Genomic DNA, 54576 nt, shown 5'->3' with positions numbered 1-54576 from the left:
CGGCGGCGGCCCGCGCGAGGAAGCCCTGCGCGCCCAGGCCGCAGCCTCTCCCGCTGCCGAGGCGATCCGCTTCATCGGCCGCGTGCCGCACCACGAAGTCGAACGCTATTACGCGCTGGCCGACGTGATGGCCTATCCGCGCAAGAAAAGCCGCCTGACCGATCTCGTGACGCCGCTCAAACCCCTCGAAGCGATGGCGCAGGGCAAGCTGGTGGCGGCGAGCGACGTGGGCGGCCACCGCGAACTGATGACTCACGGCGTAAACGGCACGCTTTTCGCGCCCGACGATCCGGCAGCCTGCGCCGCCGCACTCGGGGACTTGCTGGCAGCACGCGAATCGTGGGATGCGCTACGCTCGGCAGGCCGCCGCCATGTTCGCGACCGGCACGACTGGGCCGTCAATGCCCGTCATTATCGAGACGTTTACCAAATGGTGGCACCTCTCCACCTGCAAAAAAGGCTGGAAACCACTGCCTGATCGGCGGCTTCCATCATCCAGATCCGAGAATGGGGTTTTAGAATCGTGGCGAAACCAGAAGTCCGGAAAGCCCAGCCCATCACCCGTCACCCCCTGTTCCCCGCCATCGTCGCCTTGTGGTTCGCGGCTCTCTTCGGCGTCGGCTCGATCATCGTCAGCCCGGCGCTGCTGGAGCGTATCGTCGGCGCCACGGGCCTGGCCAAGCTGATGCCGATGGCCGCGCCGCCGCTCGGCACGACCGCACGCATTCTCTTCGCCCTGGCGCTGACCGGCCTCGGCGGACTCATCGGCCTTCTTGCCGGACGCCGCGTGGCCCAGGCAGCCGAGGAAGCCCCGCCGCGCATGCCTTTCACCGGGCTGGAGGACGACCGGGCCGACCGCGCCGCCGAAGCCGCGATATCGGACGCAGAAAAGGTAGAGGACGCCGCTCCGGCCTTCCCGCGCCGACGCCGTGCCTTTCCGCTGGTTACCGACGATGCTGCGCCTTTGCACGGGCAGGAGATCGACGAACCGGCAGAAGAGCCGTCCCCGATACTTAACTTGTCCGAACTCGATCTGGAAGGCATCGAGGCGGCCGGTCTGACCGATCCCCAGCTTTCGCCCACCCACCAGGCCTATCTCCGCCCGACCCTTGACGACGGCGGGAAGGATGGCGCCGGCAGTCTGGAAACGGTCGAGACGGTCTCTGCCGAATGGTCGATTGCAAATCCCGACCTCGCGCCCGCTGCCCAAGGCGTGATCGCCGACACTCCTTCGGCCGAAGGTGAGCAGGCCGCCGATGATGCAGACGATCATGGCCCTTTCGGCCGCATCCCGGAATGGCTTGAACCGCGCGAGGAGCAGCACAGCTTCTCCCCGGCCGCCTGGGCGGAATCGCTCGATGAAGTCGCCGAGCCTGCTGCCCCGACTGTCGCACCGGAGGATCTCAGCAACCGCCTGTTCGAGGCCTATTCACGCTCGCTGTCCGGGTCGGGAGAGGCTCAGGAGGTTCGACCGCTGTTCCCCAGCGATCCGGCCGACAGGACATCGTCCCCGCTCGTGGGCACCGCGCCGCATGCCGCCGCGCGCATCGCCGGGGCGGACCTCGAAGATCTCTCGCACGTCGAATTGCTGGAGCGCCTGTCGTTGGCCATGGAGCAGGAACGCCGCCGCCTAAGCGCCGCCGCCGAGCAGAACGGCGCGGAGCCGGAGCGGTTCGCCCCCTCGGCAGACGTTCCTGAAATGCCCTCGCCCACCTTCGCGACGCTGGCCTTTTCGACGGCGCAGTCGTCACTGCCGCGCCCTGCATCGGTAGCGCCCTTTGCCGCTCCGCTCAGGCCGGTATCGGACGAGCAAGCCGAAGGAGCCGACTTCGTGCAGTCTGCGGCCCCCCGGATCCCCGCCGCCCTGCGCCCGGTCGCCTTCGACGCTTTCGCCCAGGACGATGCCGACGACGCCTTGCCCGGCTACGTCCCACCCCGCCATATCAGCCTTGCCACGCCCCTCTCGGCGCAGTTCGAAAGCACGCCGGAGGCGATCGGGAACACCGATGAAACGGACAGCGGGAAATCGGCCAAATACGCCGCATTCGACACGCTCTCGACCGACTTTCATTATGCCGAAGCTGCAGAAGACGATGAGGAAGAGGCCGTTCTCGAACGGGGTTACTCGTCGCTGCTGAACCTGACGCGCCAGACGCCGCGCCAGAACTTCGTGCGGTTCGAGGACGCCGATTCACCCGGCGGCGAACTGTCGGAGCCGGTGGGAAGCAACGACCATCGACCCTTCGATCCGCCGTCAGGCTCGAACCCCGACGAAACCGAAAAGGCACTGCGCGCCGCTTTGGCCACTTTGCAGCGCATGAGCGGAGCCGCATGACGCGGACCTGACACCCCGCGGGAATGCGTTTCACGCAATTGAGACCCATTCTCGCATAACAAAATTCCCTTTTTTACCGCGCACACGCACTTAATTTTGCGCAACGCCCTGCCTTCGCCATTGCAAAAGCGTCCCGTAATCGTCATGGGGGCGCGAGGGACCACCATGACGCGCCATGCCGCCGCACGATTCGTGCGTGGAGGGCGCGACGCAGGATCCCCGGCAAAAAATGACAGGATGGGTTTTTATCGATGGGATTTCCTAAGCCCCAGGGCCTTTATGATGCGCGTAACGAACATGACGCTTGTGGTGTAGGCTTCGTAGCCCACATCAAAGGCCAGAAAACGCATGCAATCATTACTCAGGCGCTGGAAATCCTTAAAAATATTGACCACCGCGGTGCGGTGGGTGCCGACCCCTTGCTGGGCGACGGCGCAGGAATCCTGACGCAGCTTCCCGACACCCTGTTCCGCAGCTGGGCCGCCGCCACCGGCGCCGACCTGCCCAAGGCGGGCGACTATGCCGTCGCCATGTGCTTCCTGCCGCAGGACGCCGCCAGCCGCGACCTCATCACGCAGACGTTCGAGAAGTTCATCGCCAAGGAAGGCCAGCACCTGATCGGCTGGCGCGACGTGCCCGTCACGCTCGACGGCCTCGGCAAGACCGTGATCGAATCGATGCCGGTGATCCGCCAGTGCTTCGTCGGCCGTGGTGAAAACTGCGCCGACCAGGACGCTTTCGAGCGCAAGATCCTGGCGATCCGCAAGCAGACGCAGAACCCGCTCAAGGCCATGGCCGAAAAGCATAACCTGCCCGGCCTGACCGAACTCTACATGCCGAGCTTCTCCAGCCGCACGATCGTCTACAAGGGCCTGCTGCTGGCAACCCAGGTCGGCTCGTTCTACGACGATCTGCGCAACCCCGAGTTCGTCTCGGCGCTCGGCCTCGTCCACCAGCGCTTCTCGACCAATACCTTCCCGAGCTGGAAGCTGGCGCACCCGTTCCGCTTCATGGCCCACAACGGCGAGATCAACACCGTTCGCGGCAACGTGAACTGGATGAACGCACGCCGCCGCACCATGGAATCGGAGCTGCTCGGCGCCGATCTCGACAAGATGTGGCCGCTGATCCCGCACGGCCAGTCGGACACCGCCTGCCTCGACAATGCGCTCGAACTGCTGCTGGCCGGCGGCTATCCGCTCGTCCACGCGATGATGATGCTCATCCCCGAGGCATGGGCCGGCAACGCGCTGATGACGCCGGAGCGCCGCGCGTTCTACGAATATCACGCCGCCCTGATGGAGCCATGGGACGGCCCGGCCGCCGTGGCCTTCACCGACGGCCGCCAGATCGGCGCCACGCTGGACCGCAATGGCCTGCGCCCCGCGCGCTTCCTCGTCACCGATGACGACATCTGCGTCATGGCGTCGGAATCGGGCGTGCTTCCGATCAAGGAAGACAACATCGTCCGCAAGTGGCGCCTCCAGCCCGGCAAGATGCTCCTGATCGACTTCGAGCAGGGCCGCATCATCGAAGACGAAGAGATCAAGACCCAGCTCGCCAACGAAGAGCCCTACGAAAAGTGGCTTGAGCAGGCGCAGTACAAGCTGGCCGATCTCGACGTGATCGAGCCCGAACTGGCCGAGCTGCCCCAGCCGACCGGCACCCTGCTCGATCGCCAGCAGGCTTTCGGCTATACCCAGGAAGACGTCAGCCGCTTCCTCGAACCGATGGCCGTCAATGCCGACGATCCGCTCGGCTCGATGGGCACCGACACGCCGATCCCGGTGCTGTCGAACAAGGCGCGCCTGCTCTACGACTACTTCAAGCAGAACTTCGCACAGGTCACCAACCCGCCGATCGACCCGATCCGCGAGGAACTGGTGATGAGCCTGGTCACCATGATCGGCCCGCGCCCGAACCTGCTGGGTCATGACGCCGGTACGCACAAGCGTCTCGAAGTCAGCCAGCCGATCCTGACCGATCTCGGCCTCGCCAAGATCCGCTCGGTGGAAGCCGCGCTGGACGGCGCCTTCCGCACCGAGACCATCGACATGACCTGGGACGCCGCTTCAGGCGCCGAGGGCCTGGAGATGGCGATCAAGGAAATGTGCTGGGCCGCGACCGAAGCGGTGCTGGCGGACAAGAACATCCTCGTCCTGTCCGACCGCGCCCAGGGCCCGGACCGCATTCCGATGCCCGCGCTGCTGGCGACGGCCGCCGTCCACCACCACCTCGTCCGCCAGGGCTTGCGCATGCAGACCGGCCTCGTCGTGGAAACCGGCGAAGCGCGCGAAGTGCACCACTTCTGCGCTCTGGCCGGCTATGGCGCGGAAGCGATCAACCCCTATCTGGCGCTCGAAACCATCGAAGCCGTGCGCGTTCGCAAGAACCTGCCGGTGACGGCGGAGCAGGCGGCGAAGAACTACGTCTACGCCATCGGCAAGGGCATCCGTAAGGTCATGTCCAAGATGGGCATCTCGACCTACCAGTCGTACTGCGGCGCCCAGATCTTCGACGCCGTCGGTCTCTCGACCGCTTTCGTGGACAAGTACTTCACCGGAACCGCCACCTCGATCGAGGGCGCGGGCCTGGCCGAAATCGCGGCGGAAACCGTGCAGCGCCACAACGCGGCCTACGGCGACAACCCGATCTACGCCAACATGCTCGACGTGGGCGGCATCTACGGCGCGCGCGTGCGCGGCGAGGAACATGCCTGGACGTCCGAGAACATCGGCGCGCTTCAGCACGCGGTTCGCGGCAATATCCCTGCCAAGTACGAGGAATTCGCCCGCACCATCAACGACCAGTCGACCCGGATGCTCACCATCCGCGGCCTGATGGAATTCGCGCCCAGCCAGGCGATCCACATCTCCGAGGTGGAACCCGCCAGCGAGATCGTGAAGCGCTTCGCCACCGGCGCGATGAGCTATGGCTCGATCTCGTGGGAGGCGCACACCACGCTGGCGCTGGCGATGAACCGCATCGGCGGCAAGTCGAACACCGGCGAAGGCGGCGAGGATCCCTCGCGCTTCAAGCCCCTGCCCAATGGCGACACCATGCGGTCGTCGATCAAGCAGGTCGCCTCGGGCCGCTTCGGCGTGACCACCGAGTACCTCGTCAATGCCGACGACATTCAGATCAAGATGGCCCAGGGCGCCAAGCCCGGCGAAGGCGGCCAGCTGCCCGGCGACAAGGTGGACAAGACCATCGGCGCCACCCGTCACTCGACGCCGGGCGTCGGCCTGATCTCGCCGCCGCCGCACCACGACATCTACTCGATCGAAGACATCGCGCAGCTCATTCACGATCTCAAGAACGTGAACCCGACCAGCCGCGTCTCGGTGAAGCTGGTGTCCGAAGTGGGCGTGGGCACGGTCGCAGCGGGCGTTTCCAAGGCGCGTGCGGACCACATCACGATCTCGGGCTACGAAGGCGGCACCGGCGCTTCGCCGCTGACCTCGCTGACGCACGCGGGTTCGCCCTGGGAAATCGGCCTCGCCGAAACCCAGCAGACCCTGCTGCTCAACAACCTCCGCAGCCGCGTGGTGGTCCAGGCCGATGGGGGCCTGCGTACCGGCCGTGACGTGGCCGTGGCCGCGCTGCTCGGCGCGGAAGAGTTCGGCTTCGCCACCGCGCCGCTGATCGCGGCGGGCTGCATCATGATGCGCAAGTGCCACCTCAACACCTGCCCGGTCGGCGTCGCCACCCAGGATCCCGTCCTGCGCGCCCGCTTCACCGGTCAGCCGGAGCATGTGGTCAACTACTTCTTCTTCGTCGCCGAGGAACTGCGCGCGATCATGGCCCAGCTGGGCTTCCGCACGATCGCGGAAATGGTCGGCCGCGTGGACAAGCTCGACATGAAGAAGGCGATCTCGCACTGGAAGGCCAAGGGCGTCGATCTGTCCAAGGTCCTCTATCAGGCCCCGCTGGGCGACAGCCCCTCGCTGGGCTGGAGCGAACTGCAGGACCACGGCCTCGAGAACGCACTCGACAACAGCCTGATCGCCGCCGCTGCCGATGCGCTGGACAACCGCCAGCCGGTCCGCATCGAAAAGAGCGTCATCAACGTCAACCGGACGGTCGGCGCGATGCTCTCGGGCGAAGTGGCCCGTCGCTACGGCCATGACGGGTTGCCCGACAACACCATCAACGTGAAGCTCACCGGCGTCGCCGGCCAGAGCTTCGCCGCCTGGCTTGCCCACGGCGTCACGCTCGACCTGACCGGCGATGCCAACGACTATGTCGGCAAGGGCCTGTCCGGCGGCCGCGTGATCGTGCGCCAGCCCGGCCATGTGAACCGCGATCCGCTCAAGAACATCATCGTCGGCAACACCGTGCTCTACGGTGCGATCTCCGGCGAGGCGTTCTTCAACGGCGTCGGCGGCGAGCGCTTCGCGGTCCGCAACTCGGGCGCGATCGCAGTCGTCGAAGGCTGCGGCGACCACGGCTGCGAATATATGACCGGCGGCGTCGTGATGGTGCTCGGCAAGACCGGCCGCAACTTCGCGGCGGGCATGTCCGGCGGCATCGCCTACGTCTACGACGAGGACGGCGAGTTCGACAGGCTGGTGAACCCCGCCATGGTCGATCTCATCCGCATCTCGCCGGAAGCCGACGAGGATGAAGGCACCGGCCGTCCCCAGCAGCGTACCGTCTCGGTCCGCGACCTGGGCATGGGCGACATGCTGCGCCACGATGCGGAGCGCCTGCGTATCCTGCTCGAACGCCACCACCTGCACACCGGCTCGAAGCGGGCCCGCGCACTGCTCGACGACTGGTCGAACGCGCTGGGCAAGTTCGTCAAGGTGATGCCGCGCGACTATGCGAAGGCTCTGCGCCAGCAGGAGGCTGAACGCCTCGAAGCCGCTTCGGTCGCAGCAGAATAAGATCGGGAATTAGTAAGATGGGCAAGGAAACCGGCTTCCTCGAACTGGACCGCCAGGACCGCACTTATGGCGATGCCAAGGAGCGCCTCAAGAACTACAACGAGTTCGTCGTCCCGCTGGCGCCGCAGGCGCTCAAGGACCAGGCCTCGCGCTGCATGAACTGCGGCGTGCCGCACTGCCACACCGGCTGTCCGGTCAACAACATCATCCCGGACTGGAACCACCTGGTCTACGAGGACGACTTCAAGAACGCGCTGGAAGTTCTCCACTCGACCAACAACTTCCCCGAGTTCACCGGCCGCATCTGCCCCGCCCCCTGCGAGGCGGCCTGCACGCTGAACATCGTGGACCAGCCGGTTACCATCAAGTCGATCGAATGCGCGATCGTCGACAAGGGCTGGCAGGAAGGCTGGATCACGCCCAAGCCTGCCGCCAAGAAGACCGGCAAGTCGGTGGCCGTGGTCGGTTCCGGCCCGGCGGGCATGGCTTGCGCCCAGCAGCTGGCCCGCGCCGGCCATTCGGTCACCGTGTTCGAGAAGAACGACCGCGTCGGCGGCCTGCTTCGCTACGGCATCCCCGACTTCAAGATGGAAAAGCACCTCATCAACCGCCGTCTCGTGCAGATGATGGCGGAAGGTGTGGAGTTCAAAACCTCCACCGAAGTCGGCGTCAGCGTCTCGGTCGCCTCGCTCAAGGAAAACTTCGACACCGTCGTCTTCGCGGGCGGCGCCGAGGATCCCCGTCCGCTGAACATTCCGGGCTTCGAACTGCCCGGCGTGCGCTTCGCTATGGAATTCCTGACCCAGCAGAACAAGCGCAACGCGGGCGACGACGAACTGCGCGCCGCCCCGCGCGGCACGCTTTCCGCCACCGGCAAGCACGTCATCGTCATCGGCGGGGGCGACACCGGCTCCGACTGCGTGGGCACTTCGAACCGCCAGGGCGCCGCTTCGGTCACCCAGCTGGAAATCATGCCCAAGCCGCCGCTGCATGAAAACAAGGCGATGTCCTGGCCGAACTGGCCGCTCAAGCTGCGCACCTCGTCGAGCCACGAGGAAGGCGTCGAGCGCGACTGGGCCGTGCTGACCAAGCGCGTCATCGGCGACAACGACGTGCGTGCCCTCGAATGCGTCCGCGTCGAGTGGAAGGACGGCAAGATGCAGGAAGTGGCAGGCAGCGAGTTCACGCTCCAGGCCGACCTCATCCTGCTCGCCATGGGTTTCGTCGGCCCCCGCAAGGCCGGCATGCTCGACCAGTCGGGCGTCGATCTGGACGCGCGCGGCAACGTCAAGGCCACCATGGTCGATTACCGCACCAGCGACCCCGCCATCTACTCCTGCGGCGACATGCGCCGTGGCCAGTCGCTGGTGGTCTGGGCGATCCGCGAAGGCCGCCAGTGCGCCCGCGCGGTGGACGAGGCGCTCATGGGTGTTTCCGAACTGCCGCGCTGAGCCCGGCAGACCTAGATTTCAGGAAAGGGCGCTCCGCAAGGGGCGCCCTTTTTCGTTCACCGGTTGCCGCCGCTCCGGCGATCACTCCTGCCCGATTGACCGCCGCGCCGCTCTCCTTGAGCCTGGGGACGAAGCCATTCCGGGCAGTTCAGCCTGACGTCGTCCCGGACCTGATCCCGGACCGCTGGCAATCCTCAAGGCGCTTTTCTGCGAGCGAGGCCCGGCTCGGCCAGCGGTCCCGGATCAAGTCCGGGACCACGACCTTTCTACCAGTCGATCGTCCCGCGCCCGTTCGCTTCGAGAAACGCATTGGCCTTGCTGAAATGACGGCAACCCAGGAAGCCGCGATGGGCCGACAGCGGGCTGGGATGCGGCGCGGTCAGCACCAGATGATGGCTCGAAGCCAGCCCCGGCACCCGCATCGCCTTTTTCTGAGCGTGACTGCCCCACAGCAGGAACACGCAAGGCTCTTTCTTGGCCGCGACCGCCGCGACGGCAGCATCGGTGATCGCTTCCCAACCCTTGTTCTGGTGCGAGCCGGCCTGCGCTTCCTCCACCGTCAGCGCATTGTTGAGCAGCAGCACGCCCTGCCGCGCCCAGTGTTCGAGATTGCCGTGCCCGGGCGGGGTCACGCCGCAGTCGCTCGCCAGTTCCTTGTAGATATTGACGAGCGAGGGCGGCACTTTCACCCCTTCCGGCACCGAGAACGAAAGGCCATGCGCCTGCCCGGGCCCGTGATAGGGATCCTGCCCCAGGATCACGACGCGCACCTGATCGAGCGGCGTCAGTTCCAGCGCCCTGAGACGGCTGCCGCGCGGCGGATAGATCCGCCGGCCCGCAGCCTCTTCGGCCTTGAGCCAACCGCCCAGCCGGCGCGATTCGGGAGAATCGACCACGGCGCCGAGCGCCGGTTGCCAGGATGGCGGCACGCCCTGAAGCGATCCCGAGACGTCCATTCGCGCCGTACTCCCGCCTAAACCATTTGCGAAACTGAGGCCCAGTCCCTAAGCATTTTCGGACCATGGCTGTCTATCTCCACGAAGAAGATCTCCCCGAAGGCGTGCTTGCGCCGGGGCCCGTTGCCGTCGACACCGAGACGATGGGCTTGATCACCCCGCGCGACCGCCTTTGCGTGGTCCAGATTTCCGACGGACAAGGCGACGAGCATCTCGTCCGCTTCGCCCCCGGCAGCGACTTCGCCGCGCCGAACCTGAAGGCGGTGCTGGCCGATCCGGCCCGGCTGAAGCTCTATCACTTCGCCCGGTTCGACCTGGCGGCCATCGAGCACTACCTGGGCGTCACCGCCGCGCCGGTGTTCTGCACCAAGATCGCCAGCAAGCTGACCCGCACTTATACCGATCGCCACGGGCTGAAGGACCTGGTGCGCGAACTGCTCGGCAAGGAAGTGTCGAAGCAGCAGCAGTCGAGCGACTGGGGCGCGGCCGAACTGACCGAACCGCAGAAGGACTACGCCGCCTCGGACGTGCGCTACCTTCACGCCATGCACGACATCCTCGTCGTGCGTCTCGCGCGTGAAAATCGCACCGAGATCGCGCAGGCCTGCTTCGATTTCCTGCCCGCCCGCGCCCGGCTCGACCTTGCAGGCTGGCCCGATCACGATATCTTCAGCCACGAAGCCGCCTGACCGGAGCCTGATCACGCATGTCGGTCGACGCCAACCAGGTCCGCAACCGCCGCCGGCATTTCGCCGCGCCCGGCGGCTCGCACGATCGCATGGTGGCGGTCCTCGCCAAGGCCCTGCCTGCGGGCATCGGCCTGGTGGCCGCCGTCATGATCCTGGTACCGCTCTCGCCGCGCGGAGAGATCAGCTTCCTGCTGGACCGCAACAAGGTGGAGACGACGGGCGAACGCATCGCCGTATCGCGCGCCGCCTATCGCGGTCAGGACAACGAGGGGCGTGACTTCGTGGTGACCGCCGGCACTGCCGTGCAGCGCTCTCCACAGATTCCCATTGTGGAGATGCAGACCCTGGTCGCCAAGATGGCCTTGCGAGACGGCCCCGCCGATATCGTAGCGCCCCGCGGCGCCTACAACTTCGACAACGACACCATGGCGGTGGACGGCCCGGTCAACTTCAAGTCGTCCGACGGCTACACCATGACCACCAGCAAGGTCGACGTCGACATCAAGCAGAAACTGGCGGTTGCTTCGGGCGGCGTCCAGGGCACCGTGCCCTCGGGAACCTTCAAGGCCGACAAGATGCACGCCGATCTCGATACCCGAAATATCACACTCGAAGGCAATGCCCGGATGCGGATCACGCCCGGCAAGCTGAGGATGCCGCAATGACTCCCCGCCACAGCCCGTTCACGTCCCGCACGCTCCGCATCGCCATCGGGGCGCCGGTAGCGGGGCTCGCCCTGTTCGCCGCCGGCCAGCAGCTTGGCGCCCAGGCGATCTCGGGCCACAATTCGAACGCCCCCGTCGATTTTGGCGCTGACCGCATCGAGCTTCAGGACAAGCAGAACCGCGTGGTGCTGACCGGCAACGTCGATATTACCCAGGCCGACCTGCGCCTGCGCGGGGCGCGCACGGTGATCGACTTCACCAAGGGCGACCAGACCCAGGTCCAGCGCATTACCGCCAGCGGCAATGTCGTCGTTACCCGGCAGGACCAGGTCGCGACCGGCGATACGGCGATCTACGACTTCAACCAGCGCATCATCACGATGGTCGGCAATGCCACGCTCAAGCGGGGCGGCGGCGATACCCTGCGCGGCGGCCGCTTCGTCATGGATCTGAAGAGCGGCGTGTCCTCCGCCTCGGGAGGCCGTGTGAAGGGCACGTTCAACGTCCCCAAAAAGAACTGATCCGGCACCCTGCCGTAGAAACGAGAAAGGCCGGTTACGACAGAGTGTCGTAACCGGCCTTTCTCGTTCTTTGCGCAGCCCTCGGGGTGGATCGCCCTATGGGACGGGCTCAGAACGCCCGGTCGTGAACGAGTACCCGCGCGGTGAGGAACATGATGTGCAGGTCGCGCATGATGGTCCAGCCTTCCAGATATTCGAGGTCGGACTGGAGGCGGTTGATGAGATCCGACTCCTGATCCGTGGCACCGCGATAGCCGCGCACCTGTGCCAGGCCGCTGAGGCCGGGCTTCAGGCAATGGCGTTGCCAGTAGCGACGGTCCACTTCCCAGAACAGCTTGTCGCCCGCCAGCGAGCCTGTGGCATGGGGGCGCGGGCCGACCAGGCTCATGTCTCCCAGCAGGACATTGAACAGCTGCGGCAGTTCGTCGATGCTCGTTCCCCGAATGAAGCGACCGACGCGCGTGATGCGCTGGTCGTCCTTGGAGGCCGAGACGTTGCCGTTGCTGTCGCAGAGGGTCTGCGTCATGCTGCGGAACTTGTACATGTTGAAGAAGCGGTTGCCGCGACCCATCCGGCGCTGGACGAAGAACACCGGCCCGCCGTCCTGCAATTTGACCGCCAGCGCCACGACCAGCAGCAGCGGCGAGAGCGCGAGGATCGCACCGCCCGAAAAGGCGACGTCGAAGATGCGCTTGATCGCACGTTCCCGGATACCGAGCGGCCCTGCCGAGACGAGCAGGAGCCCGTGCTGGCCCGTCACCCGCGCGCCTTGCGCGCCAAGGCGCGCCACTTCGTCGTCGAGGACCTCACCGTCGACGTTGGCGCCCTTGAGCACCATCGCCCACTCCGCACGGCGGTCTGCCGGGCAACTCACCACGACCCGGTCGATATTGCGGAGCACGAGCCCCACGCGGTCGAGCGAATCGGGATCCTTGAGGTTGGGGCGCAGGCCCATGGCCGCCGCCGAGACGCGGATCGCACCCGGCATCCGAAGCTGAGGCCCGCCATCGTCGATGATGAGTTCGTTGATGACGTTTGCACCGCACCGCCAGTGCACGAAGCTGCGAAGCTGCAGCCGCGACCAGGCGATCAGGCCCATGGCGCAGATCACGCCGCCGCTGAAGGCACCGCGAGACAGTTCGGCCGAGGACTTCATGAGGAACTGCACGAAGACGACGACGACGACCGCCACCACCATCGACACTTCCGCACGGAAGATCCCGCGCCAACCATCGCGAAGAGCCTCGGTGGAATAGGCCGCGTTGTACAGGGCCAGAGTCAAAAAGATCGGCAGCAGCACTTGTCCGTAGACGAGCGCCATCTGCAATCCACGGCCGGTGTCATAAAGCCAGCCGGCCAGAGCGAAGCCTGCCAGAAGAGCCACAAGGTCTCCAACCAGCAAGGCGAGATAACATTGAAGCCGTCTGCGTTCCAGCGAAGGTGCGACGAGAAGTTCGTCTACTTCGGAGCGCTGAACGGCTTGGGTCGATACTGCAAATGGCGCATTCATGCGTTCAACACTCCCGAATTGTCGAACTCATGCCCCCCGGGTCCCCTCTTCCTCCTAGTGTCGCTGGCAGGGATTCGATGTCCGTGCTGCGCTGCAATAGGCGAATGTCCTTATGAACACTCCATCGAAGCGGGAAAGCCGATTCAGTTAACCTGTTCTTTTTATCCGTTGTTTGCCATCGAGCGTAGAAATTCTGGCAATCTCGACGAGGCCTTCTGCCAGTAGAAGGTCGGCATCCTGACTGTTCGCCAGAAGCGATTGGTGCATTGCAACAAGACGGGCGACCAAACGCTGAAGACGATTACCACGCCATATCCGCAATTGCACCCCGAGTGCTGGTTTGTCTTTCCAGAAAATTCGGCGTGCCGCCGCTTCCGCATCGATCAAAGCGCCGGGATCGCCGTTGGTTCCCAGCCGTGCGTTGAGCCCTGCGAGTTGTGCCGCGCGCCGCTCGAAGGCGAGCAGCAGGCCCACTGCGTTGATGTTCTGGTCGCGCATGCGCTTCAGTTCGGGGCCGATCGCCTGGCGCTTGCCGCTCAGCACGGCATCCACCAGCGGCCCGAAATCGTCGTCCTCGGTCGCGGCACCTACGGCGTCGAGATCGGCGGCGCTGACCGGCCGCGGCGTCTCGGCACTGGCATCGAGGTAGAGCGCCAGCTTGGTCACTTCCGATCGTGCGAGCCGCGTATCGAGGCCCGAAGCGCGCGCGATTCGTTCGGCCAGGTCGCTGCCCATCTTCAGCCCCGCGCCGTTGGCCATGGTGCGCACGGCGCCGGTGACGGCGGAAAGGTCGGGCGGGTAGAACATTGCGACGAGCCCGTCCGGGCGGGCGGCGAGCAACCTGGCCGTTCGGGACTTGTCGGTCGCCCCTGTCGCCACGATCAGAACCGGGCAGGCATCGACATCGCTTTCGAGCAGGATCTGCACGGCATCGTGCGCCTCGTCGCCTTGGGCGCGTATCCAGATGTGGCGCGACGTGCCGCCGAACAGCGAGTTGGATCGCGCCTCGTCGCCCAGCTTCACCGGATCGCGGCGAAGTTCGGAACCGGCGATTTCGACGCGCTCGCCCGGTTCGGGCAGAAGCGAGACGATCCGCGCCGCGGCATCGCTGGCGCCGGCCTCATCGGGGCCGCAGAAAAAGAAAACCCGCGCCTGCTGTGCGGCGCGGGCTGCAAGGCCGCCGAAATCCTTTTGTGAGGCCTTCACGACCGCGCTGCCCGCCTGACGCCGATTACTGCTTGGTGTCGCCGCGCAGGCGCAGCGCAACGGCCGTCACGATGCGGCTGGCGACGTCCTTCGACATGTTTTCCAGCGCCGTCTGTTCACCGGCGATCGTGGCATAGTCCGACGAGACTACGTCGATCCCCGCGTCCGATCCGGCCGTGGCATCGAGCACGATCTCGTTGCTCGAAAGGTCCACTAGCTGATAGCGGGCCCGCAGGGTCCGGCGCTCGCGACCGATCGTGTCGTCCGAAAGCAGCGCAAACCCTTCGAGCTTGTCGTCGAGGCGAATATCCAGGCGGTAGCGGGGCGCGCCTTCCGCCCTGTCCGAGCCGATCTGGTCGACAATGGCGTTGCGGACCAGCCACCCGGCGCGGCCTTCGATGGCGGCGACCTGAACCCCCGTCAGCCCGCGAGCGACGGCACCGCTGCCGCCGCCTGCATACATCGGCTGGAGCCCGCAGCCCGCAAGCAGCGACGCTCCGAGCAGAGCCGGTCCGAAAAGGCGCAGGAAACGCTTCATGCGACGAGATTGACCAGGCGGTCGGGAACGACGATCACTTTCCTCACCTCGGCTCCATCCAGCGCACGCTGCACTTTCTCGCTGGCCAGGGCAAGCGCTTCAAGCTCTTCCTTGGGCGTGCCCTTGGCGACGGTCAGCGTATCGCGCAGCTTGCCCTTCACCTGGACGGCCACCGTCACTTCGTCCTCGACCAGCAGCGCCGGATCGACTTCGGGCCATGCCGCCTGGGCGACGAGGCCTTCACCGAACGTGGCAAACGCTTCTTCGGCAAGGTGCGGCATCATTGGCGAAACGAGCAGCAGGAGTGTACGGATCGCGTTCGAGCGGCTGGCCGAAGGCGCCGCCTTCTCGACCGCGCCGGTCAGTTCGTAGATGCGCGCCACGGCCTTGTTGAAGCCCAGCGATTCGATGTCCGAAGCGACCGCGGCCACCGTCTGGTGCGCCTTGCGGTCGATCGCCTTGTCCTCGCCGGTCGCCGCAGCATCGTACTGCGCGAACAGGCGCCACAGGCGCTGGACGAAGCGGCCGCAGCCCTCGATGCCCGCTTCCGACCACGGCAGGTCGCGCTCCGGCGGGCTGTCCGACAGCATGAACCAGCGAATCGCGTCGGCACCGTACGTCGCGACGATCTCGTCGGGGTCGACGACGTTCTTCTTCGACTTCGACATCTTGATCACGCGCCCGATCTCGACCGGGGCGCCATCGGCCTTGAGCGTGGCCGTTTCCGCGCCGCGCTCGATCTCGCCGGGCGAGAAGTAGACCGGCTGGCCGTTGGCATCGTTGATGCGGAAATAGGTTTCGTGCGTGACCATGCCCTGCGTGAACAGGCTGGCGAAGGGCTCCTTCACCTCGATCTTGCCGATGCGGGCCAGAGCGCGCGTCCAGAAGCGGGCATAGAGCAAGTGCAGGATCGCATGCTCGATGCCGCCGATATACTGCTCCACCGGCAGCCATTCGGCGATCTTGGCCGGATCGAACGGGCGATCCTCGGGCTGGCTGGCGAAGCGCAGGAAGTACCACGAGGAGTCGACGAAAGTGTCGAGCGTGTCGGTCTCGCGGCGCGCGGGCTTGCCGCACTGCGGGCAATCGACATGCTTCCAAGTCGGGTGGCGGACCAGCGGATTGCCGGGGGTCGCGAAATCGACATCCTCGGGCAGCGTGACCGGCAAGTGCTTCTTGGGCACCGGCACTACGCCGCAGACCTCGCAGTGGATGAACGGGATCGGCGTGCCCCAGTAGCGCTGGCGCGAAACGCCCCAGTCGCGCAGGCGCCACACGGTCTTGCCCTCGCCCCAGCCTTCCGCCTCGGCGCGCGCGATGACGGCGGCCTTGGCGTCCTTCACGGCCATGCCGTTGAGGAAGTCGGAGTGGACGCAGACGCCGTCACCGGCCTCGGACTCGCCGTCGAACGGCTTGTCGGCATCGGCCTCGCTCGCCGCGACGACGCGCAGGATCGGCAAGCCGTACTTGGTGGCGAATTCGAAGTCGCGCTGGTCGTGGCCGGGAACGGCCATGACCGCGCCGGTGCCGTAGTCCATCAGCACGAAGTTGGCGATGTAGACCGGCAGCTCGGCCCCGGTGAACGGGTGCCTGGCCCTGACGCCGGTGTCGAAGCCCAGCTTCTCGGCGGTTTCCAGCTCGGCCGCGGTCGTGCCGCCCTGCTTGCAGAGCGCGATGAAGTCCTCGACCTCGGGACGGCCCTGGGCCACGGCCTGCGCAATCGGATGATCGGCGGCGACGGCCACGAAGCTGGCGCCGAAGATCGTGTCCGGGCGGGTCGAGTAGACTTCCACCGAACCGATGCCGCCCACTTCGGCGGCAAGGTCGAACTTGAACTGCAGGCCCTGCGACTTGCCGATCCAGTTCTCCTGCATCGTGCGGACCTTTTCCGGCCACTTGTCGAGCGTGGAGAGACCTTCGAGCAGCTCGTCGGCGAAGTCGGTGATCTTGAGGAACCACTGGGAGAGCTTGCGCTTCTCCACCAGCGCGCCCGAGCGCCAGCCGCGCCCGTCGATCACCTGCTCGTTGGCGAGCACGGTCTGATCGACCGGATCCCAGTTGACCGCCGATTCCTTGCGGTAGACCAGGCCGTTTTCGTAGAGATCGATGAACAGCGCCTGCTCGTGGCCGTAGTATTCCGGCTCGCAGGTGGCGATCTCGCGGGTCCAGTCGAGCGCGAAGCCCAGCCGCTTCAGCTGCGCCTTCATGTTGGCGATGTTCTCGCGGGTCCAGCCGCCGGGGTGGACGCCCTTTTCCATCGCCGCGTTCTCGGCCGGCATGCCGAAGGCGTCCCAGCCCATCGGATGGAGCACTTCGTGGCCGGTCATGCGCTTGTAGCGCGCCAGCACGTCGCCCATCGTGTAGTTGCGGACGTGGCCGATATGGATGCGCCCCGAAGGATAGGGGAACATCTCCAGCACGAAGCTGCGCGGCTTCGACGAGGTGTCGTCCGCCTTGAAGCACTGCGCGTCGTCCCACGCAGCCTGCCAGCGCGTGTCCGCCTGAGCCGGATCGAACCGCTCGGTCATCTCTATCAAGTCTCCTGCGAGCTTCCGTCGCCCGCGCATTTAGGACTGCGGGCCGGTTCAGCCCACAGGAAAAATCAGCCGCCGATCGAATCGCGACGAAGGTCGCGGGCGCGGGTGAGGATGATGTCTTCCAGCTTCTGCACGGTGGCCGCCTGCACCGGCGCCGCGGTCCAGCCGCCGTTCGCCGAGACTTCGCGCTGCGCCGTCACGCGCAAGGCATCGGCGCGCAGATCCTTGTCGAGGATCATGACGGTGACCTTGACGCGCTCGCCCGGCTGCTTGGGATTGACGTACCAGTCGGTGACGATGACGCCGCCGGCGCTGTCCGACTGGAGCAGCGGCATGAACGACAACGAATCGAGGCTGGCGCGCCAAAGGTAGCTGTTCACGCCGATGGTGGTCACCGCCGAAGGCGCGATCGATGACTGCACCTTCTTGCGGCCGCCGCCACAGCCGACCAGCGCAAGCGCGGCCACGGCGCAGAAGCCCGCGGTTGCCAGCGATCGAGCAGAGAGAAGGCCGGTATGGGTGCTGCCTGTCATCGTAATTCCCAGTTCCTGTCTTGGCGAGCGCCGGACTTTCCGCGCGCCTGCCGTGAAACGCCTCTATAGCCGCCGCTGCCGGGGCGGCAAGTGCGGCTTCTTCAGCTTGCCGCCATAACGAGCGGAAGGCTAAACACTTGCTGAACGGGCGCGAAGCCTGCGTCGTCGGTTCCGGCAGCCGAACCGACCCTTGCCGGGCCTGCCCCCTCGCCCCGGCGATAAGCCTGTGTTAAGCTGCGACGGGGATAAAAAGAGCCAGGGTCTACGACCCGCTCATGACCGTTGTTCCGGCCGATGCGTTCAGCAGGCATGGGCGGGACACACAGGGACCAGAGGTGATCGAGATGGAACGCGGGCGCGCGGCGAATGCAGGCAGGTCGAAGAGCGGCATGAAGACGAGCATGTTGCTTGCCGCCTGCGTGACCGTGCTTGCCCTGCCCAGCGCGGTTCTTGCCTTCACGACCACCTTCAAGTCCGAAGTTTCGAATCGCGCCGTCGATGCGCTCGATCCGGACATGTCGCCGGAGAACCTGTCGCGCGCCATCGCCATGCGTTCGCTCGGCAACGGCGATTCGTTCCCCTTCACGCCGGCAAGCCCCGTGGCCCGGCGCGACCGCGCCGTGACGGTGGCCGTGCGCGTCGATCCCGAGGCCGCGCAGGCGATCATCGTGCGGAATCGTACGCGGATCTCGCGTAATGAAGTGCCGATCGTCGGCGGTCTGAAGATCGCGCCGGCCGCCTTCAATCTGGGCGTGGCGCGCGGCTACCAGAACTTCGCGGCGGACATCGCACCTGCCCCGCCATCCTCGCGCGGGCTTGCCGACATGCCCGAACTGAAGAAATTCAGCCTCCAGGCGGGATCGGCGGCGCAGAAGGAACCCCGCTTCACCACGCGCCTTTCCATCGACGAGAAACGCGCGCCGGGCCGTGCGCCCCATACTTTTGCGGGCGAAGCAGGCGAAGTGGATCTTGCCGGGGCCTACCGCGTGACGGACAATCTCGATCTGACGGCGGGCGTGCGCTATTCGCAGGATCGCGAGCGCCTGGTGCCGCTCACGGATGGCCGACAAGATAGCCAGGCCGTTTACGTAGGCACACAATTCAAGTTCTGATTCGCGCAAGTTAAATTGCGTTTCTCTCATCCGAATTGGCGTGATTCAACCTTTTGGACAGAGCGCTTCCGCTTGCTCTGGTTCCCGGCTTTACCTAGCCTGTCCTTGGTGGATGCTCACTAAGCGAAAGGCTTTGTAAATGGCGCGTGTTGCTATCGTTACTGGTGGAACGAGGGGTATTGGAGAGGCCGTTTCACTGGCCCTCCAGGAAAGAGGCCACACCGTAGTTGCAAATTACGCGGGCAACGATGAAAAGGCGCAAGCCTTTACCGAGAAGACCGGCATTCAGGCCTACAAGTGGGATGTGGGCGATCATGAGGCGACGTTGGAAGGTGTCGCACGTGTGACGGCCGAAGTGGGGCCGGTGGACATCGTCATCAACAACGCCGGGATCACCCGCGACGGCGTACTCCACAAGATGACCTTCGACGACTGGAACGAGGTCATGCGGATCAACCTCGGCGGCTGCTTCAACATGGCCAAGGCCACGTTTTCCGGCATGCGCGAGCGTGGCTGGGGCCGCATCGTCAACATCGGCTCGATCAACGGCCAGGCCGGCCAGTACGGCCAGGTCAACTATGCCGCGGCCAAGTCCGGCATCCACGGCTTCACCAAGGCGCTGGCCCAGGAAGGTGCCAAGTACGGCGTGACTGTCAACGCCATCGCGCCCGGCTACATCGATACCGACATGGTCGCGGCCGTGCCCGCGCCGGTGCTGGAGAAGATCGTTGCCAAGATCCCGGTCGGTCGTCTCGGCAATGCCTATGAAATCGCGCGCGGCTGCGCATTCCTCTGCTCGGAGAACGGCGGCTTCGTCACCGGCTCCACGCTGAGCATCAACGGCGGCCAGCATATGTATTGAGCGTTCGAAGGGCCGGCCTGCGGGTCGGTCCTTCCCGCTTTCCGATTATCAGACCCGGTGCGGGCCGAACAGGATCACCGCCGCTCCCGCCAGGCAGATCGCGGCGCCGCCCAGGTCCCAGCGATCCGGGCGAACGCCTTCGGCCAGCCAGAGCCACAGAAGCGCCAAGGTGATGTAGACGCCGCCGTAAGCGGCATAGGCCCTTCCCGCATCGCCGCTATCCACCAGCGTCAGCAACCAGGCGAACAGGACGAGGGAGGCGCAGCCGGGCACCAGCCAGAGCGGCGACTTCCCCATTCGCAGCCAGCCCCAGAAGGCGAAGCAGCCGCCGATCTCGGCCAGGGCGGCAGCGATATAGATGACAATGGCTTGCATTTTCATCCCTTAGCGCAGTCTCGTCCCTTAGCCATCGCCCTGCGAACCGTCTTCTCGCTTTCCGCTTTCGGTATCACGCTTTAGTCTGCGCGGATGACGACGATCTACCACCCTCCGGTCAAGCGTTCGATCGAGATCGCCGGCCACAAGACGTCGATCAGCCTCGAACCCGCGTTCTGGGATCTGCTCCGGCAGATCGCCGCAAGCGAAGGTGTTCCGATCAATGCCCTGGTGGCGCGGATCGACGCCGAGCGGCTGGAGGCCGACATTCCGCCGGGACTCGCCAGCGCGATCCGGGTCTGGCTGATCGCCGCGCAGAGACTGTAAAGTTCCGGGATCAAACGAAAGGGGCGGCAGCCTTGCGGCCCCGCCCCCTGCTGCGATCGCTCGCAGAAGCCTATGTCAGTAGGTCGACGGCGGATCGCTGGCCGGGAAGCTCTCGTCGATCGCTTCGTCGGTCTTGGACCAGCGCGGCGGCGTGTGGGTCATGTTTTCCGGCCCGGCATCGCGGACGGGATAGCTGTCGGACCCGCCGGCAGTGGCCGTCTGTGCCTTGTTCTGGTTCGCATATTTGTAGAGCGCGTAGCCGATGGCCCCGGCTGCGGCCAACTTGATCAAGCCCATGGTGGTTGCTCCTCTCGGGTATTCGGGAAAAGCAACGCGCCATGCCGCCTATCGGTTGCCTTACTCGCCGCCGACCCGTTCGATCTGCGCGCCGACCAGAGCGAGCTTTTCCTCAAGCCGCTCGTAGCCGCGATCGAGGTGATAGAGCCGGTGCACTTGGGTCTCGCCCTCGGCCGCCAGGCCGGCGATGACCAGGCTCATCGAAGCGCGCAGGTCGGTCGCCATGACTTCGGCACCCGTGAGCTTCTGCACCCCGTGAACCACGGCGGTACGGCCCTTGGTTTCGATATGGGCGCCCATGCGGTTGAGTTCGGGAACGTGCATGTAGCGGTTCTCGAAGATCGTCTCCGTCAGCACGCTCGATCCCTCGGCCCGGCAGAGCAGGGCCATGAGCTGGGCCTGCATGTCGGTGGCGAAGCCGGGGTAAGGCGCGGTCGAGAGCGTCACCGGCTTCAGCGGACCGTCGGCGGCGACATGAAGGCCCTCCGCCGTGGCCTCGACATGGACGCCGGCATCGCGCAGCGCCTGCACGGTGGCTTCCATGTCCTCGATCCTGGCACCCTTGAGCGTGACTTCGCCGCCGGTGATCGCCGCTGCGCAGGCGTAGGAGCCTGCTTCGATCCGGTCCGGCATGACCATGTAGGTTGCGCCGTGAAGGCGGTCGACGCCATGGATCGTCAGGTCGGACGTGCCGATGCCTTCGATCTGCGCGCCCATGGCGGTCAGCAGGTTGCAGAGGTCGACGATCTCCGGCTCGCGTGCGGCGTTGTGCAGAGTGGACTTGCCCTTGCAGAGCACGGCGGCCATCAACGCGTTCTCGGTCGCGCCGACGGAGACCACCGGGAAGGAATAGCGCCCGCCGGGAAGGCCGCCGTCGGGGGCCACGGCGCGAACGTAGCCTGCCGCCATCTCGATCTGGGCGCCAAGCGCTTCGAGCGCCTTCAGATGCAGGTCGATCGGGCGGTTGCCGATGGCGCAGCCGCCGGGCAGCGAGACGGTGGCCTCGCCCATGCGCGCCAGCATCGGGCCAAGCACGAGGATCGAGGCGCGCATCTTGCGGACCAGATCGTAAGGCGCGACCGAACTGGTGATGCGAGTCGCTTGAAGCGTCATCACGCGGCCGAAGTCTTCCGGACGGCTGCCTGCGATCATGGTCGAGATGCCGAACTGGTTCATCAGGTGCTGGAAACCGTCGATGTCCGCCAGGCGCGGCAGATTGCGCAAGGTCAGCGGCTCTTCGGTCAACATGGCACAGGGCAGCAGCGTCAGCGCCGCATTCTTGGCGCCGGAAACGGGAATGGTGCCGGAGAGGCGCTTGCCGCCTTCGATGATGATCTTGTCCATGGCCGCTCTTTAACCGGATTTGGCCGCGCAGCAAGCACACCTCGGAGAAACACGGATAGACTGTTGCGCTGCATCTGCGAAGCCGCTTTAATCGCATTGTAACCAAACGGAGTCAGACCTTTACCTATGTCTGCAGCCCAGTTCAAAAAGCCCGTCCGTAAAGCCGTGTTCCCGGTGGCAGGACTTGGAACCCGCTTTCTTCCCGCCACAAAGGCGATTCCGAAGGAACTTCTTCCGGTCGTCGATCGCCCGTTGATCCAGTACGCGGTCGACGAAGCGCGTGAGGCGGGAATCGAGGAATTCGTCTTCGTCACCGGCCGCGGCAAGACCGCGATCGTCGAGCATTTCGACACGGCCTATGAACTGGAAGCGACCATGTCCGCCCGCGGCAAGTCGCTCGACCCGCTGGAACCCACGCGCATCCAGCCCGGCAATCTCGTCACCGTGCGCCAGCAGGTGCCGCTCGGCCTTGGCCATGCGGTATGGTGCGCCCGCGCCGTCATCGGCGACGAGCCTTTCGCGATCTTCCTGCCCGACGAGCTGATGTACGGCTCGCCCGGCTGCATGGCGCAGATGGTGGAGGCCTATAACGAAGTGGGCGGCAACCTCGTCTCGGTGCTGGAAGTGCCGGAAGAGGAAGTGTCCAGCTACGGCGTCATCGCACCGGGCGCCACGCTCGACGTGCTCGGCGGCGCGCTGACCGAGGTCAAGGGACTGGTCGAGAAGCCCAAGGTGGCGGAAGCGCCGTCGAACAAGATCGTCTCCGGCCGCTACATCCTCCAGCCGGAGATCATGGACCTGCTCGCCAACCAGGGCAAAGGCGCCGGCGGCGAGATTCAGCTGACCGATTCGATGGCCAAGCTGATCGGCGAGCAGCCGTTCCACGCCGTCACCTTCGCAGGCCAGCGCTTCGATTGCGGATCGAAGGTCGGCTTCGTCGAAGCGACCCTGGCCATCGCGCTCGACCGGCCCGATATGGGCAGCGAAGTGCGCACCATCGCCAAGAAGCTGCTCGGCTGAGCCGCTCCGGCCAGACGATACGAAAAAGCGCGCTTGCCCGACCGGGCGGTGCGCTTTTTTCTTGCCCGCTTCCTGCCGGGAGCCGCTCCCCTTTCATCACCCTGCGCCTCCTGCCTTCGTCATGGCAAGCGCAGCGAAGCAATGACGAAGGCAGGAGGGTGAGGATGCGTTCGGTATGCCGGAGCAAGCGCTCCAAAATCAGCGGCGAACGGGATCTGTCAGGCGCGCCATGATCGAGGCCACATAGGCTTGGGTCTCGCGGATGCGCGGAATGCCGCCGGCCTTCAGAACCCGGCCGGGACCGGCGTTATAGGCGGCCAATGCCTTTTCGATGTCGCCGCCGAAAGTATCGAGCTGGATGCGCAGATAGCGCGCCCCACCTTCCAGATTGGCCCTGGGATCGCCAGGATTGACGCCCATCTGCGCCGCCGTACCGGGCATGAGCTGCGCCAGCCCCCGTGCGCCGACCGGCGACCGTGCCGCCTCGTTCCAGCGGCTCTCCTGCCAGACCACCGCCTCGAGCAGGGTCGGGCTGATGTCGTACTTCGCCGCCAGTTCCGCCACGCGGGCACGCCAGCGATCAGGCCCGGCCGCATCGAGCGCGTCGGTGATCGACTGGGGGTGAAGCTGCGCGGCTTCGAGCCCGGCCGGAACCGCTTCCACCGCCGCCACGTCCGCGCCCACCGTATCGCCGCCCTGCCCCGCCGGACCGCCCGCCACCCATTGGTAGCCGCCGCTACCGACCTGCAGGACATCGGCCCAGGCGGCCGACGAACAGCCAGGGCCGGACACTGCCATCACGGCAATGCCGGCCAGCGCCTTCATGCGATTCGAGATCCGCGTCATTGCTGCGCTGATACTCCAGCAGGACCGATATCCTCAAGCCGGCGCGTCACGTCACTCGATCCCGAGCGCGGTGCGAATCGACCGCCAGGACAGCATCTTGAAGTTCTGCGCCTTGGGCGCATTGTCGCCATCCTGCGCGACCATCAGACCCTCGGGGAACTGCGGGCCGAAATCGCCCAGCAGCACTTCGATGCCGTCGGTCTCGCTGGTTCCGCCGATCGTGCCGCCATCAATGCGGAAGCGGCCGGAGAGCTTGCCGGAGGACAAGTCGAACAGGGCATAAGCATTGTCGCCCTGGCTGGAGGCCACCAGCCAGGCGCGCCCGCCGCTTTCGCGCGCGACGGCAAGGCCCTCGACATCGGCGACGAGGCCGTCCTGCGCGCCGACACGCGCGAAAGGTTCGGCCACCAGGGTCGCGCCAGCAAGCGGAACCTTCCAGATCCCGACATCCTCCTCGGCGACGAAGAGCACCTTGCCCGCGTCGTCGACCACGCAGCCTTCGGACTGGGTGGCGAACTTCACCAGCCGCACATAGTCCGCCGCGATCCGGCCGTCCTTCTCGACCAGCCGGCTTTCCGCCACCGAGCCGTCCTTGAGCACGACATAGGCCCGCGCCAGTTCGTCACGGGCGCGAGCATTGCCCATGCAGAAGCCGTAGGCCTCTGCCGGGGCATGTCCGGCGGGCAGGAAAGCCTCGGCCCCCAGAGCGGTGAGCTTGCCGCTGGCCTCGTCGAGGTTGAACAGGGCGATGCGCGGTTCGGCCCGGTCCGTGCGGTCGCTCGCGCCCACCAGGATGCGCTTCGAGCCATCGGCCATGCGCACCTCGCGCAAGTCCGCGTTGTTGAGCGCACCGGCCGCCGCGAAATCGCGGACCTTGCCGTCGAGGCCGTAGACGTAGAGCCCCGCCTTCTTGTCGGTGCCCAGAATCAGGCTGGCGGCGGGATCGGCGGCATTGCGCCAGATCGCCGGATCGTCCGCCGCGTCGGCATTGGGGGTTCCCACCGGATCGGTTTCGGCCTGCGCCGGAACGTCGATGGCTGGCAGGCGGACGGCGGCGGTTTCCACCCCGGTCGTAGCGCATCCGGCAAGCAGAAGGGCCGGGAGCAATGCTCCCGACCCCTGCTTCACGATGTCGGCGACTATCATGAAAGGCGCCTTCATCAGAAGGTCACCTTCGCGCCGAACTTCACGGTCGAGCCGTATTCCTCGTACTGAAGGAGACGCTTGGAACCGGCGAAATCCTGATAGGCGTAGAACTTGGCGTTGTTCACGTTCACCCAGTCCGCGAAGAGGCGCACGTTCTCGGTCACCTTGAACTTGGCCGAGAGATCCAGCTGGAAGTGCTGGTTGACGATGCGATCCTGATCCGGGGCGCCGCCCACTTCGTCCAGGTACTTGTCACGGAAGGTACCGGCGGCGCGCAGGCTGACGGGGCCCTTCTCGTAGCCGAGCACGACGTTGAAGGTGTTCTTCGAGGACGAAGGCAGAGAGATGCGGCGGGCCACGCCGTCATCGTCCAGCACCGTGCCGCGGGCGTAGGTGTAGGTATAGTTCAGCTGGGTCAGCAGGCCATCGAAGGGCGCGGGCAGCATCGAGAAGACCTGGCTGAAGCTGGCTTCCAGGCCCGCGACGGTGGCGGTATCGCCGTTCACCGGGCTGCGCAGCTCGGTATAGTCCACCCCGTTGAAGGTGCCCTCTTCGCTGGAGAACGCGCTGTAGGTGTAGTCCTTGATCGACTTGTAGAAGCCGCCGAACGAGATCGCACCGTTGTTGGTGAAGTAGTAGTCGAACCCGGCGTCGAAGTTCCAGGCCTGGTAGGGCTTCAGGTAGGGGTTGCCGAACTCGGCCTCTCCGTCCTCATTGATGCTGTAGCGCGGCGCGAGGTCCGCCAGCTTGGGACGTACCACCGTCTTGTAGCCGGCAGCGCGGGCGACGAGGTTGCTCTGCGGGCTCCAGCGCAGGGTCAGGCTGGGCAGCCAGTTGGTGTAGTTGCGCTCGTAGCCCACGCTCGAGACATCGACCACCGAGATCGTCTCGTCCGGATCGGTCGGGTCTTCCTGTTCGCTGACGGCGACGAGGTTGCCGTTGAGCTTGTTGTAGGTGCGCTCCACGCGCACGCCGCCGATCACGCGCAGGGTGGCCGAATCCCAGCGACCGAGCAGGTAACCGGCCAGGATGTCCTCGCGCACCGAGTAGTCGCTGGTCGAGCTGTCGATCAGGCTGTCAACATCGTTGTATTCGAAGCCGTCCTCGTTGGCGCGGTAGAAGTCGGCCGGGCCGCGCTTGCTGGCCACGGGGCCCATGTCGAGCAGGCGGTAGGTCTGCTTGCCCAGCACATCGGCCAGCGTGTAGTCGCCGTCATAGCCGTCGAAGCGGCTCATGTTGAAGTCGTAGGACTTCTTGCGCCAGCGCGCCTTGACGCCGCCCTGCACGGTGAAGTCGCCATTGTCGCCGGCGAAGGTGCGGGCGAGGTCTGCCTTGGCGGCCCATTCCTCGTCCTGGCTGTCCGACAGCGTCGTCAGTTCGAGACGGTCGAACGCGTAGTTCCCCGCATCGTTCACGGATGCCGCGCCATTGGCCACCGAATAGGCGGGGAAGAACTTGTTGCCGTTGTTCACGTCGATCGCGACGCCCGAATCGTTCTCGAACTCGGCGGTGTAGCGGCTGGGATCGACCGAGAACGTCTCCTTCTCGGTCGACTTGGCATAGCTGCCCTGCCAGTTGAATTTCCAGGTGCCGGTGTCGGTGTCGCTGCCGATGGCCACCGAGCGGATGCGCTGGCGCTCGAAGCGGTCCTTGTGGTCGCGCTCGATGGTCAGCTTGTCGCCGTCGTCGAGCGTCGCGGTGTCGAAGCGCACGGTAGAGCCGGTGGCGCTGCTGGCTTCGCCGAAGTCGCTGAAGTCGAAGGTGGTGCGGCGGCGATATTCGTGATCGTCGAACTGGGCCCAATTGCCGCGCACATAGGCTTTGGTGGTGTCCGAAACGCGCCAGTCGAGCGAGAGCGCCGCGTTGATGCGGGTACGCTCGACGTCGTAGTCGCGATATTCCAGGCTCTCGGCATAAGCGTTGCCGTTGTCGTCCTCGGTCCAGTCCGCCGCTTCGACGTTGTCGGTCTCGAACTTGCGCTTGTAGTAGCTGACGGAGCCGGCGATGCCGAAGTTCTCACCCAACTTCTGCGTGAAGTCGAACGCGCCCTTCGGCGTGACCTTGCCCGAATAGTCGTTCCAGCTGCCTTCGGCGTTCAGCGAGTAGCGGTTCTTCTTCGAATCGAAGGCGCTGGTGGTCTTGATCTCGACCGAGGCGCCGATGAAGTCGCCGTCCATGTCGGGGGTGAAGGACTTCTTCACTTCCACCGATTCGATGGTGTCCGACGAGACCACGTCGAGCGCGACCTGGCGCACGTCCGATTCCGGCGCCGGAATGCGCACGCCGTTGAGCGAGGTGGAGTTGAGGTTCGGATCGAGGCCGCGCACGGCCACGAAGCGGCCTTCGCCCTGGTCGTTGAGGATGTTGATGCCCGGCAGGCGGCGCAACGATTCGGCTACGTTCTGGTCGGGGAACTGGCCCACGGCGTCGCGCGTCAGCACGGAAACCACGCCGTCGGCGGCCTTCTGGCGCGACAGGGCGCTGGTGAGGTTGGCGGTCTGGCCGGTGACGAGAATGTCGCCGCCGCCGATCGCCGGCAGGTCGAAGTCCCCGCCGATGCGTCCGGTTGCCGGAACGGTGATGTTCTTGGTGGTCACTTCGGCGCCGACGTAACGGGCCTCCAGCGTATAAGTGCCGGCAGGCACGTCGCCGAACACGTAGTTGCCGGCGCGATCGGTCTCGGCCGCGCGGTTTAGCTCGACGATACGGACCGAAGCCGACTGCAGCGGACGCTCGCCCGAGGCGTCATGCACGCTGCCTGCAACTTCGCCGGCCTGCGCGATCGTGGCGAACGATGCCGATGCGAGCAGTCCGGCGACGATCCGGATAGAGGTTTTCATGTGACGGAACCCTGTTTTGCGACGAATTGCGGCGCGTCTAGGCAGGGCTCATGACAGTTACGTGCCAATGAAATGGCATTTCCGTGACAAAGCCGCAGTGCAGCATAAAAGTCACAGTTCCACGCGTTTTCACGTGGAACATCCGCAGCTTGCCTGCAGGAGTACCAGTTCTCGATGGTGGGAGAATGGTGCTGCTGGGGAGGATTGAACTCCCGACCTCGTCATTACCAATGACGCGCTCTACCACTGAGCTACAGCAGCGCCTGAGTTCCGCCTTGCGGAAGCGCTTGTCCCGGCGACCCGGGGCAGGGGCGCGCTAATGTCTGGGGGCGGGCAGATTGTCAAGCACCACTTGCGCATTCTTTTTCAGAAAGCCATTCCGAAGGGCCATGAAGGCCCTGCGAAAGATGCCCGCACCATGACGCAATCCCAGCAATCCCGCGAGGACCGGCTCGCCGCCAAGCTTCGTGAAAATCTTCGCCGCCGCAAGGCCCAGGCCCGCGCCCTGGATGCCGGCGGCCATGATGCGCTGCCGATCACCGAATCAGAAAGCGAAAACGAATCGGGCGGTCTTTCCAAACCGGCATCGGAAAGCTAGGGGCTGCGCCAGACATAGAGTCAGTCTGCCAACGGGCGTTTCCCGAGGGGATCGCCGCTGAGACCTGGGAGTACGCCTTGCCTCGCCTGATCCTCGTCCGCCACGGCCAGAGCCAATGGAATCTCGAAAACCGCTTCACCGGCTGGTGGGATGTCGACCTCACCGAAAAGGGTGAGGAAGAAGCCCGCGCTGCTGGCGTACTGCTGAAGGAAAAGGGCATCGCGCCCACCGTCGCCTTCACTTCGCTCCAGACCCGCGCGATCCGCACCCTGCATCTCGCGCTGGAAGCGGCGGGCCTGCTGTGGATCCCCGAGACCAAGGACTGGCGCCTGAACGAACGTCACTATGGTGGCCTCACCGGCCTCAACAAGGCCGAGACTGCCGCCAAGCACGGTGACGAACAGGTCAAGATCTGGCGCCGCAGCTTCGACACGCCGCCGCCGGTCCTAGAAATCGGCAGCGCGTTCGATCTCTCCACCGACGCACGCTACGCCGGGATCGACGTGCCGCAGACCGAAAGCCTGAAGGACACCATCGCGCGCGTCCTCCCGTACTACGAAGGCTCGATCGTGCCGCATCTCAAGGCCGGCGCCGACGTGCTCATCTCCGCCCACGGCAACAGCCTGCGCGCGCTGGTGAAGCACCTCTCCGGCATTTCGGACGACGAGATCACCGGCCTCGAAATCCCGACCGGCCAGCCGATCGTCTACGAACTGGCGGACGATCTCGCGGTGCTCGACCGCTACTATCTCTCGGAGCGTTGAGATGAACGGGGTGGGGGCTCCTGTTGCCATCGTCATGGGCAGCCAGTCCGACTGGCCGACCATGATCCGCGCGGCCGAGATGCTGGACAAGCTGGGCGTCGCCTATGACGCCCGCATCGTCTCGGCACACCGCACGCCCGAGCGTCTGGTCGATTTCGCCAAGGGCGCGGAGGGCGAAGGCTTCAAGGTGGTGATCGCCGGAGCGGGGGGCGCCGCCCACCTGCCCGGCATGATCGCTTCGATGACGCACCTTCCCGTGCTGGGCGTGCCGGTGCAGTCGAAGGCACTTTCGGGGCAGGACAGCCTACTCTCGATCGTGCAGATGCCCGCCGGCATCCCGGTCGGCACCCTGGCGATCGGCGAGGCGGGCGCGGCCAATGCGGGCCTGCTGGCCGCCGCGATCCTCGCCACCTCCGACCCCGCCCTGGCCGAGCGTCTCAAGACCTTCCGCGCGGACCAGACGGCCAGCGTCGCCGAACGTCCCTCCTGACCTCATATCGAGCAAGCACCTGAAGATGATCCCTCCCGGCGAAACCATCGGCATTCTCGGCGGCGGCCAGCTCGGCCGGATGATCGCCATGGCTGCGGCCCAGCTTGGCTACCGCAGCCACATCTACGCCCCTGAAGCCGATTCGATCGCCGCGGAAGTCAGCGCCGAGTTCACCTGCGCCGCCTGGGACGATGCCGAGGCCATGGCCCGGTTCGCGGCGGGCTGCGCGGTCGTCACTTACGAGTTCGAGAACGTGCCGGTCGGCCCGCTCGCCGCGCTGGGTGACGTGCCGCTGCTGGCAAAGACCCTCGCGCTCGAAACCGCTCAGGACCGACTGAACGAGAAGCGCTTCGTCACGGACCTCGGCGGCACCCCTGCTCCGTTCCATCCGGTCGATTCCGCCGCTGATCTTGCCGAAGCCATCGCCGCGATCGGCGTGCCCGGCATTCTCAAGACCCGGCGCGACGGTTACGACGGCAAGGGCCAGTGGCGGATCATGACGCCCGAGGACGCGGAAGGCCTCGACCTTCCCGCCCAGCCGCTGATCTACGAGGGCTTCGTCACCTTCTTCGCGGAATTCTCGGTAATCCTGTGCCGCGGCGCGGACGGCGAGATCCGCTATTTCGATTCGGCCCATAACGTGCATGAAGGCGGCATCCTGGCGCTCAGCACCGTGCCCGCACCCGCGGGCCCGCTGGAACAGGTTCCCGCCGCGCGTGAACTCGCGGCCAAAGTAGCGGACGCGCTGGACTATGTAGGCGTGCTCACGCTGGAATTCTTCGCGACCGAAAACGGCCCCGTCTTCAACGAGATGGCACCGCGCGTCCACAATTCCGGGCACTGGACCATCGAAGGCGCGATCACCAGCCAGTTCGAGAATCATGTCCGCGCCATCTGCGGGCTGCCTTTGGGCGATACCGGGCTTGCCGCCGATGCCGTGGAAATGCGCAACCTGATCGGCAACGAGGCGGACGACTGGCAGGCGATTCTGAGCGATCCCGCCAACCACCTGCACCTCTACGGCAAGGGCGCCGCACGTCCCGGCCGCAAGATGGGCCACGTCACCCGCCTGACCTTCCAGCGCGACTGACCGGCCCTTGGCGCAGGACATCTTCCTTATCTACGCACGCGCGGCCAATGGCACGATCGGCCGCGACGGCGCCCTGCCCTGGCGCCTGCCCACCGATCTCATGCGCTTTAAGGCCATGACCATCGGCAAGCCGATGATCATGGGCCGCAAGACCTTCGACAGCTTTCCCGCGCCCCTCCCCGGCCGCCGCCACATCGTGCTCACGCGCGATCCGGTGTGGTCCGCAGAGGGCGCCGAAGTGGCCCATTCGGTGGAACAGGCTCTCGCGCTGGCCGGTGATGGCGAAGTGGCCGTGATCGGCGGCGCGGAAATCTACGGCCTGTTCCGGGAGCTGGCGCACCGCATCGAGCTGACGGAAATCCACGCCGCCTATCCCGGCGACACCGAAATGCCCGAGTCCGGCCCTGAATGGCGCGAAACGGCGCGAGAGGAACATCCGGCATCGGGCGAATATCCGGCGCATGCTTTCGTCACGCTGGTCCGCGACCTATAGGCTCGATCCGCCATGATTCGTCTCGACAACCGCGAAGCCATTCCCGAAGCCCTGCGCGGCGCCGTGCTGGCGCTCGGCAATTTCGACGGATTCCACCAGGGCCATCAGGCCGTGGTGGGGGAGGCGATCCGCTGGGCGCGCGAATTGGGCCGTCCGGCTGTGATCGCGACGTTCGATCCGCATCCGGTGCGCCTGTTCAAGCCCGATGCGCCCGCCTTTCGCCTCACCACGCTGGACCAGCGGCAGGATCTGTTCGCTGCCGCCGGAGCGGACGCGATGCTCGTGCTGCATTTCGACCGCGCCATGGCGGAAATGTCGGCGCCGGACTGGATCGAGCAGGTGCTCGGCCATCAGCTCGGCTGCGTCGGTGTCGTCACCGGCGAGGATTTCACCTTCGGCAAGGGACGCGGCGGCAATCCGCAAGTCCTGCGCGAAGCGGGCGCGCGCTTCGGCCTGATCGGCCGCACCGTCGGTCCGGTGCATGACGATGAAGGCGTGGTCTCCTCCAGCCGCATCCGCGATGCGCTGAAGCTGGGCGAGTGCGAAACGGCGACGCGCTTGCTCACCCGCCCTTTCGCGGTGCGCGGAGAGGTGCAGCACGGCGGCAAGCTGGGCCGGACGATCGGCTTCCCCACCGCCAATCTCGACATGCAGCACTACTTGCGCCCGCGTTACGGCATCTACGCCGTGACCGGCCGCCTGCCCGATGGCCGCGTGCTCCCCGGTGCCGCCAACATGGGCGTGCGTCCCACGTTCGAGCCGCCGATCGAACTGCTCGAACCTTACTTCTTCGATTTTTCGGGCGATCTCTACGGCCAGGAGATCGAGGTGGCCTTCCACCACTTCCTGCGGCCAGAGGCCAAGTTCGATTCGCTCGACGACCTCGTGGCGCAGATGAACCGCGACTGCGACCGGGCGCGGGAGTTGCTGTCGCAGAGAGGGTGAAACGTCGTCCGGGAGGACGGTACGACAGACTTCCAACCGCCGCGCATTTGTTCTAGTGCGCAGCGCATATGACCGAACAGCGCGATTACAGAGCGACCGTCTTCCTGCCGAAGACCGATTTCCCCATGAAGGCCGGGCTCCCCCAGAAGGAGCCGGGTATTCTTGCGCGCTGGCAGGAACAGGACATTTACGCCAAGACCCGCGAAGCCCGCGCCGGCCGCGAGAAGTTCGTGCTGCACGACGGCCCGCCTTACGCCAACGGCGACATGCACATCGGCCACGCGCTGAACCACATCCTCAAGGACATGGTCGTGCGCACCCAGACCCTTCTGGGCAAGAACGCACCTTACGTGCCGGGCTGGGACTGCCACGGCCTGCCCATCGAGTGGAAGGTCGAGGAAGAGTACCGCAAGAAGAAGAAGAACAAGGACGAGGTTCCCGCCGAGGAATTCCGCGCCGAATGCCGCGCCTATGCCCAGAACTGGGTGAACGTGCAGCGCGAGCAGCTCAAGCGCCTTGGCGTCAACGGCGACTGGGACAAGCCCTACCTCACCATGGACTTCCAGGCGGAAGCCACCATCGTCACCGAACTGCTGAAGTTCGCCGAGCACGACATGCTCTATCGCGGCGCCAAGCCGGTGATGTGGAGCCCGGTCGAAAAGACCGCGCTGGCCGAAGCGGAAGTCGAGTACGAGGATATCGTCTCGACCCAGATCGACGTGGCTTTCGAGATCACCGAATCCGCGATCCCGGAACTGGTCGGCGCCTATGCGGTGATCTGGACGACCACGCCGTGGACGATCCCGACCAACCAGGCGCTCGCTTATGGGCCTGAGGTTGCATACACGCTGGTCAATGCTAGCGACGGCCGCAAATATCTTGTCGCTGTAGACCTTCGAGAAGGTTTTCTTGCTCGGACGGGGCTGCAAGAAGTTGATGAACCCGGCATGCCCGAAAGTGGGCAGGACCTCATCAAGTGGGCTTTGGACCGCACTTACATCGGCGAGAAGCTCGCCGGCACCCTCGCCCATCACCCGATGCATGCCCTCGGCGGCTTCTTCGCAGAACCGCGTCCGCTGCTCGCGGGCGATTTCGTCACCACCGAGAGCGGCACCGGTCTCGTCCACATGGCGCCCGACCATGGCGAGGACGACTTCCTGCTCTGCAAGGCCAACGGCATCAGCCCCAAGTTCGTGGTCGAGGCCGACGGCAAGTATCGTGAGGACTGGGGCTGGCTCGGCGGCCAGGGTTCGGTCATCAATCCCAAGTTCAACGCGCCGGACGGCCCGATCTGCTCGGACCTCAAGGAAGCGGGCGCGCTGCTGGCGGCTTCGGCCGACTACAAGCACTCCTATCCGCATTCGTGGCGTTCCAAGGCCAAGGTGATCTTCCGCTGCACGCCGCAGTGGTTCGTGCCGATGGACAAGGTTCTCGGCCACCTGCCCTCCAAGACCCGCGCAGAGCGCCGCTGGGAAGGCGAAGGCGGCGCCCTCGATCCGCAGGACGAGACCGCCGAAGCCTCGCCGACGCTGCGCCAGGCCGCGCTCGACGCCATTGCCGAAACGCGCTTCGTCCCCGAAAAGGGCCGCAACCGCATCGGCGCCATGGTCGAAGGCCGCCCGGACTGGGTGCTTTCGCGCCAGCGCGCCTGGGGCGTGCCGATCACGCTGTTCGTCGATCGCAAGAGCGGCGAATACCTCGTCGATGCCGAAGTGAACGCCCGCATCATCGCCGCGATCCGCGAGATCGGCGTGGATGCCTGGTCGGACGCGCGCGCGCAGGAATATCTCGGGACCAAGTACAGCGCCGATGATTACGAGCGCGTCGTCGACATTCTCGACGTCTGGTTCGATTCCGGCTCGACCCACGCCTTCGTGCTCGAATCCGGCCGCTGGCCCGAACTGGTGCCCGCCGAGGATCATGTCGGCCCGACTGCCGACCTCTATCTGGAAGGCAGCGACCAGCATCGCGGCTGGTTCCAGTCCTCGCTGCTCGAATCCTGCGCCACGCGCGGCCATGCGCCGTACAAGGCGGTCCTGACCCACGGCTTCACAATGGACGCCAAGGGCTTCAAGATGTCGAAGTCGCTCGGCAACACCATCAGCCCGATCAAGGTGATGGAGACCAACGGCGCCGACATCATCCGCCTCTGGGCGCTCTCGGTGGACTACACCGAGGACCACCGCATCGGTGACGAGATCCTCAAGGGCGTGGCCGACCAGTACCGCAAGCTGCGCAACACCCTGCGCTACCTGCTGGGCGCGCTGGACGGGTTCTCGGACGAAGAAAAGCTGCCGGTTGCCGAGATGCCCGAGCTGGAGCGGTACGTGCTCTCGCTGCTGGCCGGTGTCGACGCGACGCTGCGCAAGGCGGTCGCGGACTTCGACTTCAATACCTACGTGCGCACCCTGCTGGACTTCTGCAACGAAGACCTCTCGGCCTTCTTCTTCGACATCCGCAAGGACTGCCTCTACTGCGACAGCCCTGCCGATCCGAAGCGCCGCGCCTATCGCACCGTATTGGACACGCTGTTCCACGCACTGGTGCGCTATGCCGCGCCGGTCACCGTCTTCACCGCGGAGGAAGTCTGGCAGAGCCGCTTCCCCGGCAGCGAAAGCGTGCACCTGCTCGAATGGCCGGAAGTCCCCGCCGTGGCAGCCGACGCCGCCCGCTGGAACGAGTTGCGCGCCCTGCGCGTGAAGGTGACCGAAGCGATCGAACCGCTGCGCCGCGAGAAGATCGTCGGCTCCAGCCTTGCCGCCGAAGTCACGGTTCCGGCAAGCGCTCCCGAGGGCGATCTGGCCGAACTGTTCATCACCGCGAAAGTCGCGCGTGGGCAGGGAGACGATGTGACCGTCACGCCCTCCACCGACCACAAGTGCGGCCGCTGCTGGCGCCACCTTCCCGAAGTTTCGGAAGACGGCGACCTTTGCGACCGCTGCGACGATGTCGTCGGCGCGCTGGAGACCGAAGCGTGACGGGCGGCATGTCCCTCTGGCGCAAACGCCTTATCGGCGTTCTCATCGCCGCGGTGGTCTTCATGATCGACCAGGGCTTCAAGGCCTGGGTGGTTTCCGGCCTCAAGCTGCGCGACGTGGGCGTGATCGAGATCGTGCCCTTCTTCGACTTGCGCTGGACCAAGAACCTGGGCGTCTCGCTCGGCCTGTTCACGGCCGATTCGCCGGAAGGTCGCTGGGCGCTGGTGGCGATGACCGGCGCGATCGCGCTGTTCGTCCTCATCTGGATGCTGCGCGAGCGCAAGCTGGGCGAGATCGCCGCCCTGGCGCTGGTGCTGGGCGGAGCGCTCGGCAATATCCGCGACCGTTTCACCATGGGCTTCGTGATCGATTACGCCGACCTCCATTTCGGCGAATGGCGTCCGTTTCTCATTTTCAACATCGCCGACGTCGCCATCACCGTCGGCGTCCTGATTATCCTTGCCCGCTCACTGCTTTCGCGCGACAAGCCCGAAACCAATGGCGGACATGACACGGCGCCTGACGCCGCCCCGGAGATTTGAGTTGATGCCCATGAAGAAGACCGGAGCCCTGATTCTCGTGGCCGCGGGCGCTGCGCTGGTGTCCGGCTGCGGAAGCACCGGCCTGCTGAACCACGCCGGCCCCGACGAGTTCGCCGTGCAGCGCCAGTCGCCGCTGGTCGTGCCGCCCGATTTCACGCTGGCGCCGCCGAAGCAGGGCCAGCCTCGCCCCGCCGACGAATCGGTACAGCAGCAGGCGCTCGACGCCCTGTTCGGCGGTCCGCAGGCCCGCAGCGACATCGAAAAGTCGACGCTCAGCATGGCCGGACCGGCCGATGCCTCGATCCGCTCGACTGTCGGCGATCCGGGCACCTACACGGTCGCCAAGGGTCAGGTGACCCGTGCGATCCTGGCCGCCCCCGAAGGTGACGGCCGCGACGCACAGACCACGATCGAAGGCTGAACCTTCCTTCGCCAGAATACGAAAGGGCCGGAGCGGCTTTCGCTGCTCCGGCCCTTTTTGTCTCAGATCCCGCCGGGGAACATTGCCAGGAGCTTGCCGAGCCGGTCATGAACCAGCCGTTCCTGTTGAGGATCGCTCTCGCCCAGGCGAACGACGGTCAGCAACTGGTCGGGCGAGCCGATGACGTATTGGCCGTATTCACCCAGGCAAGCGAAGACATTGCTCGGGGCCATGCCGGGAAACAGCACTTCTTCGCCCGATGCCCCGCTCCGGGCCTTGGGCCTGTTGAGCCACACCCCCGCGCCGTAGCCCGGATTGCGGGGAGAGGGTTCCAGCATGAACTGCACCCAGCGGCGCGGCAGGATCTGCGCCCCCTTGATCGATCCCGTATGCCGCAGGAATTCGCCCAGCTTCGCCCAATCGCGGGCGGAGGCATGGACCATCGCCGCCCCTACCATCGTCCCGGCGCGGTCGTAGCCCGCCACGGCCGAATGCATGCCGACGGGCGCAAAGACACGGTTTCGCAGATATTCACCCACCGCCTTGCGCCGACGGTCCGGATGCCGGTCGGGCGACAGGACCCGCGCCGCCAGGTCGGAAAGAATCACGGACGTGGCCGCACTGTTCACGAAGCGTGCCCCAGCGGGTGCTTCCAGCGGCTGCGCTTCGGCATAGGCGGCCATATCGTCGCGCCCGTCGAGATAGAGCATGCGCAGGCGGTCCGATTGCCGCGCCAGACCGCCGGTCGCCGACGGGGCGGTTTCGGAATGGCGCAGACCGGATCGCATCTGAAGGAGCTGCTTGAGCGTGATCTCCCCGCGCGGATCGCCGGGGCGCTGCCAGGCGGGCACAGGCGCCGATTCGGCCAGCCGCAACCGGCCGTCGCTGACGAGCTGGCCGATCATCAGCGCCGTCACGCACTGGCCCATGCCCCAGCCGTGGAGCGGCGTGCCGGGCTTGATTCCCTCCGCATAGCGCTCGGCGATCACCGAGCCGCGCTTCATCACGACCAGAGCCTGGGTACGGCCCACTTCCTCGGCGAACAGCCCGTCTATGGCGCGGCCCAAAGCGGCGCGCGGCGCCCCGCCGTCATCCTTGATCGCCGCCTGGGACTCGGCGCTGGGCGGCGGCGGTCCCTCCGGCGCGCCCTGTCCACAGCCGCCCAGCATCCCCAGCGCCAGGACTGGCACGAGAGAAACGGCAAGGATAAGGGGGGGGCGGCGGACCGGCATGACGCGCGGTGTGATGTGCGAGGCGCAGGAATATGGCAACAGGGACGACGTATACAGCCGGGGACAGCCCTTCGCGGCGCGAACCTTCCGGCGGCGCGCCTGCGGGGAAACCTGCGCGCTGGCTGCGAAACCTGCTGCTGCTCGCACTGCTGACGCTGGTTCTGCTGCTCGGCTTTTCCTGGCCGGGCCTGCGCGAGCAGGCCCTGATCGGCAGTGCCTACAGCGCGCGTGAAGCCTGCTCCTGCCGCTTCGTCTCCGGACAGGATCTGGGGACGTGCAAGGGTCTGATCGCCGTCGCCGGTCTCGGCCGCACCGGATCGCTGATCTGGCTTTCCGACGATGCTGGCGCCCGCACCGTCAAGGCCAGCGTCCCCCTGCTCGCCAGCCAGACGGCGACCTTCAGGCCGGGTCGCGGCTGTCAGCTGGAACCCTGGACGAATTGAGAAGAAGGAGGGGGAACGCGGGAGCGGGAAGCGACCCCCATCGCAGTCCTCAATCCAGCGGGATCGCGGCCTCGGTTCCTTCGATCCAGCCGCCGCCGACCACCCGGTCTCCGGCATAGATCACCGCTGCCTGGCCCGGCGCGACGCCATATTCCGGATTGTCGAAACGAATCGTCACGTCCACGCCATCGCCGAACGCGCCGTCGAGAGTGATCGGCACCGGCTTGGCGAGGGAGCGGACCTTGGCGGTGAGCGGCGCATCCGGGAGCGGGCCGATGCGGTTGGTCTCGGTGACGGTGGCAGCGGCGACGCCCAGCAGGACACGCGGGCCGACCACGACCCGGCGCCCCGGCGCATCGATGCGCACGACGTAGAGCGGTTCGGGCTGACCGCCGATCTCGAGACCGCGGCGCTGCCCCACGGTGTAGTGGATGATGCCGCGATGGGTGCCCAGCACCTCGCCGGTCAGCGCATGGACGATCTCGCCCGGCGCTTCGCCTTCGGGGCGGACGGCGCGCACGATCTTGGCATAGTCGCCATCGGGCACGAAGCAGATGTCCTGGCTGTCCGGCTTGTCGGCCACGCGCAGGCCCGCCGCTTCGGCCAAGCGGCGGGTCTCGCTCTTCGGCAGTCCGCCGAGCGGGAAGCGCAGGAAGTCCAACTGGGCTTCGGTGGTGCCGTAGAGGAAATAGCTCTGGTCGCGCGCCGGATCGAAGGCCCGGTGCAGTTCGGCGCCGGCGGGGCCCTCGACACGGCGGACGTAATGCCCGGTGGCGAGACAGTCCGCACCAAGGTCGCGTGCCATCGTCAGCAGGTCGGTGAACTTGGGCCCCATGTTGCAGCGGATGCAGGGGATCGGCGTGCGGCCGGCCATGTAGTCGTCGGCAAAGCGCTCGACGACGTCCTCGCGAAAGGCGCTTTCATGGTCGAAGACGTAGTGCGCGATGCCCAGCCGGTCGGCCACGGCGCGCGCGTCGCGGATGTCGTCGCCGGCGCAGCAGGCGCCCTTGCGGCCGGTGGCGGCGCCGTAGTCGTAGAGTTGGAGCGTCACACCGATCGTCTCGGCGCCGGTCGCGGCGGCCAGCGCGGCGACGACCGAACTGTCGACGCCGCCGGACATGGCAACGACGATGCGGCGCGCCGAAAGCGGCGCAGGCAATTGGAACAGCGTGGCGGGGTCGAGGCCGGCCACCAGTCCTTCGAGATCGGAAAGGGCGGTCATGCCGCGCCCCATACAGGTGAATGCAGCGGATTCCTACCGTCTAGAGTAGGTTCAGACCCTTCGGAACCGGGCCGAAGCCGCACCAACGCGGTTAAGCGGCATGCCCAAGATGCCGTTAACGAATCTTAACAACGGGTAAATTCGTCCTTTACTCCCTCTTGACCAAGCTGCCCTACAAGCGGTGCGCATGAACATCGCTCATGATCATGAAACCTGCAAAGCGGGACATGCGTCGGGTCGCGCCAGCGAGGAGTTCATGCCGGTCTTCTTTCCAATAGACTGGTTTTCCTTGCGAACCCGCCTTTTCGCCGCGCACCACTTTCGCGCGGCGCTCGACAGGACACGCCCCTCCACCCGCCTCCACCGCTTCGGCAGTTTCGCCAGCAAAGTCGCATCGGTGATTCATACGTATGCGGCAGTCTCAAGAACTGTTAACCCAAATGCTTCAGGCAATCGCAAGCCAGCGCAGGCCAAGGTCCTTTCCGTCGCCGGCAATCCCAGCACCGGCGTACGAGGGTAATGATGATCGAGAACCAGAAAATCCGTCCTGCCCAGGTGATCGGGCCGCTCGGCGAACCGCTGACGCTTGAATCGCTGCCCCCGGCGAACACCACCCGCTGGGTGGTGCGCCGCAAGGCGGAAGTGGTTGCAGCGGTCAACGGAGGCCTCCTGTCGATAGACGAGGTCTGCGATCGCTATCAGCTGACGCTGGAGGAGTTCGCATCCTGGCAACGAGCCGTGGACCGTTCGGGAATGCAAGGTCTGCGCGTGACGCGAATCCAGCACTACCGCGATCTCTACGAGCGTCAGCAGAAGTATTGAGCCTGGACCCTTTCCCTCCGGACAGGACCTTGCAAGTGGCGGCGAACCTCGGTTCGTCGCCACTTTTCGTATATTCTCCCGCTTTTCGGGCACGATAGCCCAAGCCTGCCCCGGCATTTACTGTCATCGACGCTGGTCGATCCGGGTCGGCGACACGGCGACTGTCGATTGCCACCCGTCCGCCGCAGGTATATGTCCTTTCGCAGGAAATTTTGCCGCCGCAGCGGCGTGGAACGGCGTTTCCACGTCCCGGCGGCAGATCTGCCTTCCGGCCAGCCAGGGCAAACGTCGTTCCAAAGCGAACCGCGTTTCGAGGATCGGGCAACCGGACAGGCATCGGGGACTGGGGGCAATCGCAGTTTTTGCGGTGACACGATGAATTACGACAGCAAGATCGACGTGACGGAAAACCAGGGCAGCGGCGGCGATTGGGCCGGCGCGCCGCCGGTCGGCGAAACCGAGCAGGACCGCACGTCCCGCCGCTGGTGGCTGATCGCCATCATCGCCGCCATCGCGCTCGCCACCGGGATCTGGTTCGCCGTTCGCGGCGGCGAGGAAACCGTGGCGACCGGCGCAAGCGACATCCAGACTCCCGCCGTCACGGTGATCGTGCCCGGCCGCGCCTCGGTGGAAGGCGAGATTACCGCCACTGGCTCGCTGGCGGCGCGCCGCCCCATGCCGATCGGTTCGGTCGGCGAAGGCGGCCAGGTCCGCGGGGTGCTGGTCGAGGCCGGGGACTGGGTCTCTCAAGGCCAGGTTCTCGCAGTGATCGACCGGTCGGTCCAGTCGCAGCAGCAGGCCGGCCAATCGGCCCAGATAGCGGTAGCCCAGGCCGATGCCCGGATCGCCCAGGCCAATCTCGACCGTGCACTCAAGCTCGTCGAACGCGGCTTCATTTCCGCGGCCGACGTCGATCGCCTGACCGCCACGCGCGACGCCGCGAACGCTCAGGTCAAAGTCGCGCGGGCGACGCTGGGCCAGCTTCAGGCGCAGACGGCCCGCCTCAACATCGTCGCGCCCGCTTCCGGTCTCGTGCTGGAACGCAGCGTCGAACTCGGCCAGGTCGTCGGCGGCGGCGGCAGCGCGGTGCTGTTCCGCCTCGCCAAGGGCGGCGAAATGGAACTGCTTGCCCAGCTCAGCGAAGACGATCTGGCTCGCATCCATGTCGGCGTGGAGGCGAAAGTGACGCCCACCGGCGGCAACCAGAGCTTCACCGGCCAAGTCTGGCAGATCGCGCCGGTGATCGACGCCACCAACCGCCAGGGCGTGGCCCGCATCGCCCTGCCCTATAACGCCGCGCTGCGCCCCGGCGGCTTCGCCAGCGCAGTGATCAACAGCGGCCAGACGGTGGCGCCGGTTCTGCCCGAATCCGCCATCCAGAACGACGACAAGGGCGCCTTCGTCTACGTCGTCGATGGCAAGGACGTGGTTCATCGCCGGGCGGTCCGGACGGGCATCGTCACGGCGCGCGGCATCACCGTGAAGTCCGGGCTCGACGGCAGCGAGAAGGTCGTGCTGCGCGCTGGCGGCTTCCTGAACGAGGGCGACAAGGTCAAGCCGCGCGTGGTCGCGGCGGCAAAATCGAACGCGGCCGAGTGAACGCGCGATGAGCCTTCGCAACATCTCGGCCTGGTCGATCCGCAATCCGATCATCCCGATCGTCTTCTTCATCGGCGTGATGATCGCCGGCGTCGTCTCGTTCATGCGCATGGACGTGAACAACATGCCGGACGTCGAATTCCCCGGCGTTCATGTCATGATCTCCCAGCCGGGCGCCGCCCCGACCGAGATCGAGACGCAGATCACCCAGATCATCGAAGGCGCCGTGCGTTCGGTCCCGGGGATCGAGGAAATCCAGTCGACCGCCTCCGAAGGCTCGTCCTCCACGCTGGTCTTCTTCACCGTCGGCACCGATCCCGATGTCGCCACCAACAAGGTCAAGAACGCGGTGGACCAGGTGCGCGGGCAATTGCCCGACGGCATCCTGGAGCCGATCGTCACCAAGATCGAGGCCAATGGCGACAACCTGGCCTATTACGCGGTCAGTGCCGACGACATGACGATGGAGCAGCTCAGCTGGTTCGTCGACGACACTATCTCCAAGACCCTGCTCTCGATCGAGGGCCTGTCCTCGGTGGAGCGCAACGGCGGCGTAGACCGCGAGATCCGCGTCGTGGTCGATCCCGAGCGGCTGATCGCGCTGGGCCTTACCGCCAACGACATCAATGCCGTGCTGCGCCAGGTCAATACCGACGCCGCGGGCGGCCAGGCGGAAATCGCCGGTTCGCGCCAGTCCGTTCGCGTGCTGGGCAATGCGCAGGACGCCTTCCAGCTTTCACAGACCCGCATCAACCTGGGCAACGGCCGGCAGGTCAAGCTGTCGGACATCGCCCAGGTCTACGACGGCTATTCCGAGCAGACCCGCATCGCCAAGCTGCGCGGGCGCGAGGTCGTGACCTTCGGATTCACGCGCGCCCTCGGCGCCTCCGACGTGGCGGTCTACGACGGTGCCGAAAAGGCCCTCGAGAAGATCCGCAAGGAAAACCCGAACATCCACATCACCCGCCTGTTCTCCGACGTGGACTACACGAAGGGGCAATATACCAGTTCGATGGAAGCGCTGGTGGAAGGCGCGGTCCTGGCCATCGTCATCGTCTACCTCTTCCTGCGCGACTGGCGCGCGACGATGATCTCCGCCATCGCCATTCCGCTGTCCGCGATACCGACCTTCTGGTTCATGGACATGCTCGGCTTCACGCTGAACTTTCTCTCGCTGCTGGCGCTCAGCCTCGTGGCCGGCGTGCTGGTCGATGACGCCATTGTCGAGATCGAGAACATCGTGCGCCACATGCGCATGGGCAAATCGGCTTACCAGGCCTCGATCGACGCCGCCGACGAGATCGGCCTCGCGGTCGTCGCCACCACGTTCTCGATCGTCGCGGTGTTCCTGCCGGTGGGCCTCATGCCGGGTATTCCGGGCCAATTCTTCAAGGCTTTCGGCCTGACGGTGGTCGCGGCGGTGCTGATGAGCCTTGCCGTCGCGCGCCTCATCACGCCGATGGTCGCGGCCTATTTCCTCAAGGCCCACGGCCACGCCGAGCACGGCGGCGGCAAGGCCATGGACTTCTATCTCAAGATCCTGGCCTGGACCCTCGATTCAAGCCAGGCCCACCGCCTGAAGGCGCAGCTCGTCAGGCAGCCGGCCCGCGCTTGGTATTATCTCGTCGCCACTCTCGCGGTCCTTGCCATCCTGGCAGTGGGCCTGGGCGCCGCCTCCGCTCTCTTCATCGGCGTCAAGGCGGTGCTGACCAAGCTCGGGTTAGACAAGGCGGCTCTGCTGCTCGCCGCGGTGATTGCGCCGCTGGCGATACCGGTCGTCATCTTCCTGCTCGGCGCCGCCTTGAAGGCCGGACTCGGCGCGCTCGGCCGCTTCGGCGCCTGGTATCGCTACTTCTCGGACCGGATCGCCGCCCGCATGCGCGACCACCGGTTCTATGCCTTCTGCGCCGGTATCTACGCGCTGGTGCTGAGCTTCGCCCTGCTCGCGGGCTTGCCCTCGCAGTTCCAGCCGAACACCAACAACGACACCAGCACCGTCAATCTCGAAATGGTGCCCGGCACCACCATCGAACAAACGGCAGCAGTGTCCGACCAGGTTACACGCCTGCTGGAACGGCAGCCCGAAGTCCGGCACATCCTGGCCGCCTCGCGCGAAGGCAAGGGCTCACTCTACATCGCACTCAAGCCGGCAGACGAGCGTAAGGCGACCAGCATCGAGTTCGAGCGCCGCATGGCGCCGCAGCTTCAGGACATTCCCGATGCCCGCGTGACCTTCGCCACCCAGTCCGGGGGCTTCGGCAGCGGCCGTGACATCTCCGTCATGCTCTCGGGCAGCGATTCGGAACTGCTCAAGAAGACCGCCCAGACTCTGGCCGACCAGATGCGCACCATACCGGGCGTCGTGGCTCCGCGCATCGCGGCCGACCTGCAGCGCCCGGAACTGGTCGTCGTGCCCCGTCTCGATCTTGCGGCGCAGCTGGGCGTGACCACGGCCGCACTCAGCCAGACGATCCGCATCGCCACCCTGGGCGAGATCGACCAGAACGCCGCCAAGTTCTCGCTGAGCGACCGTCAGGTGCCGATCCGCGTCATCCTTGCCCGCGCCTCGCGCCGGGACTATGCGACGATCGAGAACCTGCCCGTCACCACGGCTGGCGGCGGCTCGGTCCCGCTCAAGCGCGTGGCTGAAATCCACTTCGGTGCCGGGCCGACCCAGATCCAGCGCTACAACCAGTCGCGCCGCATCTTCGTCGGCGCGGACCTTGGCGAAGGTCAGGTCAAAGGCCCGATCATGGAGCAGATCCAGAACCTGCCGATCATGAAGAAGCTGCCCACCGGCGTCTCGAACGCGCCCGTAGGTGAGGACAAGTGGCAGGCGGAGATGGTCAGCAGCTTCGTCGTCGCGGTGATCAGCGGCATCTTCCTGGTCTTCGCGGTCCTGGTGCTGCTCTACCGCCGGTTCGTCTCCCCGCTGGTCAACATGGCCTCGCTTCTGCTGGCGCCGCTTGGCGGACTGCTGGCGCTGGTGATCGTCGGCCAGCCGATCTCGATGCCGGTCTACATCGGCATTCTGATGCTGCTGGGCATCGTCGCCAAGAACTCGATCCTGCTGATCGACTTCGCGATCGAGGAGATGGAAAAGGGCGTCGACAAGCTGACCGCGATCATGGACGCCGGCCACAAGCGCGCCCAGCCGATCATCATGACCACGGTCGCAATGACGGCTGGCATGGTGCCGACCGCCATCTCGCTCTCGGGCGACGCCGCCTGGCGCGCGCCCATGGGCATTACCGTGATCGGCGGCCTGCTGCTGTCCACGGCCTTGACCCTGGTGATCGTACCGGCCGCCTTCAGCCTTGCAGACGGGTTCGAGAAGCGCCTTGGTCCCTGGCTGCGCAGGAAGCTGCTCACCTTCGAGCCGCATCACGCGCAGGAGGGTCTGCACCGGCCCTCCGCCGTCCCGCAGCCGATCGCCGCCGAATAGGTCATCAGGAGGAACATTGCCGTCGCTCAAGCGTAGCATTCCCGTGGCACGGCAAGACTTTTCAGAGCCGGGCACGGTCGCAGGCGACCGGGCCCGGCGCATGCGGATCTTCGCGACGGGGCTGCTGCTGTTCATGGCGGCAGCCTTTGTCGTGCTCCGCCGCCTGGCCGTGCTTCATCCCGAATGGAGCGTGCCGCTAGGCTACGCCATCTCGTTCACCGAGGCCGCCATGGTGGGCGGCTTGGCCGACTGGTTCGCGGTGACGGCGCTGTTCCGCCACCCGCTCGGCCTGCCGATCCCGCACACGGCGATCATCCCGGTGAACAAGGACCGGATCGCCGATACGATGGCGACGTTCCTGCGTCACAACTTCCTAACGCCGCAAGTCGTGGCCCGGCGTCTCAGCGGCTTCAACCTCGCTGCCGCCGCCGGAAGCTTCCTGGCCAACCCGGCCAGAGAGGAGCAATCGCGCATCCGGGCAGGCGCCGCCAACCTGATCGGCGACGTGCTCGAATCGCTCGATCCCGACCAGATGGGCGGCATGGTGAAGGCCGGGCTGCGCCGTCAGATCGAAAAGATCGACGCGGCCCCGCTCCTCGGCCAGATGCTCGCCAACGCGATTGCGGATCAACGCCACCTGCCGGTACTGGAAAGCGTGCTGCGCAAGATCGGGGAAGCCATCGAGGCCAACGAGCCGATGATCCGCGACATGATCCACCAGCGCGCCAATACGGTCATGCGCTGGACCGGCCTCGACGAACGGCTCGCCAACGGCGTGCTCGACGGCGCCTACCGGTTGCTGGCGGAAGTGATCGTGCAGGCCGACCATCCCCTGCGCGCCAAGATCGACGAGGCCCTCGCCCGGCTCGCCGACGATCTTCGCCACAAGCCCGAGACGCAGGCGAAAGTGGAGCGGATCAAGATCGAACTGCTCCAGAACCCTGCGATCGGCGCCTGGCTCGACAGCATGTGGGAGCGTACCCGCGGCGCCCTGCTCAAGGCCGTGCGTAATCCCGACAAGGCGCTGTCCGGCGCGCTGGGAGAGAGCCTCGCCCAATTGGGACTGGCCTTGGCCGAAAACGACCGCCTACAATACATGGTCAACCGCTTCGCCCGGCGCACGCTGGTCGGCGTGGTGTCGCGCTATGGGGGGGAAATCGTGAGGCTGGTGTCAGAAACCGTGAAGCGCTGGGACGCTCGCACCGTAACGGACCGGATCGAAGGCGCCGTTGGCCGCGACCTGCAGTTCATCCGCATCAACGGCACCCTGGTCGGTGGCCTGTTCGGCGTCTGTATCCATGTGGTGGACCAGTTGCTGTGAACTGGACCGTGCTGGAAGGTCCGCTCCTCGTTACCCAGCGCTTCGAACTCTGGAAGCCCCGAGCGAGCGATCTCGACGACATGATCCGCCTGATCGCGGATGACGAGACTCGTCGCTTCCTCGGCCCTGCCTTGCCCGAAGCGAAAAGCGTGTTCGAGCGCCTGCAACGAAACGGCGGCTCGTGGATGTTCCACGGCTATGGCACTTTCCCGGTGCGGCGGCGCGGCGAGAGCGAGATCGTCGCCAACTGCGGCGTATTTCACTCCTGGCGCGGCTTCGGCAAGGGGATGGACGATGTGCCAGAGGCCGGCTGGATCGTCCGCAAGGATCATTGGGGCCAAGGTCTGGCCAAGGAAGTCATGGCCGCCGCGCTTGGATGGTTTGACAGAGTCCACGGTCCGCGCCGCATCGCCTGCATGATCGAAGAGGGCAACCATGCCTCGGAACGCGTGGCCGCTGCACTGGGCTTCACGCCTTGCGGCAGCCACGACCTCGGCGAAAATGGCCGCCCGGCCTTCGTGAATCTGTTCGAGCGCGATCGCTTACAAACTGAATCAAGCCTGGATTTCTCCAGACTCGGACGCATCGAGCGGCCCGATCACCGGCGGCGTTGCCCCACCTGCTTCATGGGGCGCCGCACTTTCCAACGAATGCTGGCGTCATAGTAGGACGCGACAGGCTTCCCGGCTCGATCAAGCGCGGGAGAAAACACCGCCTTCGACGTCATCTGTTCGCAGGCTGCTTTGGAGAAAGCCGGATCCCCGTAGTTGTCCACCACCTTGCAGCCACTCACCGCACCGGAAGCATCGACCAGCAAACGCGCACGTGTAAGCCCCGGACGATGACGTTTGTCGGGATCGTAGGGATAGCTGTTTGCCGCAATCCAGCTCTCCGGCGGCGTCCTGGGAGTCGGCGGGGCGGAGAGGCTCGCCTGCTGCACAGGATCAAGACCCCAGGCGCGGACCAGTCCATCCGTGCATTCGCGCATTGCCACCATGGCCTTGCCCAGCGAGCCAGTTCCAAGCTGGACCGCCTCGTCTCCCCAAGATACGATCAGGGAAGTGATGCCCGCCTCTTGATCCGGCGTTACCGGGGCAAGCGGTCGTCCATCCTGCGGGAAGCCGTTCCAGGTGGTGGCGGAGAAGATCAGCGCGGTCAGCTTGCCGCCGCCTTCGATAGGGGCATCCGCGAGGGTGAAGCGGTCGGCAACAGGCTTCCCGGCCCCGGGGCCGGTGGTGAGCGTGAGGTCTGTCGATTCGGCTAGGCCGTTGAAGGCTTTGGCTGTGATCGTCGCATAGAAGCGATCGCCGGGACCAAGACGCTCGATCTCCAGTAATGCCGGGTTCTCAGGCGTTCCAAAACCGCGTTTCAGGCTGCAGGAATCGGCGCCGTTGTTCATCTGCCAGGGCGAACTGGCGGTCAGCACCGTAGTCTTGGCCATTGCAGGCGTGGCATTCATCGCGACGATAGCCGTTGCCGTCAAGGAGACTGAGAGTGCCTTGTTCATGCCAGATCCTCGCAGCAACTTACATTCTTGTCGAAAACTATGGCCTGGTCTGATCTTGGCAAGACAAATCGATGGTCGTCATTTTCGCAATAAATAGAAAACCCCGGTCGTTTCGGGCCGGGGCTCAAGTTGTTACAGAATTTTAAGTCGCTTAGAGCTTGCCGGTAAGTTCCGGCACGGCGGTGAACAGGTCCGCCACGAGGCCGACGTCGGCGACCTGGAAGATCGGGGCGTCCTCGTCCTTGTTGATGGCGATGATGGTCTTGGAGTCCTTCATGCCGGCCAGGTGCTGGATCGCGCCGGAGATGCCGACGGCGATGTAGACTTCCGGCGCCACGATCTTGCCGGTCTGGCCGACCTGGTAGTCGTTCGGCACATAGCCTGCGTCCACCGCAGCGCGCGAGGCGCCCACGGCGGCGCCCAGCTTGTCGGCGAGCGGCAGAATGGTAGCCTCGAAGGTTTCGGAGTCCTTCAGCGCACGGCCGCCCGAGACGATCACCTTGGCGCTGGTCAGTTCCGGCCGTTCCGACTTGGCGAGTTCGGCGCCGACGAAGCTGGACAAACCGGCGTCACCGGCTCCGGCGACATCCTCGATGGCTGCCGAGCCGCCTTCGGCAGCAGCCTTCTCGAAGGCCGTACCGCGTACGGTGATCACCAGCTTGGCATCGCTCGATTCGACGGTGGCGATGGCGTTGCCGGCATAGATCGGGCGGGTGAAGGTCTTCTCGCCCTCGACCGAGAGGATGTCCGACAGCTGCATCACGTCGAGCAATGCGGCCACGCGCGGCGCCACGTTCTTGCCGGTGGTGGTGGCAGGGGCCAGGAACGCGTCGTGGTGGCCCATGAGTTCGGCGATCAGCGGCGCGACGTTCTCGGCCAGCGCATGTTCGTAGGCGGCGTTGTCGGCCACATGGACCTTGGCGACACCGGCGATCCTGGCGGCAGCCTCGGCAGCGGCGCGGCAGCCCGAGCCGGCGACCAGCAGGTGGACCTCACCCAGCTTGGCAGCCGCAGTGACGGTGTGGAGCGTCGCGTCCTTGACCGACGCGTTGTCGTGTTCGACCCAAACGAGCGTCTTCATCTTAGGCGACTCCCAGTTCCTTGAGCTTGGCAACCAGCGCATCGACATCGGCGACCTTGACGCCGGCCGAGCGGACGGGCGGCTCCGAGACCTTGAGGGTCTTGAGACGCGGGGCGATATCGACGCCGTAATCGGCGGCAGTCTTCACATCGAGCGGCTTCTTCTTCGCCTTCATGATGTTGGGCAGCGAAGCGTAGCGCGGCTCGTTGAGGCGCAAGTCGGTGGTGACGATCGCGGGCAGCGACAGCTTGACCGTTTCGAGACCGCCATCGACTTCACGGGTCACGGCAACGTGATCGCCATCGATGTCGACCTTGCTGGCGAACGTACCCTGCGGGCGGCCCAGCAGCGCGGCGAGCATCTGGCCGGTCTGGTTCGAATCGTCGTCGATCGCCTGCTTGCCGAGGATCACGAGGCCCGGGTTCTCTTCGGCGACGATCGCCTTGAGGATCTTGGCGACCGCGAGCGGCTCGACCTCTGCATCGGTTTCGATCAGGATCGCGCGGTCGGCGCCCATGGCGAGCGCGGTGCGCAGCGTGTCCTGGGCCTTGGCCGGGCCGACCGAGACGGCGACGATCTCTTCCGCCTTGCCCGCTTCCTTGATGCGGATGGCTTCTTCCACCGCGATCTCGTCGAACGGGTTCATGCTCATCTTGACGTTGGCCAGGTCAACACCCGTGCCATCCGCCTTCACGCGCGGCTTTACGTTGTAGTCGATCACCCGCTTCACGGGCACGAGGATCTTCATCTGATCGGGTCCTCTCAGTTTCAGGCGCGGCCTGTTTAGCCGCTCGATTAAATCCACTCAAGGCTCGCCTAATAGGCATTTGACGTAAGCGTCAAGACCTGCCGCAGCGAGACGGTCCCCCAAAGGGGCACTCATCACGCCATATCGCAAATTCGCGAGAATGCGCATCGCTCCGGCGGAAAGTCGAGGGGCCGAGAAATTCTACGAAGCCGGGAAGATCAGCTTCGTCCAGGCATCAAACGCAAACGGCGGAGGTCCGGAAACCCCCGCCGCAGCATTATCCGATGTAGGATCGTGTAGAATTCGAGAAGCGCACCCGATCAGGCGGCGTTCTTGACCTCTGCCACGATCTTCTTGGCGGCATCGCCCAGGTCGTTGGCGGGGACGATCGGCAGGCCGGAATTGGCCAGGATGTCCTTGCCCTGCTGGACGTTGGTGCCTTCGAGGCGAACGACGAGCGGAACCGAGAGGTTCACTTCCTTCGCGGCGGCAACGATGCCGTCTGCAATGACGTCGCACTTCATGATGCCGCCGAAGATGTTGACGAGGATGCCCTTCACGTTCGGATCGCGCAGGATGATCTTGAACGCCGCGGTCACCTTCTCCTTGGTGGCGCCGCCGCCGACGTCAAGGAAGTTGGCCGGGAACGAACCGTTCAGCTTGATGATGTCCATCGTCGCCATGGCGAGACCGGCGCCGTTGACCATGCAACCGATGTCGCCATCGAGCTTGATGTAGGCGAGGTCGTACTTCGAGGCTTCGACTTCCGCCGGATCTTCCTCGGTCTCGTCGCGCAGGGCCTGCACGTCGGGGTGACGGTACAGCGCGTTCGAGTCGAAGCTCATCTTGGTGTCGAGGACGAGCAGGTTGGCGGCCCCAGAAGAATCGGGCTTGGTTTCGACGAGCGGGTTGATCTCGAGCATGTCGCAATCAAGCGCGACGAAGGCCTCGTAGAGCTGCTTGGCGATCTTCTGCGCCTGCTTGTTGAGATCGCCGGTCAGCTTGAGAGCGAAGGCCACGGCACGGCCGTGGTGCGGCTGGAAGCCGGCAGCGGTGTCGATGGTGACGGTGGTGATCTTCTCGGGGGTGTTGTGGGCGACATCCTCGATGTCCATGCCGCCCTCGGTCGAGACGATCATGGCGACGCGGCTGGAAGCGCGGTCGACGACCATCGAGAGGTAGTATTCCGAAGCGATGTCGACGCCGTCGGTCACGTAGAGGCGGTTCACCTGCTTGCCCGCATCACCCGTCTGCACGGTGACGAGCGTGTTGCCGAGCATTTCCTTGGCGAACGCTTCGACTTCCTCGACCGACTTGGCGAGACGCACGCCGCCCTTGGCGTCGGCGCCGAGTTCCTTGAACTTGCCCTTGCCGCGTCCGCCGGCGTGGATCTGGGCCTTCACGACGTAGAGCGGTCCGGGCAACTGCTTGGCAGCGGCAACCGCTTCCTCGACGGTGAGGGCGGCAATGCCGGCGGGGATGCCGACGCCGAACTTCGCAAGCAGTTCCTTCGCCTGGTATTCGTGAATGTTCATCGCTGAAATCGCTTTCTGCTGGAGTGTCCGAGGAAAGGCGTTGTCCAAAAGCGCGGGGGGCGCCCGAACTTGATCCCGGCCGCATAAGCACATCCCTGCGCGCTTGAAAAGTCCCGTTCCCTGCGCAATGGGGTCGCGCGGGGCATTGAAACACTCGATTAACGAGAACGACTCGCGCATGATCGATCGCGACAGACTGGAAGCCATCGTCCGGGAGGCCGGACGCATCGCCATGGCCGGATGGCCCGGCGATGGGCATCGTTGTGAACATTGGGAAAAGACGCCCGGCAGCCCGGTGAGCGTTGCCGACATCGAGGTGGACTCGTTCCTCAAGCGGGAACTGGGTGCACTGCTCCCCTCGGCGGGATGGCTTTCGGAGGAGACCGTCGATTCCCCGGCGCGCCAAGGCCACGAGCTCGTGTGGCTCGTCGATCCGATCGACGGAACGCGGGACTTCATCGCCGGACGAACAGGCTGGGCGGTCTCCGTCGCATTGGTCAACACCCGGCGTCCGCTGATAGGCCTGCTCCATGCGCCGGCACGGTCACGCGAGGCAGGCGGCGAGTTCTGGTATGGCGAAGCCGGCCAGGGAAGCCGGCGCAATGGCATCCCTCTGCGCGCGAGCAACCGGGCGAGCCTGGCAGGCGCGCGCGTACCGGCGAAGAAGCTGGCGCCGGAAGATGCCGATCTGGTGCTGGTGGACCAGCCGAACTCGATCGCCCTGCGCATGGCCATGGTCGCGGCGGACGAGGCGGACCTGCTGGCCACCCTGCGCTGGGGCTACGAGTGGGACATCGCCGCCGCCGGGCTGATCGCCCGCGAGGCCGGCGCTGCCGTCACCGATGCCTTCGGCCAGCCGCTGAACTACAACAAGCACGATCCACGTGCCTTCGGAGTGATGGTGACCTCGTCCGCGATCCATGACGCGGCGGTGGAACGACTCGCGGATCGTGCCCTTCGTTACTCCGCGTGACAGGAAAAAGGGGCCGGACCTCATGGCCAGCCCCTTCCCCGATCCCGCTTTCACGGAAACACTTTCTTACGATCAGCGGGCGGCGGATGCCTCCGCCTGGGTGACCGGCGTGATCTTGATTTCGACGCGGCGGTTCTTGGCGCGCCCTTCGGCAGTAGTGTTGTCCGCCACCGGATAGTTCTTGCCCATGCCCTGGGTCTGGATGCGCGCGGAAGAGACGCCGCGCATGATCAGGTAACGGGCGACCGAGTCCGCGCGGCGCTTCGACAGGTCGAGATTGTAGGTATCGGATCCGGTCGAATCGGTGTGGCCGTAAACGTCGATCAGGCTGTCCGGGTACTTGGTCATGCTCTGCCCGACATTGTCGAGCGCGGCCTGGAACGAGGGGCTGATCTGGGTCGAATCGACGGCGAAAGTCACGTCGGGCAGGTTGAGCAGGATGCCGTCGCCTTCCTGGCTGACATCGATGCCGGAGCCGGCGGTATCTTCCTTCAGCTCCTTGATCTGCTTGTCCATCTGGTAGCCGACGACACCGCCGGCCACGCCGCCGATGCCCGCGCCGACGATGCGCGCGGTCTTGCCGCCGATCACGCTGCCGAGGAGATAGCCGAGGCCGGCACCGCCGGTTCCGCCGATGGCCGTGCGGGACACCTTGCGCTCTCCCGTGTTGGGATCGGTGACGCAGGCCGAGACCGCCACGAGCGAAAGCGCGGCAAAGGCCGAGGTCATCAGGCGTGATTTGTTCATGATCTTCCCTCCTTTGGAAACACTTCCACCGCCGTCTGTGCGATTGTGGACATGAATAGCAGATGGCTGATCCCGGCGAAACGATTGCTGCCCCGATGGGTTCCATCGGAACCGACCGCATCGTCTTCATCCGCATCGTATTTCCCGTTCGAGACGATTATGTCCATCCGCAACACCCGCTTCGCACGTGCGAGGATTTCTGCTAGCGCAAGGGCACTGTGACACCTTTTCCCTGGACCGACCTCCTCATCATCGCCGGCTTGATCCTGCTCAACGGCCTGTTCTCCATGTCCGAGCTGGCCATCGTGTCGGCTCGCTCAGCCCGGTTGAAAGTCTCTGCCGACAAGGGCAGCGGCGCCGCGCGCACCGCGCTCGACCTTGCGGCCGACCCCGGCAAGTTCCTTAGCACCGTCCAGATCGGCATCACGCTGATCGGCATCATCGCCGGCGCCTACTCGGGCGCCAGCCTGGGCGGACCGGTGGGCGAGCGGCTCGTGGCGCTGGGCCTCCCGGCGCGTTTCGGCAGCGAGGCCGGCTTCACGCTCGTGATCATCGCCACGACTTTCGCCAGCCTGGTGGTGGGCGAACTCGTGCCCAAGCAGCTGGCCCTGCGCATGGCGGAGCCGGTCGCCATCCTCATGGCCCGGCCGATGGCCTGGCTCGCGCGGATCATGGCGCCGTTCGTCTGGCTGCTGGACCGGTCCTCGGGCCTTATCCTGCGCCTTTTCTCGATACGCGGCGGCGACCAGGAGCGGCTGACGGCCGAGGAACTCCAGATGATCTTCGCCGAGGCGACCCGCTCGGGCGTGATCGAGGAAGAAGAGCGCGCGATGATGACCGGCGTCATGCGCCTGGCCGAGCGCCCGGTGCGCGAGCTGATGACGCCGCGCAACCAGATCGACTGGATCGACGTCAACGCCAGCGAGGAAGCCCTCCGTGCCAAGATCGAGGCTTCGCCGCACTCGATGCTGCCTGTCGCCGAGGAAGGCTCGCCCGACAATATCGTGGGCATTCTCAAGGTACGTGAAGTGCTCGCCGCGCTGTGCGCCGGAAGGCCGGTCGATATTGCCGCGATGATGAAGAAGGCCGAAGTCATCCCGGACCAGCTCGACGCGATGGACGCGCTGCGCAAGTTGCAGCTTGCCGAAGTGACGATGGCGGTGGTGCACGACGAATACGGGCACCTTGAAGGCCTGGTCACGCCGTCGGACATGTTGGCGGCGCTGGCGGGAACCTTTGTCGGTCATCAGGACGAAGGCGACGGGCCGATGGTGGTGCAGCGCGAGGACGGCTCGCTGCTCGTCTCCGGCGCCATGCCTGCCGACGCACTTGCCGACCGCTTGGCCATGACCCTGCCGGGCGACCGCGAATATGCGACGGCGGCCGGCTACATCCTGGGCGTGCTCAAGAAGGTTCCCCACGAAGGCGAGTATTTCGCCGAGCAGGGCTGGCGTTTCGAGGTCATCGACATGGACGGCCTCAAGATCGACAAGATCCTCGTCTCGCGCATCGACGAGGATGGCGGCGACGACGGGGTCGCCGGAGAGGCATGAAGCGACGGGGCCTCATGCCGATGGCATG

At 65.6% G+C, this 54576-nt stretch carries 49 protein-coding genes and 1 tRNA gene; 29 read left to right on the top strand and 21 right to left on the bottom strand.

Features of this window, described 5'->3' with window-relative positions:
- From L284_RS40875 to L284_RS40860, 4 genes are all read left to right on the top strand, one after another.
- Positions 1–478 (top strand): glycosyltransferase (locus L284_RS40875; protein WP_021235181.1); only part of this gene is annotated, 478 nt, incomplete at its 5' end.
- Positions 479–523: 45 nt separating this feature from the next.
- A complete protein-coding gene (locus tag L284_RS40870; RefSeq protein WP_031342769.1) occupies positions 524–2335 on the top strand; it encodes a hypothetical protein in 1812 nt (603 codons plus the stop codon).
- A 251-nt stretch (positions 2336–2586) separates the two neighbouring features.
- The gene (gene gltB, locus L284_RS40865) at positions 2587–7224 is read left to right on the top strand and encodes a glutamate synthase large subunit (RefSeq protein ID WP_031342767.1); all 4638 of its coding nucleotides are present in this window, start codon (positions 2587–2589) and stop codon (positions 7222–7224) included.
- A 17-nt stretch (positions 7225–7241) separates the two neighbouring features.
- Positions 7242–8675: a glutamate synthase subunit beta gene (locus L284_RS40860; protein WP_021235177.1), complete on the top strand. Its 1434-nt coding sequence runs from the start codon at positions 7242–7244 to the stop codon at positions 8673–8675.
- Positions 8676–8941: 266 nt separating this feature from the next.
- Here L284_RS40860 and L284_RS40855 read toward each other — a convergent pair whose 3' ends face one another.
- Positions 8942–9631, bottom strand: a complete 690-nt coding sequence (locus tag L284_RS40855) for a uracil-DNA glycosylase (protein WP_021235176.1) — start codon at positions 9629–9631, stop codon at positions 8942–8944.
- Positions 9632–9696: 65 nt separating this feature from the next.
- On the opposite strand from L284_RS40855, the gene L284_RS40850 reads away from it, so the two are divergent.
- Genes L284_RS40850 through L284_RS40840 form a run of 3 tightly spaced genes read left to right on the top strand, consistent with a single transcriptional unit; the run spans position 9697 to position 11506 of the window.
- On the top strand, positions 9697–10320 hold the full coding sequence (locus tag L284_RS40850) for a ribonuclease D (protein ID WP_021235175.1): 624 nt from the start codon (positions 9697–9699) through the stop codon (positions 10318–10320).
- 17 nt (positions 10321–10337) lie between these two features.
- Positions 10338–10985: an LPS export ABC transporter periplasmic protein LptC gene (gene lptC / locus L284_RS40845; protein WP_021235174.1), complete on the top strand. Its 648-nt coding sequence runs from the start codon at positions 10338–10340 to the stop codon at positions 10983–10985.
- On the top strand, positions 10982–11506 hold the full coding sequence (locus tag L284_RS40840) for an LptA/OstA family protein (protein WP_021235173.1): 525 nt from the start codon (positions 10982–10984) through the stop codon (positions 11504–11506). Before lptC ends, L284_RS40840 begins: the two co-directional genes overlap by 4 nt.
- A gap of 109 nt (positions 11507–11615) precedes the next feature.
- On the opposite strand, the gene L284_RS40835 is transcribed toward L284_RS40840, so the two are convergent.
- From L284_RS40835 to L284_RS40815, 5 genes are all read right to left on the bottom strand, one after another.
- Positions 11616–13016 carry a sugar transferase gene (locus tag L284_RS40835; RefSeq protein ID WP_021235172.1) on the bottom strand — a complete coding sequence of 467 codons (1401 nt, stop codon included), beginning with the start codon at positions 13014–13016 and terminating at the stop codon, positions 11616–11618.
- Positions 13017–13163: 147 nt separating this feature from the next.
- Positions 13164–14222 carry a DNA polymerase III subunit delta gene (locus tag L284_RS40830; RefSeq protein ID WP_021235171.1) on the bottom strand — a complete coding sequence of 353 codons (1059 nt, stop codon included), beginning with the start codon at positions 14220–14222 and terminating at the stop codon, positions 13164–13166.
- Positions 14223–14247: 25 nt separating this feature from the next.
- Positions 14248–14760 carry an LPS assembly lipoprotein LptE gene (lptE, locus tag L284_RS40825; RefSeq protein WP_021235170.1) on the bottom strand — a complete coding sequence of 171 codons (513 nt, stop codon included), beginning with the start codon at positions 14758–14760 and terminating at the stop codon, positions 14248–14250.
- The gene (gene leuS, locus L284_RS40820) at positions 14757–17288 is read right to left on the bottom strand and encodes a leucine--tRNA ligase (protein ID WP_021235169.1); all 2532 of its coding nucleotides are present in this window, start codon (positions 17286–17288) and stop codon (positions 14757–14759) included. Before leuS ends, lptE begins: the two co-directional genes overlap by 4 nt.
- Positions 17289–17362: 74 nt before the next feature.
- Positions 17363–17830 (bottom strand): DUF3576 domain-containing protein, encoded by a 468-nt coding sequence (locus L284_RS40815; RefSeq protein WP_021235168.1) that lies wholly within the window; start codon positions 17828–17830, stop codon positions 17363–17365.
- A 389-nt stretch (positions 17831–18219) separates the two neighbouring features.
- Between L284_RS40815 and L284_RS40810 the strand changes: the two genes are divergently transcribed.
- Both L284_RS40810 and phbB read left to right on the top strand, forming a co-directional pair.
- The gene (locus L284_RS40810; RefSeq protein ID WP_031342762.1) at positions 18220–18942 is read left to right on the top strand and encodes a hypothetical protein; all 723 of its coding nucleotides are present in this window, start codon (positions 18220–18222) and stop codon (positions 18940–18942) included.
- Positions 18943–19081: 139 nt separating this feature from the next.
- Positions 19082–19804 (top strand): acetoacetyl-CoA reductase, encoded by a 723-nt coding sequence (gene phbB / locus L284_RS0124545; protein WP_031342760.1) that lies wholly within the window; start codon positions 19082–19084, stop codon positions 19802–19804.
- A gap of 48 nt (positions 19805–19852) precedes the next feature.
- On the opposite strand, the gene L284_RS40805 is transcribed toward phbB, so the two are convergent.
- The gene (locus L284_RS40805; protein ID WP_031342759.1) at positions 19853–20179 is read right to left on the bottom strand and encodes a YnfA family protein; all 327 of its coding nucleotides are present in this window, start codon (positions 20177–20179) and stop codon (positions 19853–19855) included.
- A 93-nt stretch (positions 20180–20272) separates the two neighbouring features.
- Between L284_RS40805 and L284_RS40800 the strand changes: the two genes are divergently transcribed.
- Positions 20273–20506 (top strand): ribbon-helix-helix domain-containing protein, encoded by a 234-nt coding sequence (locus L284_RS40800; RefSeq protein WP_021235164.1) that lies wholly within the window; start codon positions 20273–20275, stop codon positions 20504–20506.
- Positions 20507–20581: 75 nt separating this feature from the next.
- Here the strand turns inward: L284_RS40800 and L284_RS40795 are convergent, their stop codons facing one another.
- Entirely contained in the window at positions 20582–20803 is a 222-nt protein-coding gene (locus tag L284_RS40795; RefSeq protein ID WP_021235163.1) for a hypothetical protein, read from the bottom strand.
- A 60-nt stretch (positions 20804–20863) separates the two neighbouring features.
- A complete protein-coding gene (murA, locus tag L284_RS40790; RefSeq protein ID WP_021235162.1) occupies positions 20864–22147 on the bottom strand; it encodes a UDP-N-acetylglucosamine 1-carboxyvinyltransferase in 1284 nt (427 codons plus the stop codon).
- A 126-nt stretch (positions 22148–22273) separates the two neighbouring features.
- On the opposite strand from murA, the gene L284_RS40785 reads away from it, so the two are divergent.
- Complete coding sequence (locus L284_RS40785) at positions 22274–23167, top strand: UTP--glucose-1-phosphate uridylyltransferase (protein ID WP_021235161.1); 894 nt, start codon at positions 22274–22276, stop codon at positions 23165–23167.
- Between the two features lie 198 nt (positions 23168–23365).
- On the opposite strand, the gene L284_RS40780 is transcribed toward L284_RS40785, so the two are convergent.
- From L284_RS40780 to L284_RS48255, 5 genes are all read right to left on the bottom strand, one after another.
- The gene (locus L284_RS40780) at positions 23366–24013 is read right to left on the bottom strand and encodes a lytic transglycosylase domain-containing protein (protein WP_021235160.1); all 648 of its coding nucleotides are present in this window, start codon (positions 24011–24013) and stop codon (positions 23366–23368) included.
- 51 nt (positions 24014–24064) lie between these two features.
- The gene (locus L284_RS40775) at positions 24065–25159 is read right to left on the bottom strand and encodes a phytase (protein ID WP_052018433.1); all 1095 of its coding nucleotides are present in this window, start codon (positions 25157–25159) and stop codon (positions 24065–24067) included.
- 14 nt (positions 25160–25173) lie between these two features.
- On the bottom strand, positions 25174–27999 hold the full coding sequence (locus L284_RS40770) for a TonB-dependent receptor (protein ID WP_021235158.1): 2826 nt from the start codon (positions 27997–27999) through the stop codon (positions 25174–25176).
- A 186-nt stretch (positions 28000–28185) separates the two neighbouring features.
- A tRNA-Thr gene (locus tag L284_RS40765) sits at positions 28186–28260 on the bottom strand.
- A 55-nt stretch (positions 28261–28315) separates the two neighbouring features.
- Positions 28316–28522 carry a hypothetical protein gene (locus tag L284_RS48255; protein WP_160172140.1) on the bottom strand — a complete coding sequence of 69 codons (207 nt, stop codon included), beginning with the start codon at positions 28520–28522 and terminating at the stop codon, positions 28316–28318.
- A 152-nt stretch (positions 28523–28674) separates the two neighbouring features.
- On the opposite strand from L284_RS48255, the gene gpmA reads away from it, so the two are divergent.
- The 8 genes from gpmA to L284_RS40720 all read left to right on the top strand — a co-directional run bounded on the left by gpmA (position 28675) and on the right by L284_RS40720 (position 36320).
- A complete protein-coding gene (gene gpmA, locus L284_RS40755; protein ID WP_021235156.1) occupies positions 28675–29361 on the top strand; it encodes a 2,3-diphosphoglycerate-dependent phosphoglycerate mutase in 687 nt (228 codons plus the stop codon).
- A 1-nt stretch (position 29362) separates the two neighbouring features.
- Complete coding sequence (purE, locus tag L284_RS40750; RefSeq protein ID WP_031342755.1) at positions 29363–29851, top strand: 5-(carboxyamino)imidazole ribonucleotide mutase; 489 nt, start codon at positions 29363–29365, stop codon at positions 29849–29851.
- Positions 29852–29876: 25 nt separating this feature from the next.
- Positions 29877–30941 carry a 5-(carboxyamino)imidazole ribonucleotide synthase gene (locus L284_RS40745; RefSeq protein WP_021235154.1) on the top strand — a complete coding sequence of 355 codons (1065 nt, stop codon included), beginning with the start codon at positions 29877–29879 and terminating at the stop codon, positions 30939–30941.
- Positions 30942–30948: 7 nt separating this feature from the next.
- Positions 30949–31434, top strand: coding sequence for a dihydrofolate reductase (locus tag L284_RS40740; protein ID WP_021235153.1), 486 nt, complete (start codon positions 30949–30951; stop codon positions 31432–31434).
- Positions 31435–31446: 12 nt separating this feature from the next.
- Positions 31447–32379 carry a bifunctional riboflavin kinase/FAD synthetase gene (locus L284_RS40735; RefSeq protein ID WP_021235152.1) on the top strand — a complete coding sequence of 311 codons (933 nt, stop codon included), beginning with the start codon at positions 31447–31449 and terminating at the stop codon, positions 32377–32379.
- A 68-nt stretch (positions 32380–32447) separates the two neighbouring features.
- On the top strand, positions 32448–35357 hold the full coding sequence (gene ileS, locus L284_RS40730) for an isoleucine--tRNA ligase (RefSeq protein WP_021235151.1): 2910 nt from the start codon (positions 32448–32450) through the stop codon (positions 35355–35357).
- An 8-nt stretch (positions 35358–35365) separates the two neighbouring features.
- Positions 35366–35899, top strand: a complete 534-nt coding sequence (lspA, locus tag L284_RS40725) for a signal peptidase II (protein WP_031342754.1) — start codon at positions 35366–35368, stop codon at positions 35897–35899.
- A gap of 4 nt (positions 35900–35903) precedes the next feature.
- Positions 35904–36320 (top strand): DUF3035 domain-containing protein, encoded by a 417-nt coding sequence (locus L284_RS40720; RefSeq protein WP_031342753.1) that lies wholly within the window; start codon positions 35904–35906, stop codon positions 36318–36320.
- 62 nt (positions 36321–36382) lie between these two features.
- Here the strand turns inward: L284_RS40720 and L284_RS40715 are convergent, their stop codons facing one another.
- Positions 36383–37552, bottom strand: a complete 1170-nt coding sequence (locus L284_RS40715; protein WP_031342752.1) for a serine hydrolase domain-containing protein — start codon at positions 37550–37552, stop codon at positions 36383–36385.
- A 32-nt stretch (positions 37553–37584) separates the two neighbouring features.
- On the opposite strand from L284_RS40715, the gene L284_RS40710 reads away from it, so the two are divergent.
- Positions 37585–37995 carry a hypothetical protein gene (locus tag L284_RS40710; RefSeq protein WP_021235147.1) on the top strand — a complete coding sequence of 137 codons (411 nt, stop codon included), beginning with the start codon at positions 37585–37587 and terminating at the stop codon, positions 37993–37995.
- A 49-nt stretch (positions 37996–38044) separates the two neighbouring features.
- Here L284_RS40710 and mnmA read toward each other — a convergent pair whose 3' ends face one another.
- The gene (gene mnmA / locus L284_RS40705) at positions 38045–39217 is read right to left on the bottom strand and encodes a tRNA 2-thiouridine(34) synthase MnmA (protein WP_021235146.1); all 1173 of its coding nucleotides are present in this window, start codon (positions 39215–39217) and stop codon (positions 38045–38047) included.
- Between the two features lie 187 nt (positions 39218–39404).
- Between mnmA and L284_RS48015 the strand changes: the two genes are divergently transcribed.
- The 6 genes from L284_RS48015 (at position 39405) to L284_RS0124540 (ending at position 47069) form a co-directional block, all read left to right on the top strand.
- Positions 39405–39737, top strand: coding sequence for a hypothetical protein (locus L284_RS48015; RefSeq protein ID WP_152524713.1), 333 nt, complete (start codon positions 39405–39407; stop codon positions 39735–39737).
- Between the two features lie 2 nt (positions 39738–39739).
- Complete coding sequence (gene sciP, locus L284_RS40700; protein WP_031342751.1) at positions 39740–40039, top strand: CtrA inhibitor SciP; 300 nt, start codon at positions 39740–39742, stop codon at positions 40037–40039.
- Between the two features lie 375 nt (positions 40040–40414).
- Positions 40415–41638: an efflux RND transporter periplasmic adaptor subunit gene (locus tag L284_RS40695; RefSeq protein WP_021235144.1), complete on the top strand. Its 1224-nt coding sequence runs from the start codon at positions 40415–40417 to the stop codon at positions 41636–41638.
- Between the two features lie 7 nt (positions 41639–41645).
- On the top strand, positions 41646–45083 hold the full coding sequence (locus L284_RS40690; protein ID WP_021235143.1) for an efflux RND transporter permease subunit: 3438 nt from the start codon (positions 41646–41648) through the stop codon (positions 45081–45083).
- Between the two features lie 100 nt (positions 45084–45183).
- Positions 45184–46404 carry a DUF445 domain-containing protein gene (locus L284_RS40685; protein WP_031342749.1) on the top strand — a complete coding sequence of 407 codons (1221 nt, stop codon included), beginning with the start codon at positions 45184–45186 and terminating at the stop codon, positions 46402–46404.
- Positions 46401–47069: a GNAT family N-acetyltransferase gene (locus L284_RS0124540; protein ID WP_021235141.1), complete on the top strand. Its 669-nt coding sequence runs from the start codon at positions 46401–46403 to the stop codon at positions 47067–47069. Before L284_RS40685 ends, L284_RS0124540 begins: the two co-directional genes overlap by 4 nt.
- Here the strand turns inward: L284_RS0124540 and L284_RS40680 are convergent.
- From L284_RS40680 to sucC, 4 genes are all read right to left on the bottom strand, one after another.
- Positions 47003–47911, bottom strand: coding sequence for an energy transducer TonB (locus L284_RS40680; RefSeq protein ID WP_021235140.1), 909 nt, complete (start codon positions 47909–47911; stop codon positions 47003–47005). The two genes, L284_RS0124540 and L284_RS40680, sit on opposite strands and share 67 nt — an antisense overlap.
- Before the next feature lie 151 nt (positions 47912–48062).
- Complete coding sequence (locus L284_RS40675) at positions 48063–48992, bottom strand: electron transfer flavoprotein subunit alpha/FixB family protein (protein WP_021235139.1); 930 nt, start codon at positions 48990–48992, stop codon at positions 48063–48065.
- Position 48993: 1 nt separating this feature from the next.
- The gene (locus tag L284_RS40670; RefSeq protein WP_021235138.1) at positions 48994–49740 is read right to left on the bottom strand and encodes an electron transfer flavoprotein subunit beta/FixA family protein; all 747 of its coding nucleotides are present in this window, start codon (positions 49738–49740) and stop codon (positions 48994–48996) included.
- 320 nt (positions 49741–50060) lie between these two features.
- On the bottom strand, positions 50061–51275 hold the full coding sequence (sucC, locus tag L284_RS40665; RefSeq protein WP_021235137.1) for an ADP-forming succinate--CoA ligase subunit beta: 1215 nt from the start codon (positions 51273–51275) through the stop codon (positions 50061–50063).
- Between the two features lie 178 nt (positions 51276–51453).
- Between sucC and L284_RS40660 the strand changes: the two genes are divergently transcribed.
- Positions 51454–52248, top strand: coding sequence for a 3'(2'),5'-bisphosphate nucleotidase CysQ (locus tag L284_RS40660; protein ID WP_021235136.1), 795 nt, complete (start codon positions 51454–51456; stop codon positions 52246–52248).
- 72 nt (positions 52249–52320) lie between these two features.
- Here L284_RS40660 and L284_RS40655 read toward each other — a convergent pair whose 3' ends face one another.
- On the bottom strand, positions 52321–52995 hold the full coding sequence (locus tag L284_RS40655; RefSeq protein ID WP_021235135.1) for an OmpA family protein: 675 nt from the start codon (positions 52993–52995) through the stop codon (positions 52321–52323).
- Positions 52996–53057: 62 nt separating this feature from the next.
- Between L284_RS40655 and L284_RS48250 the strand changes: the two genes are divergently transcribed.
- Complete coding sequence (locus tag L284_RS48250; RefSeq protein ID WP_021235134.1) at positions 53058–53201, top strand: hypothetical protein; 144 nt, start codon at positions 53058–53060, stop codon at positions 53199–53201.
- A 12-nt stretch (positions 53202–53213) separates the two neighbouring features.
- Entirely contained in the window at positions 53214–54548 is a 1335-nt protein-coding gene (locus L284_RS40650; protein ID WP_021235133.1) for a hemolysin family protein, read from the top strand.
- Positions 54549–54576 lie beyond the last annotated feature (28 nt).

The sequence above is a fragment of the Novosphingobium lindaniclasticum LE124 genome (assembly GCF_000445125.1).
Taxonomy (GTDB): Bacteria; Pseudomonadota; Alphaproteobacteria; order Sphingomonadales; family Sphingomonadaceae; genus Novosphingobium; species Novosphingobium lindaniclasticum.
The sequence above is the reverse complement of the archived record's forward strand: the minus strand, read 5'-3'. Positions and strand labels throughout refer to the sequence as shown.

Excerpts from the sequence above, each read along its gene's own strand:
- L284_RS40850 (WP_021235175.1), top strand. The coding sequence starts at position 9,697 with ATGGCTGTCTATCTCCACGAAGAAGATCTCCCCGAAGGCGTGCTTGCG.
- L284_RS40835 (WP_021235172.1), bottom strand. The coding sequence starts at position 13,016 with ATGAATGCGCCATTTGCAGTATCGACCCAAGCCGTTCAGCGCTCCGAA.
- L284_RS40675 (WP_021235139.1), bottom strand. The coding sequence starts at position 48,992 with ATGAAGACGCTCGTTTGGGTCGAACACGACAACGCGTCGGTCAAGGAC.
- L284_RS40715 (WP_031342752.1), bottom strand. The coding sequence starts at position 37,552 with ATGCCGGTCCGCCGCCCCCCCCTTATCCTTGCCGTTTCTCTCGTGCCA.
- ileS (WP_021235151.1), top strand. The coding sequence starts at position 32,448 with ATGACCGAACAGCGCGATTACAGAGCGACCGTCTTCCTGCCGAAGACC.
- lspA (WP_031342754.1), top strand. The coding sequence starts at position 35,366 with ATGTCCCTCTGGCGCAAACGCCTTATCGGCGTTCTCATCGCCGCGGTG.
- L284_RS40660 (WP_021235136.1), top strand. The coding sequence starts at position 51,454 with ATGATCGATCGCGACAGACTGGAAGCCATCGTCCGGGAGGCCGGACGC.
- lptE (WP_021235170.1), bottom strand. The coding sequence starts at position 14,760 with ATGAAGCGTTTCCTGCGCCTTTTCGGACCGGCTCTGCTCGGAGCGTCG.
- L284_RS40860 (WP_021235177.1), top strand. The coding sequence starts at position 7,242 with ATGGGCAAGGAAACCGGCTTCCTCGAACTGGACCGCCAGGACCGCACT.
- L284_RS48015 (WP_152524713.1), top strand. The coding sequence starts at position 39,405 with ATGAACATCGCTCATGATCATGAAACCTGCAAAGCGGGACATGCGTCG.
- lptC (WP_021235174.1), top strand. The coding sequence starts at position 10,338 with ATGTCGGTCGACGCCAACCAGGTCCGCAACCGCCGCCGGCATTTCGCC.
- L284_RS40670 (WP_021235138.1), bottom strand. The coding sequence starts at position 49,740 with ATGAAGATCCTCGTGCCCGTGAAGCGGGTGATCGACTACAACGTAAAG.
- L284_RS40695 (WP_021235144.1), top strand. The coding sequence starts at position 40,415 with ATGAATTACGACAGCAAGATCGACGTGACGGAAAACCAGGGCAGCGGC.
- L284_RS40680 (WP_021235140.1), bottom strand. The coding sequence starts at position 47,911 with ATGAACAAGGCACTCTCAGTCTCCTTGACGGCAACGGCTATCGTCGCG.
- sciP (WP_031342751.1), top strand. The coding sequence starts at position 39,740 with ATGATCGAGAACCAGAAAATCCGTCCTGCCCAGGTGATCGGGCCGCTC.
- L284_RS40810 (WP_031342762.1), top strand. The coding sequence starts at position 18,220 with ATGAAGACGAGCATGTTGCTTGCCGCCTGCGTGACCGTGCTTGCCCTG.
- sucC (WP_021235137.1), bottom strand. The coding sequence starts at position 51,275 with ATGAACATTCACGAATACCAGGCGAAGGAACTGCTTGCGAAGTTCGGC.
- L284_RS40805 (WP_031342759.1), bottom strand. The coding sequence starts at position 20,179 with ATGCAAGCCATTGTCATCTATATCGCTGCCGCCCTGGCCGAGATCGGC.
- L284_RS40710 (WP_021235147.1), top strand. The coding sequence starts at position 37,585 with ATGGCAACAGGGACGACGTATACAGCCGGGGACAGCCCTTCGCGGCGC.
- L284_RS40795 (WP_021235163.1), bottom strand. The coding sequence starts at position 20,803 with ATGGGCTTGATCAAGTTGGCCGCAGCCGGGGCCATCGGCTACGCGCTC.
- murA (WP_021235162.1), bottom strand. The coding sequence starts at position 22,147 with ATGGACAAGATCATCATCGAAGGCGGCAAGCGCCTCTCCGGCACCATT.
- leuS (WP_021235169.1), bottom strand. The coding sequence starts at position 17,288 with ATGACCGAGCGGTTCGATCCGGCTCAGGCGGACACGCGCTGGCAGGCT.
- L284_RS40735 (WP_021235152.1), top strand. The coding sequence starts at position 31,447 with ATGATTCGTCTCGACAACCGCGAAGCCATTCCCGAAGCCCTGCGCGGC.
- L284_RS40685 (WP_031342749.1), top strand. The coding sequence starts at position 45,184 with ATGCGGATCTTCGCGACGGGGCTGCTGCTGTTCATGGCGGCAGCCTTT.
- L284_RS40720 (WP_031342753.1), top strand. The coding sequence starts at position 35,904 with ATGCCCATGAAGAAGACCGGAGCCCTGATTCTCGTGGCCGCGGGCGCT.
- L284_RS40815 (WP_021235168.1), bottom strand. The coding sequence starts at position 17,830 with ATGACAGGCAGCACCCATACCGGCCTTCTCTCTGCTCGATCGCTGGCA.
- L284_RS40655 (WP_021235135.1), bottom strand. The coding sequence starts at position 52,995 with ATGAACAAATCACGCCTGATGACCTCGGCCTTTGCCGCGCTTTCGCTC.
- L284_RS40800 (WP_021235164.1), top strand. The coding sequence starts at position 20,273 with ATGACGACGATCTACCACCCTCCGGTCAAGCGTTCGATCGAGATCGCC.
- L284_RS48255 (WP_160172140.1), bottom strand. The coding sequence starts at position 28,522 with ATGGCCGCCGGCATCCAGGGCGCGGGCCTGGGCCTTGCGGCGGCGAAG.
- L284_RS40770 (WP_021235158.1), bottom strand. The coding sequence starts at position 27,999 with ATGAAAACCTCTATCCGGATCGTCGCCGGACTGCTCGCATCGGCATCG.
- purE (WP_031342755.1), top strand. The coding sequence starts at position 29,363 with ATGAACGGGGTGGGGGCTCCTGTTGCCATCGTCATGGGCAGCCAGTCC.
- gltB (WP_031342767.1), top strand. The coding sequence starts at position 2,587 with ATGGGATTTCCTAAGCCCCAGGGCCTTTATGATGCGCGTAACGAACAT.
- L284_RS40855 (WP_021235176.1), bottom strand. The coding sequence starts at position 9,631 with ATGGACGTCTCGGGATCGCTTCAGGGCGTGCCGCCATCCTGGCAACCG.
- mnmA (WP_021235146.1), bottom strand. The coding sequence starts at position 39,217 with ATGACCGCCCTTTCCGATCTCGAAGGACTGGTGGCCGGCCTCGACCCC.
- L284_RS40745 (WP_021235154.1), top strand. The coding sequence starts at position 29,877 with ATGATCCCTCCCGGCGAAACCATCGGCATTCTCGGCGGCGGCCAGCTC.
- L284_RS40690 (WP_021235143.1), top strand. The coding sequence starts at position 41,646 with ATGAGCCTTCGCAACATCTCGGCCTGGTCGATCCGCAATCCGATCATC.
- L284_RS40840 (WP_021235173.1), top strand. The coding sequence starts at position 10,982 with ATGACTCCCCGCCACAGCCCGTTCACGTCCCGCACGCTCCGCATCGCC.
- L284_RS40780 (WP_021235160.1), bottom strand. The coding sequence starts at position 24,013 with ATGACGCGGATCTCGAATCGCATGAAGGCGCTGGCCGGCATTGCCGTG.
- L284_RS40785 (WP_021235161.1), top strand. The coding sequence starts at position 22,274 with ATGTCTGCAGCCCAGTTCAAAAAGCCCGTCCGTAAAGCCGTGTTCCCG.
- L284_RS40775 (WP_052018433.1), bottom strand. The coding sequence starts at position 25,159 with ATGATAGTCGCCGACATCGTGAAGCAGGGGTCGGGAGCATTGCTCCCG.
- L284_RS48250 (WP_021235134.1), top strand. The coding sequence starts at position 53,058 with ATGGCTGATCCCGGCGAAACGATTGCTGCCCCGATGGGTTCCATCGGA.
- phbB (WP_031342760.1), top strand. The coding sequence starts at position 19,082 with ATGGCGCGTGTTGCTATCGTTACTGGTGGAACGAGGGGTATTGGAGAG.